The organism is Mycolicibacterium komossense, from assembly GCF_025822605.1.
GTDB classification, from domain to species: Bacteria; Actinomycetota; Actinomycetes; order Mycobacteriales; family Mycobacteriaceae; genus Mycobacterium; species Mycobacterium komossense.
The window spans coordinates 172,727-230,397 of the sequence record NZ_JACKTY010000031.1 but is presented as its reverse complement, the minus strand read 5'-3'; the positions used below and the strand labels follow the sequence as shown (position 1 = coordinate 230,397).

Here is a 57,671-nt window from a genome sequence, read left to right as displayed (position 1 = left end):
CCAGGAAGATCGGTCCGCGACGGTAGTGCTCGGCGAGGCGGATGTTTGGGCGAAAGACCGTCTGCCATGCGATGTTCCGCAGAGTAATCCGCTTGTCTCGGGTGATGGTGCGGATCTTCTCGGTGATCTCTGCAGCGGTGGTGGGGGGTTCTTCGTCGGGAGCCAGCTTGATCATCCACTGGAACAACTCCGAATGTGGCAGTGGGCAGGCTCCGGCGAAACGGCCACCGGGCCCGGGCCACACATGCCAGTACTTTCGCGAGAGACCACCGTCGACCGCCGCGTCGACAATCAGCATCCGGTCGGCCTCGTCCGTGGAGCCACCGAATTCGATCCCGGCCTGTTTGCGGACCCGGCTGCGGCCACCGTCGGCGCCTACGAGGTAGCGCGCGACGAGCTCCTCGTCTCCATCTGAGGTGGTCACCTGTGCGGTGACGCCGGTGACGTCCGTGGCGAAGTCGATCAGTTCGGTGCCGAGTTCGACCCGGCCGCCGAGAGCGGCTAGGCGATCGTGCAGAGCGCGGACAGTGCTGTTCTGCGGAATCAGCCAGGTATCGGGGAACGGAACATCGGGTCCGGGCTGACCCGTGGCCATCATGCGCCACGGAATGGTCACCGGGCCAAGGTGAATACCCATCTTCGGGTAGTGGCTGCCCTGGTTGAGGATGTCGTCGATGGCACCGAGGTCCGCGAGCACCTCCAGGGTGCGTGGCTGGACCCCTTTGGCGCGTGAGCCGTCGAAGGCGTGAGTCCCCTTGTCGATGAGACGGACGGCTACGCCGCGGCGGGTCAGGTCGATCGCCAACGCGGTGCCGCTGGGCCCGGCGCCGACGATCACGACGTCGGTGGTCGAGGATTGTGTGGTCATGGGAAACTTCACCGTTTCGTATGGAAGGCCGTGAACGCTGCGAGCTTCTCGGCAACGAAGGCGGGACGCTCGAAGGGGACCATGTGCCCGCAGTCCGGGATCACATGACACTGCTCGGGTTTCAGAAGGTCGTTGACGTGGTCCAGGCTGCTGATCGGGGTCACCTGGTCGTCGGTGCCCCACATCAGCATGGCGGGAATCGGCAGAGCGCCGGTGGCCCGGTAGAGCTCGGCACGGTCGAACAGCGGAAAGTGTTGCAAGGTATCGAAGAACGCAAACAGCGAGCCTTCGTAGTGGTAAGCGGTATCGACCATGGCAGCCAGGTCGGCGGCGCGCTTGCGGTCACGCACGTTGTGCCTCTGGTGGCGGTCGAAGATCCGCTGCCCCAGGTGTTTCGCGATCAGACCACCGGTTATGTCGTTGCCCAGCAACAACTTTTGTAGCATCGGTGGCGGGCTGAGTCCTGCGGGGCCGATCAGGGTTACGGTGGTTGGGGCGGCGGCATGGCGGCCCAGATAGGCCATCGCCACGAGTGCGCCCATCGACGCGCCGACCAGGTGCCGAGGCGTTGATTCGTCAAGGGTGTCGACGATGAGTTCCAAGAGCTGACGGGCAAGCAGTGCCTCGCCGTAGGGCCCCTCGACGCGATCGGAGTAGCCGCGCCCGTACGCACTGTAGGCCAGGGTGCGCAGTCCATGGTCGTGCAGGGCGGCGGCAGTTTCGTCCCAATAGAACAGGGGAACAGTCAGGCCCCCGGTCAGCACGACGACGTCGCCGCCCGCGGGTCCGGTCAACTCGTAGTGAGTGATGCCGTTGGAAAGTTGAATATAGCTCCCGCGCAGCGACTTACGGGCCGTAGCATCGAGTCGGCGATCTTCGCCGGCGGCGACGAAGTACTTCATCGGCCACGGCCGTTTTCGGCGAGAGACTGCAGGAAGCCGGTGATCGCGTCGGCGACCCAGGCCGGGTCTTCTTGGGGGAGTAGGTGGCCCCCGTGGGGATGAACTGTCTCGATGCTGCCGGCGATGTCTTGCGCATAATGCTGTCCGTCCATGCCGGCGCTGCGCAACACCAGAGTGGGCACCGTGATGTTGGGGATATCGACGCTGCGGTCGGGTTGATCGGTGGTGACGAAGTCAACGAACGCCGCGGGGTTGCCGGGCCGGTTCCACAACCGGTGGGCCCGATCTATCGCCGCGTCGTCGATGACGGTCGGATCTCCGACTGCTTGGCGCAGGCTGCGCTCTACAGCGCGCCGGGGCATCACCCTGCGCAGCACCTGACCGATGACCGGGTTGCGGGCCAACGCCATTCCGGCCGGCAGTGCCTTCTCGGGATAGCCGGTGGCGTTGATCAGCACCAAGGCGCTCACGTGCTGCGGCGCGTCCAGGGCGAGGTTCCAGGCGATGTTGCCGCCCAACGAGTTTCCTGCGACCGCACACTGCGGTACGTCGATGGCGTCGAGGAATCGAGCGATCGTTGTCGCGTAGGTCGACACTCGGTAGTCGCGGTCTAGGCGTGGGCCGGTGACCCCGAACCCCGGTAGATCCGGCCGGATGACGTCGAAGTTGCCCCACAGGCGTTGTGCGACGGCTTCCACTCCGTAGAGCGACGATGCGCTGCCGTGCAGCAGTAGCACCGGGGGGCCGGTCCCGCTGCGCTTGTAGTGCATCTGCGTTCCATCGACGCAGGCGAAGCGCGAATCGGGCCGAATGTCGGGATCGGATCGAGTTGCCATAATGGATACAGCGTTGCCATAATTTGTGCCTGTGTCAAGCCTCGTCATACTTGAGCTCGTGACCACGCCTTCTCGGTCGCGGGGTCGCCCGCCCGTGCCGCTTGATCGGATCATCGCCGCCGCCATCGAGATCCTCGATGGGGGTGGTGGCGATGCACTGTCCATGCGCTCCCTTGCACAGCGGCTGGACTCGGGCACCGCGACCCTGTACCGCCACTTCTCCGGCCGGGCCGACCTGATAGCGCGCGTCGTGGACGCGGTGATGGGTGAGGTGAATGTCGACACCGGCATCTTCACATCGCTGCCGTGGCAGCAGGCGTGTGAGACGTTGGCCCGCAGCATGTTCGACGTGCTATGCAGGCACCCGCACGTGGCACCGCTGATGATGGACCCCGTCCCGGTCGGGCCACACATGCTGACACTGCGTGAGAGGGCGCTCGCCGTGCTGCTGGCTGCGGGATTCCCGCCGCCGCTGGCCCTGCGGGCGTGGGCCACCGTCGCGCGCTATGTCTTGGGTATTGCCCTTCAGCTCACAGCCCCTGACGGTGGCCAACCCCAGCTCGCCGAATGGGCGGAGGTTGACCTCACCCACTTTCCCGCCACGGTCGCCGTCGCGGAGCACGTCCCGGTGTCGCTGGACAGTGAGTTCGAATTCGGCCTGGAGTTGCTCATCGGCGGACTACAGGCCCGGCTGGCCCACCACGAGGGTTGACTCCCTCTATCGTATCGGAAACACTGTATCCATTAATGGAAGTAGACGCTCGTGGGCGGCGAAGATCGGAAGTCAGCGGTTGACCACCTTGTTGCGGGGCGCGCACGTCATCACCATGGCACCGGACCGGCCCGACTCCGAAGTTCTTGACGTCCTCGTCGAGGGCGACCGGATCACCCAGATCGGGCGGCGGCTCGATCCCGCTGGCGCCGACATCGTCGACCTGGCGGGCCGCGTCGTCATCCCCGGCTTGGTCAACGCACATCTGCACACCTGGCAGACGGCGATGCGATTCGTCGGCACCGACTGGTCTCTGCCGGAGTACCTGGCCAATGCCCACGGCGCGGTCGCCCATCGCTACTCCCCGGACGACATGTACGTCGGGACGCTGGCCGGCGCCCTCAACCAGATCGACGGGGGCGTGACCACCATCGGTGACTGGTGCCACAACTGCGTCACCCCCGAGCATGCCGATGCCGGCGTCGACGCGTTGACCCGAGCCGGGGTCCGCGCGGTGTTTCTGCACGGCACGCCGCACAGCGTGCGGGAGCGTCCGCACGACACCGGCGAAGTCGACCGCCTGCTGCGCGGACCGATCGGCGCCAGCGACCTGCTGTCGATGGGGATGGCCGTGGAGGGACCGCAGCTGTCCAAACCGGAGGTGGCGATCGCCGATCTGCGCGCCGCCGCCGAGCGCGGAATCCTGGCCTCGATGCACCAAAGCGCCGGACCGCCAAACCCTGGGTGGCGGGCCGTCGGGGTGGCTGGTCTGTGGGGTCCGGGGGTCAACATCGTGCACGGCGTCGGGTTGACCGGCGCCTGGGTCCAGCGACTGGCCGATGCCGGTGTCAGTCTCACCTCGACCCCCGAGAACGAGCTAGGTCAGGGCCACTGCACGTCGCTGACCAGGCAATTGCTGCGTATCGGTACGGCCCCCTCGTTGGGTACCGACACCGAGATCGCCACGCCCGGTGAGGTTCTCGTCGCCGCCCGCATCACCCTTGCGCTGCAACGCGGCCATACGCATGACCTGAAACACCAGCGCACGGGGCTCGGGACGGAGTCGTTGGAGATCAGGGCAAAACAGGCGTTATCGTGGGTCACCATTGAAGGAGCGCGCGCACTCGGATTGGCCGACCGGATCGGTCGTATCCAGCCAGGCCTGCAGGCCGACCTTGTCGTCATCGATACCCGCCGACTGAATCTGTGGCCACTGCACGATCCCGTTGCCGCGGCATTGCACGCTCACCCCGGCAACGTCGAATCGGTCATGATCGGCGGCATCTGGCGCAAACGCGATCACCTCCTCCTCGAGACCAGCATCGATGACATCAAGGGCAGCGTCCAGCAATCGGGGGGAGCGATTCGCCAACCACGTCCGCCACCCGGGCGCGGTCGAACGCCTCCGCGGCCGGGTGGTCCGACGCGTCGTGCGCCGACGACTGCGCCAACAGGTGCGTGCGGGAGTAAGCGACCATGACTGACGGTTCAGAGGATGGGCGTGATGTGCTCTTGGATACCGAGTAGCGCCTTGCCGTAGGTCTCCATCGAAACCTGGGGCAGCATCACGGCATGGCGGGCGGCGACGTTCGAATCACGCCAGATGCGTTGCATCGCATTGACTTCGGCGAAGCTACCGGCCCCGTTGGCGTTGAGTAAGGTGTTGATGGCGTCGTTGATGCTGCGCAGCGCGATCGCGGCGTCACCACGGACGCGTGCGCGGGCCGTCACGTCGGGGAACTCGCCGGCGTCGGCGTAACGCATGACGTCCTCGGCTGCGCGGAAGGCGTGCAGGTGTGCGGTCTCTACCTTCATCGCCGCCTCAGCGACCAGCAGCTGGAACGCCACCGAGTCCCGATTCTGCTCGAAGACGGTGTAGGCCAACGACTTCGTCGCACCCTTGCGGATCACCAGGTCCAAAGCCGCGCGACCGAATCCGAGTTGAGGTCCGACGAGTACCATGACCAGCATTGGCGCCAGGGCCGACCGGTAGAGCGGCGCGTCGGGGTGGTCGCTGATGTACTGCCCGGTGACCATAGGGATCATCGAGGTGTACCGGTGCTCGGGCACGAACACGTCCTCGGTGACGATGGTGTTGCTTCCCGAGGATCGCATGCCCGTGACATACCAGGTGTCTTCGATCCGGAAGTCGGCTTTCGGGAGGTAGACCATGCCCTGGTCGATGATCTGGTCACCGTCGTCCACAAGATGAACCCCTCCAGAGGCCCACTCTGCGTGCAGGCTGGCCGAGGAGTAGGCCCAGCTACCGCTGACCTGGTAACCGCCGGGAACCTTGCGGGCCTTGCCCGTCGGCGCGATAACCCCGGCCAGGATGGTGTCGGGTCCGCCCGCCCACACTTCGTCCTGGGTCTTGACGGTGGCCAGTCCGGCGGCCCAGGAGTTGATACTGGACAGTGTGGCGACCCAGGACGGCCCGCCGTCGGCCTCGGCGATAGCGGCCGACACCTCGAGCATGGTGCGCAGGTCGGTTTCCAGTCCGCCGTAGCGGCGGGGCACGGCCAGGCGGAAGACTCCGGCTTCCTTGAGTGCAGTGATGGTTTCGTCGGAGACCCGGCGCTCGGTCTCGGAGCTGGCGGCGTTCTTCTGCAACAGGGGTGCGATGTCACGGATGCGGGCCAGGACGTCCTCGACGGTGCGGATATCGCTGCGCTCGATGGTGGTCATGACGGTTCCTTTGGGTCCGGCGGGCAGGGAAATGCGTTGCAGAGCTGCACTTCTCAGGGAGAGCGTGCTGGAGAGTGTGCTGAGGTCGACACGATGTGATTGTGCATCTCGCCGATGCCCTCGACGTGGCTGGTCAGTGTTTGTCCCGGCGTCAGCCAGCGCGGGGGGTTCATGGTGGCGCCGATGCCCGCGGGCGTGCCGGTGAAGATCACGTCACCGGGCAGCAGTGGCAGGATCGTCGAGAGGCGCGCGACGATCTGGGGTATCGAAAAGATCATGTCCTTGGTGCTGGCCTTCTGCATCTGCTCGTCGTCGAGAGTGCAGGTGATGGTGAGGTCGTCGGGGTCGGACAGTTCGTCGGGGGTGACGATCCATGGTCCGGTCGGCCCGAAGCCCGGACGGGACTTGCCCAGGTCGAATTGCTGGGGTTGTGGCCCGCGGAATTGCAGGAGTCGGTCTGAGATGTCTTGGCCGACGGTCAGTCCGGCCACGTAGTTCCAGGCATCCTCGGCGGGGACGTGTTCGGCGCGTTGACTGATCACAGCCACCAGTTCGACCTCCCAATCGGTCCAGGATCCGGGTTCGACCGCGACGTCCGACGCGGGGCCGGTCAGACAGCTGGGGAACTTGGTGAACACGACCGGCTCGTCGGGTATGTCTAGGCCAGCTTCGATGGCGTGCTCGCGGTAGTTCAGCCCCACAGCCAGTACCTGCGGTGGCCGCGGGGCGGGTGGGCCCAGGGCATTGAGGTCTACGGCAACGGTGGCCGTGAGTTCAGCGCCGGTCGCCCAGTCTCGGAATTCTCTCCAACGAGCGTAGATCGCCTGCGGATCGGCGGAAAACACTCCTTTGCTGGCAGATTCGACGTCGATACCACCGTCGGCGGTCAGAATATGCAGACGTCCGTTGAGGTTGGCGATGCGCATGAAGGAGGTCCTTGCAGTCGATGGAAGGCCAGGGGCGGTGGTGAGGGCTACGTCAGGATCAGCTCGACGACGTTGAGCTGCGGTGTGGTCTTCGCCCAGTCGCGGGTGATGAGGTGTTCCGGTGGTGTGCCCTCGGCCAGTGCCTCGTCCATCTGGTCTGGATCGAAGCTCGGCCCGATGAAGTCGAGGTTGTACTCCTGGCCCTCCATGTAGGCGGTGGCCTCCTCCGGCGTGTCGAAGTTGTCGATCTGCAGCTCGACCATGTTGCCGTCGGGATCGCGGTAATACAGGGAGGTCGTCACGCCGTGCTGCACCGGTACGCGCGGTGTGATCCCCACGTCCCTCAAGTCGCGGTACTTGCCCATCAGATCGGCCAGCGTGTCGAAGGTGTAGGCCGAGTGCGCCATTCCGACGGTGATCGGGGTCCGCTCAGTCAGGCCGGGGATCTGCAGGATGGCCAGGCGGTGATGCTCGTCGTCGAAGGTCAGAAAAGCGCTGCCCCCGTTCTCATATACGACACGTGCATCCAGGACCTGGAGATACCAGTCCTTGAGGCGGGTCAAGTCGGTTGTCTGTAGGACGACGTGAGCCAGTCTCTTGGTGGCGGCCATGACACTCCTTGTCGAGTCGCGACGCGGCACCCCCCGCGGGCCGCGTGATGTCGGTTATGCGTGACCTGGGCCACGCTATAACTTTTATTGACTTAAAGTCAATGAATATCAGTCAGAATCGCCTCGGCGGTATGAGGGGATCTGTCCGTCAGGGCGCAGTGTGTGATTCAGGATCAATGAGCGCAGATCAGATAAGGTCGGACACTCTAGGCCCAGGCGGACTGGCGGCCGCGCGATCATCCGAAAGGGCGCGATGTCGAATCGGCGAACGGGCACCACGCGTGCCGCGCAGGCGGCGCAGACGCGTCAGCGGCTCGTCGACACCGCCATTGACTTGTTCTCCGACCGCCACTACGACGACGTGGCGGTCACCGACATCGCCAAGGGCGCCGGGGTTGCCCATGGCCTGTTGTTCCACTACTTCGGCAATAAGCGGGGCATCTACCTCGCCGCGATGCGTGAAGCTGCAACGCAGATGGACGCCGCATTCGTGATCGACCCTGCGCTGGCGCCTGCCCAGCAGATGCGCCATGCCTTCGCCGCCCACTTGCAGTACTTGGCAGATCACCGCGGTTTGGCCTTGCGACGTGTACTGACCGGCAGCAGAGACGATCCTGAAGCCTGGGAGGTCTTTCAGTCGGCGCGGTCGCGCGCCCTGGACAGGGCAGCGGCCGTCCTGGGAATCGATGCGGCGAACCCGGCATGGGTGATGATGGGACGTGCTGCGGTCGCGGCGATCGACGAAGCGTCCATGTACTGGTTGAACAACCGCGAGCAGTTCGACAAGGCGACCATGGTCGAGTGCTTCGTGACCATCGTGACGTCAGCGCTCAAGGGCGCGCACGCACTCGACGCCGACCTGAACGTCGATGCCGCCATCGAGGCGTTCGACGGGGAGGACGGGGCAGGCTTTCACATATCTACGTCACGGGCAAAGGTCCGCACGGACGGCCAACCCTGACCTCCGGCGGGACTCGGCATTCCCAGCGCGGCCGCTTCGGCAAGCGCGACCCCATGAAGGTCGCTGCACTAGCCGGCAGGCGCCACATCACTGCCGGATCCCTTGATCGAGGCCTTCGCGCGCTTCTCGGCCCGTACCGGCTTCCCACCGCGGGCGAACCCATTCGCAGAGCTCGACACCGAAAGCAGGGCATCCTCACCGTTGACGAACGGGTGGAACCCGACGCCGGCGCCGCCACGGCCTTTCACCGGGATATCGGCGACTTCGGTGACCTTCCAAGCCTTTTCGGAGATTGACAGAATGGATTCACCGTTCTCGCACGTCAGCGGTAAGGCGGCAATCACAGCGTCGCCGTCGGCGGCCAGTTTGACGCCGGCCACACCGTTGCCGGCCGCGCCTTGCGGGTTCACCGCGGCGGGGTCGATGCGCAGCACCTTCCCGCGTCGGGTCACCAGCGCCAAATGGGAGCCGGGCGGGAGCACTCCTGACCGCACCAGCCCGGTGATATCCGGCGCGACCGGGATGTCGCGGATCTTGTACGGCAAACCGCCGCCGGTGGTGAACTTGACGCGTCCATCGGCCCACACCGCCCAACCCAGTCCCGAGGTGAGCAACTCACCGTGGCTGTCGGAGAACACACCGCGGTCGTCAAGTCGCCACGAGGCGTTGACTTTTCGTTCGCGGGCGCCGTCTTCGTCGGCGCTCGCCGACACGGGGGTGGCGTCGAAGTCCAGCACGGTCCGGCGGTCGAACTCGGGTCCCTTGAACAGTTTTGCAGTCTCGACCAGCTCCTTGTCGATCACCACCCGACGCGCATCGGGGTTGCTCACCAACTCGGTCAGCTCGGCGAACTCGGCGTCCAGCTTCTCCGCTTCGGCCTGCAGCTCGATCACGTCGAGTTTGGTAAGACGCCGAAGTTGCAACGCCAGAACGTAATCGGCCTGAACGGCGTCGATCGCAAACCGCTCCTGCAGCCCAGTGCGTGCCTCGTCGACGGTATCGGAGCTTCGGATGACCGCGACGGCAGCATCAATGTCGAGGTGGATCTGCATCAGACCGGACACCAGGTGACGCCGGTCGGTGACCTTGTCCAACCGGTACTCGCTGCGCCGCAGTACCACCGAATCGCGAAGGTGCAGGAACGCACCGATCAGTTCCCGCACCGACCACCAGCGTGGCACCCGATCCTCGTCGAGGGCGACGAGGCTGGCGGCAAAGGTGGACTCCAGCGGTGTCAGGGCGAGCAGCTGTTCGCGGATCTGCTCGGCACTGTGCCCGCGTTTGGCGGTGACCACGATCCGCAACCCGTTGCGCCGGTCGGTCAGATCGGACATGTCCGCCACGCCGGACATTTCGCCGGACTCGACGAGTGCTCGAATCCTCTCTTGGACGGTATTACTCGCGACACCGGGCGGTAGCTCGGTGACGATGACATTCTTGCCCTCGACAGACACTGTGCCGCGCACCGTGAACTGCCCGCGACCAGTGGTGATGTATTCCCGCAGCCCTGTCTCTCCGACCACGGTGGCTCCGCAGCCCCAGTCGGGGCCGGGAATGAGTTTGACCAACCTGTCGTCGGTCATGTTCGGGGTTTTCAACAGCGCCCGGCAGGCGGCCATGATCTCGCGTGGATTGTGTGCCGGCACCTTGGTGGCCCAGCCTTCGGCGATGCCGACGGCGCCGTTGCAGAGCAGCACCGGCCACTGGGCGGGCAGCACTGTCGGCTCAGTCCACTCGCCGTCGAAGGTCGGGACCATCGGCACGGCGTGGTCGGCGAGTTCGGCGGTCAACGCCGCACCGGGTGCCGACAACCGCATCTCGGTGTAGCGGTCGGCGGCGGGGATGTCTCCCTGAATGCGAGGGAATGCCCCTTGTCCGTCAATGACTTTCACACGCTGGAACTCGGCCGCCATCAGCGCCGCGGCCCCGTACATCGATGCCCCGCCATGCGGGTGCAAGTTGCCGGTGACGGCCGAGCAGACCTTCGAGGACTTCTGCGGCTTGTTGCCGGGTAGCAGCCTGGAGTCATACATCTGGTACAGCAGGCGGCGTTGGCCCGGCTTGAGTCCGTCGAAGGCCGACGGGATGGCGCGGTCGCTGACGCTGTAGAGCGCGAAGGTCAGCTGATAGTGGTTCCAGTAGTCATCGGCGCTCTGCTTGAGCACCAGATCCGGATTCTGCTCAGGAACGTCCAGGGTGGCGGTCACGGGTTCTCCTAGCTGAGGTCAAGAGCAAGGGTGTCGACGCGGGAGGCGACATCGGCCATCCACGTACGCCGGCCCTCTGGCGGCCCGCCGAACAGGGTGTGGTGCAGTTTCGGATCCCCGTCGTCGAGGTGCACCCGAATCACGGTGCGCCGCTGAGGATCCAGCACGGTGTTCCAGAAGTCGTCGGCATCCATCTCACCGAGACCCTTGTTCCGCTGCACTTCCACTTTGCGTTTGGAGGTGGCCTTCAACTGGGCCACGGCGGCATCGCGCTCGGACTCGTCCTGGCAGTAGATCCGCTCTTGCCCGTCTTTGACTACGAACAGCGGCGGCAACGTCACGTAGACCATCCCGGCCTTGACGAGCGGTCGGTAGAAGTCCAGGAACATCGAGATCAGGCTGGAGTTGATGTTGCCGCCGTCGGGGTCTGCGTCGGAGGCGAACAAGATCCGGTCGTAGCGACAGGATTCCGGATCGCAGTTGTCCCGGACGCCGCAGCCGAGTATCCGTTCGATCGAATCGAATTCGTCTTTGATCCGCGCCTTACTCACGGTGAATCCATAGACGTTGGGCGGCTTGCCTTTCAACGGGAAGGCCGCCTGGAACGTGGCGTCGCGCGCCGCTTTGATGGTGCCCAATGCCGAGTCGCCCTCACACAGGAACAGCTCGGCACCTGAGCCGCGCCCGGTCTCTCGGCTGGGTAGCAGCTTCGGCGGCAGCGACAGATTGGTGCCGAGGCCCTTGGCTTTCGACGCCGCCCGCGACCTGGCCTTGGCGCCCTCGGCGCTGCGCCGCGCCCTGGCCGCCTCCAGCGCCAGCTGGGTCCACCGCGTCACTGCGTCGCCGTTGCCGGGGTTGGCCGCCCAGACGGTGACGCTGCGCGCCACGTCCGGGGCCATCGCCACGTTCAGCGACCGCGAGGACACGGCGGTCTTGGCTTGGGAGTCCCATGACACGTCCGGCGCACGGGTATCGACGGCCAGCGCTGTGACTGCGGCGAAATCCTGCGGCTCCGGGCCGTCCTCGCCTTTGGCCAGGCCCAGGTCGCGGATCCGGGAAGCACGGTCGGCCAATGCTTCGGACAGCCCTTTTACCGCGGCGCTCAGATGAGATCCGCCGCCCGGGGTGCGCACCGTGTTGCAGAAGGCGGCCACCGTGGCGGGCTCCGCGGGCCCGGCCGTCAGCGACCAGCGGAACGGCGTCGGGCCGCGGCCGGTGGTGTATTCACCGCGGCCCTCCACGGCAGCCCGCAACGCCGGCGCCGGGGTGCCGGCGGCGGCGCACATGAGGTCCAGGAGCGCGTCGGTGCCCCACGGGCCGCTGAACGGCTCGATCAGCTCGGGCCGGACCTCGTCGCCGGGCCAGCCCTCGTCGACCACGAGCAGGTGCACCCCCGGCGACATCCGTGCCGCGGCATGGGCTCGCAGCAGCACCTCGTTGATGTCCACGCTGGAGTCGGGGACAACGGCCGGGTCGAACAAAATCCGTACCGTGGTGCCGTGCGCGTCGGGCTTGCGGTTGCCTGTGCCGCGCAGTTTCTGCGCGTCGGCGCGGGTGAACGGGGCGGTCGGGTCGAAGTCGTTGCCCTCGAAGACGCCGGGGTAGCCGCCGCCGAAACTCTGCAGGTAGGTCTTCCCGGCCCGACGCACCGTCACGTCGGTTCGTGCAGAGATGAACACCGCTGCGGCGGCGCCGATTCCGTTCAAACCGGCACCCGTGCTGGCAGCGTCGGCATGCGCGGAGAACTTGCCGCCGGCCCGCGCGGTGCCCAGTGTCTTGACGATGCCGTTCTTCCCGTTCACCGGGTCAGAGTCGACGGGCAAGCCGCGGCCGTCGTCAGCGACACTGACCGATCCGTCGGCATACAGGGTGATCGTCACAGTGGACCCGCCGTGGCTGGGATCGGCGACCTCTTCGATCGCGTTATCCACCAGCTCGCGCAACGCGGTGTTGAGCACGTCCAGACCAAGGTTCACCGCCGGCCGCAGACGTGTGTGCTGGACATCGTCGAGCTCGGTGATGTCGGCGGCCGTGTAGCTCACTGCTCGTCCTTTCCATCGATGCCGGGAGGTGTGCCGGAGGAATGGTAGACGGCCGGCCCGACGTCTAGCGCATCCCTGTCGGTGCGCAGCGGGTCACAAGACATCCGCCGATGGTGCCTGGCCTGCGGCGATACGGCTCGTCCGTGCTCAAGCCACCGTCACCTGCCCGCGCGACGGTGTCGACGACATAGGGGACGGGTGCAGACGACAAAGATACCGCTGCGCGGCAACGAGCTCAGTTCCTAGGACGCCACCGGGTGGCAGCCGGTTACGCGTCGTAGTCGACGGAGACGGTCGGGCTTGTCGGATGCGCCTGACACGTCAGGACATAGCCCGCATCGAGTTCGGCGGGCCCGAGCGCAAAGTTCTGATCCATCTCGACGGTGCCGGCGACCAGCTTGGCTCGGCACGTGCCGCAGGCGCCACCCATGCACGAATAGGGGGTGTCACTCCGGCTTTGCAAAGCGCCTTCCAGAATGGAGTCTCCGGGTGCCAGATCGACGGTCGCCTGCTGTCCGGACAGTGTGAAGGTAACCGTGGCAGCCTCGTAGTCGCCATTGGCTACGGCGCCGCGGGGGTAGCCGGTGAACAGCTCCAGGTGGATCCGCTCGACGGCGACACCGTGGCCGATCAGCGTGTCCCGAGCGTCGGTGCTCATACCGATCGGGCCGCACAGGAACCACTCGTCGACGGTGTCGGGCCGCAGGTCGCTGGTCAGCCACCGCTGGAGCTTGGCCCCGTCGATGCGGCCGCGAAACTCAGGAGTGTGCAGCGGCTCGTCGGTCAGCACGTGTCTGATCTCCAGCCGGTCGGAGTAACGGGATTCCAGCCGGGCGAGGTCGTGCCTGAACATCGTCGAGTCCTTGGTGCGGTTGCCGTAGATCAGGGTGAACCGGCTCGCGGTCTCCACCTCCAGCACCGTTTCCAGGATCGACAGCACCGGTGTGATACCGCTCCCGGCCGCCAGGCCCACATAGTGCCGTCGTGCCAGCGGATCCAGCGAAGTGCCGAACCGGCCGGTGGGGGTCATCAGCTCCAGCACGTCACCGGCCTGGAGTCGGTTGGCAACGAAACCCGAGAAAGCGCCCCCGGGAATGTGTTTGACCGCTATCCGCAGCTGGGCGCGGGTGGCGGGCGCACATATCGAGTAGCTGCGGCGAACTCCTACCCCACCGAGATCAGTGCGAACGGTTACGTGCTGGCCAGGTTCGAATCGGAACTCATCGCGCAGCGCTTCCGGCACCGCGAAGGTGACCAGGGTGCTGTCGTCGGTGATCGGGTCTACCGACGCCACCGGGATGCGGTGCAGTACCGCGTGCGGGGCGCTGGACCGCGGCGGCATATAGACCGGCACCACCCGCCCGAGCTTGCTGTTGAGCCGTTTCCACTCCCGGTACTCCGCTGGGTTGAGGTGCTGGCCGAAGACCGTGGTGATCGCGGCATCGCGCTCCAGGTAGGCCTCTTCGTTGCGGTGCCAGGTTTCCCGGTACCGGTAGAACGGCACCGACGGGTGCAGGTGGTGCACCAGGTGGTAGTTCTGCGCGAGCATCAGCGGGGTGTACAGCCACTCCATGCCCACGCGGGCCCGGGTCGCGCCGTAGCGATTGCTGCGCTGGGTGTCGGCCAGCCCATGATGCGGCAGCCAGTCGAACCACCACACCAGGACGATCAGCCCGATGCGCTGGGGGATCAGGAACACCACCGCCAGCGTCAAGAGATTTCCGGTGCCGATCGCGACGGTCAGCCCCACCAAGCACAGGGTCAGCAGTCCCAGCGTCTCGGCGACCTCGGGCTTCGGTCGGCTCCGCAGGTTGCGCAGGATGAACCCGCCGTACAACACCTCGGGGAAGGGCCAGCGCAGCGGCATCTGCCACCAACGGGAATGTGAGGCCCAGGCATCGGGGTCTTTCTCGTCGTCGTTGGAGTGCCGGTGGTGCTCGATATGGACGAACGCGTAGGTGGGGAAGGAGATGACCGGCACCACCAGCAGCCAGGCCATTCGACCGACCAGGCGGTTGACCCAGCGTGTGCTGCTGATGGCGTAATGGATGGCGTCGTGACTCACGGTGAACATCACGAAGGTGACCACGGCATTCACCGCGATGGTCGCCCAAGCGGGCATCCAGCCCTGGACATACCCGACCGACGACCCCAGGAATGCGGCCCACCCCACCACCAGCAGCGCCACGGTCGGGACGGCAAGCCTGGGTACCGGGGCGCCCGGGTCCGGCAACGGGCGGCGCCCGGACAATTCCGTCGCCGTGTCGTCGAGTTCTGCTGCGATGGACATGGGCTGCTCCAGGGCTGTCGGTGACGGCGGGCCGCGCTGCGAACCGTCTAGAACAACGCTAAGAACCCGTCGAACCGCAAACAACGTCCTCAGGACACCAACCAACTGATCTTCTTTGTCTCCTGAAGACAAGTAGGGTCACGGGAATGGTCCAACCTGGTGCCGGCGATTCAGTGGCTGAATCCGCAGCGGCGGTGGTGGGTCGGCTGGCCGTGAAGCTCGACGAGGTCACGGCCCAAACCCAGCGCCTCCTGCTGGATGAGGTCGCCGACCTGCAAGGCGACGCGCAGCTGGTGCAATTGATGCGGGACAACGTCGCCGCGAACATCGACACTGTGTTCTCGGCGATCCGCCACGGCATCCCGGTGGAGCACGTGGAAGCACCGACGGCCGCCCTGGAATACGCGCGGCGGCTTGCCCAGCGGGACGTGTCGGCCAATGCGCTGGTGCGCGCCTACCGGATCGGCCACCAGGAGGTGCTCAAGATCCTGCTCAAGGAGATCCGCGACTCCGAACTGGACGTGCAACGCCAGCTCGATGTCTTCGAGGAGATCCTTGCCGTGACATTCCGCTATATCGATTGGATCACCCAGCAGGTGCTCACCACTTATCAGAACGAATACGACCGCTGGCAAGAAAGTCGAAACCGTCTGCAGGCAGAGGTGATTCGGGGCATTCTGGAGGGCGACGACGACGTCGACCTCGACGCGACCTCGACGGCGGTGCGCTATCCGTTGCGGAGAACCCACCTGGCTCTGGTGCTGTGGTTCGACGAATCCGATGATCAGGACGAGCTCGGTGTCATGGAGCGGTACGTGCACGACTACGCCGCCGCAGTGGGGGCCGGTGACCGCGTGCTGTTCGTTTCGGCGGACCGCTTGACGGGGTGGGCGTGGATACCGGTGGAGTCCGAATCCATCCCGGTGCTGCCTGCTCCCGCCGGCGCGCCGCTGCACGTCGCCGCGGGCCGGCCGTTACCGGGGGTGGCGGGGTTTCGCCGTTCGCACCGACAGGCGCAGGTTGCCCGTGCGGTGTTGGCCGCGGCGGGTGCCGGCCCTGGCCGGTTGGTGAGCGCCGCCGAGTCGGGGCTGATGCTGGCCGGCTTGGCCGGCGGCAATCTGGATGAAGTGCGTATCTGGGTAGCCGAGGTCCTCGGACCGCTGGCGTCGGCCGGTGCGGCAGACGAACGGCTCCGCGAGACCCTGCGGGTGTTCCTACGCGCAGGATCGAGCTTCAAGGGCGCCGCGGGCGAGCTGCACCTGCACTTCAACTCGGTGAAGTATCGAGTGGCGCGGGCGATCGAGCGCCGCGGCCGACCGATCACCGATGACCGGCTCGACGTGGAAGTTGCTCTGTTGCTGTGTCATTGGTACGGCGCCGCGGTCCTCGCCGCCTAACCACCCTCGATCAATTCTCCAGAACATCACGCTCAGCTCGACGAGTATGGGGCTGTCGTTCCGAAGGCTGCGGTGATGAGGTCGCGCAGTGCTTGAGTGCCGCTGGCGGGATCCCAGAATCGATAGGCGGTGGTCGCTGCGGCATCCGCTGTGGCGACCATCAGGGCGGCCTGAAATTCAGTGCTTCCAGCTGCTACGGCTCGCTGGGTCGCCCACTGGATCAGGGTATGGCGAAACTGGTCGCCGTAGGTGCGGCCGCCGCCGGCCAATGTTGGGTTGCGTTGCAGCACATGGTGCTGCACGACTATTTGTTCGCTGGCCGAGTCGACCGTGGCGACGAGAATCTGTTGGAGAGATGTCCAGACCGGTTCGTGGTCGGGTCGAGTGTCGAGGAGCGATCTGTAGGCCGCGAGTTCCTCGGGATCTGCGTCGAACACCACAGCGTCTTTGGAGGCGAAGTAGTTGAAGAACGTCGCCCGTGACACGTTCGCCTCGGCAGCGATCATGTCGACGCTGACATCGGCAAAATCGTGGTCTCTCAGGAGGCGTATGGCCGCGGCGCGAATGTCGCGCCACGTCTGCAACTTCTTTCGTTCCCGCAATCCCGGCGGCGACTCCGCGGTGCCCATCGGAGATGACGAGATGAACATAGACGCAGTCTACTCTTGAACTGAGTGTGTAATTCTGATTCGGTCGCCACGGCTGACCTGGGCGGACTTCGAGGTTGCGGGGAAAGGGAGCTCAAGAGTGCAGGCACACAGGGATTCGTGGAGTCCGGCACAGCCTGAAGCGCCGGTCGTCGTGATCACAGGCGCCACAAGTGGCATCGGTGAGCTGGCCGCTATCGACCTGGCGCGGCGCGGCGCACACCTCGTGCTCACCGCCAGGAGCAGAGAGCGTGCCGAGGCGACGATGCGCCGGATCAGGCAGGTAGCACCAGAAACGGTTCTGGACGTCGTGACCGCAGACTTCGCAGATCTGGCCAGCACGCGGCGCGCGGGTGCCGAGATCAACGACCGCTTTGCCTGCGTTGATCTGCTGATCAACAACGCCGGCGTGCACACCATGAGTCAACGCACCACCGTCGACGGACTACCGGAAATGGTCGCCGTCAACTATCTTGCACCGTGGCTGCTCACCGGCACCGTTCTGCCGGCACTGCGGCGCGCCGACAGCGCCCGGGTCATCACGGTCGCCTCCGAGGCGTCGCGCCGCCACGGCACCTTGCGAATACCGGAAGATCTCACCGACACCGAGCCCTTCACGGCTCTGCAGTCGTCGCCGATCTACGGCAAGACCAAGCTGCTCGACATCATGTTCACCGTCGAACTGGCTGAACGACTCGCCAACACCGCCATTAGCGCAATGTGCCTCAATCCCGGCTACAACACCACCGGCCTGGGGCGCGAATTGCGTTTCGCGGCACCACTGGAACGCATCCTGCGCGCCCTCAACATCGGCAACCCGCATAACGGCGCCGGCCTCATCGTGCGCATCGCCACCGAAAACGGCCTGAAGTCAGGGGGCTACTACTCGGGCAAGACTGCTCACCTCGTCACGCCCGTCGCGCCGGCCAACGACCCTGCCACCCGACAACGACTGTGGCAGGCCACCGCTGAACTCCTGATCACCAAGGGGTACTCGGGCGCCTTTTAGCTGAACCATGTGATGCCCGATCTGAAGGCAGCCGCCCCACTCCGTATGACAGAGGACGGGATCATGACGTCCTACCCAGAACTCGAACCACGTGACATCGAGGCCCAGCCGGAGCTGACCAGGTTGGTCAGGTCGTCGGCCCACGCTTCATCCAGCGGGGCATCGTGGCGCACGATGATGCGGAAAATCGCGCTGCCGACCACGACTTCGGCGAGCAGGGGCAGCTCGCCTTCGTCAGCAGGCGGGTCCGTGTGCTTGTCGATTCTGGTTCGAAAGGTTGCGAGGCTTCCGGCGAATCGAGAGGTCATTCTGCTGTGCACGTCGGGATCAGCGACGGTATCGGCGATCAATGCCGGCAGGGCGATTCGGACTTCCGGACGGTCGAACATGGTCCGCGTCGCCTCCACGAGCGCTCGGATGTCCTCCTTGATGTCGCCAGAAGCACTTGGCATGGCCATCACTTCGGCTGGGAGTATCGCTTCGTGAACGAGTTGTGCTTTACCCGACCAGCGCCGATAAATGGCGGCGGTCGTGGTGCCCGCGCGAGCGGCTATCGCAGACAGCGATAGCGCGGGGTAGCCCGTCTCGAGCAGTAGATCGCGGGTGGCGCGAATGATCGCGGCGTCGATCTTGCTGTCGCGTGGTCGTCCCGCGGACGACCGGCTTGGTCCCTTGTCATCCTCGGGTCGATCTGTTCTCATAATTACAATATAGTCCGCATCGTATTGATATTGGAGAGCCGTGTGTTCCTGAGTCCGCTCGATGAGTACCCGATTCACCAGGCGCCGGTGCCCATCAGCGCCCCGGCCACCTCTGACCGTAACTTCTACGACCGTTCGTACTTCAATGTGCTTGACCGCGAAGGCCGCTTCATGGCGCTGACCGGGATCGGCTACTACCCGCGCCTGGGCGTCAAGGATGCGTATGTCGTGATCCGGCGCGGAGATGCTCAAACCGCCGTCCGTTTCAGTGACGCGATCGACGGTGATCGGCTCAGTCAGAATGTGAATGGGTACCGGTTGGACGTCGTCGAGCCTTTGCAGGAACTGCACCTCACCATCACCGAAACCGAAGGCATCTCGGCTGATCTGCGGTGGCGCGGGCTGTTCCCGGCCGCGTTGGAGCATCCGCATTCGATGCATTCCGAACGCCGAGTGACGTTGCAGGCCTGCCGTTTTGCCCAGCTTGGCAGCTGGGAGGGGTGGATCGACGTCGATGGCGACCGGCTGAACGTCACACCCGCCACCTCGGTGGGCAGCCGCGACAGGTCGTGGGGAATCCGGCCCATCGGCGAGCCGGAGCCGGCCGGTCGGCCGGACACCGCATTCGGCGGAATGTGGTGGCTGTATCTGCCCCTGGCGTTCGACGACTACCAGATTTTCCTGATCATCCAGGAGGATCCGGACGGTCATCGCAGTCTGTATGACTGCACCCGACGCTGGCGAGACGGCAGGGTCGAACAGCTCGACGGTGTGCGGGCAACGATCCACTACACGCCAGGAACCCGGATCCCCTATGGCGCACACATTGAGATGCTCACGCGGTCCGGTGCCCGACTGCAGGTTGATGTCGAGTCGAAGCTGTTCGCGCCCATCGCTTTTGGTTCCGGATACGGCGGGGACTCGTCCTGGGCGCACGGCACGTGGAAGGGCGGGCCGTCGGCTGGCCGCGTCTCCTACGACCTGACCGACCCCGACGTGATGGCGCGAGCCCCGTTCAGTTTGATCGACCATGTCGGTCGTGCCGTCTGCACCGAACCCGATGGCAGCACACAGCAGGGGGTGGGACTGTTCGAACACGCCGTCATCGGTCCGCACCACCCGTCGGGCTTCAACGACTGGACCGACGTCTCGGCAGGGGCGACGCCGTGAAGGTCATGACAGCACTGTTCAGCCCAACTGATGCGGTGGAAAGGGCGGCACTTCTGCGGGAAGCAGGAGCCGCCGGAGTATTCACCTTCGAGGGTCCGCGGGAGGTGTTCAGCCCGCTGGTATTGGCCTCGACGGTCAAGGGCTTGGACCTGATGACCAACGTGGCTATTGCCTTGCCCCGCAATCCGATACAGCTGGCACATCAGGCGAATGATCTTCAAGAGATCTCCGAGGGTCGCTTCATCCTCGGTCTCGGCACGCAGATCCGCGCGCAGATCGAGAAACGCTACGGCGCCGAATTCGATCACCCGGTGGCCCGCATCAAAGAGATGGTTGGAGCGCTGCGGGCAATCTTCGCCGCCTGGAACACCGGCGAGCGACTCGACTACCGCGGCGAGTTCTTCCGGCACACGTTGATGACCCCGACGTTCAATCCTGGGCCGAACCCGTTCGGGCCACCGCCGATCTACCTCGGAGCGCTGGGCCCGCGGATGACCCGGGCAACCGCCGAAGTGGCCGACGGACTGCTGGTGATGCCGTTCGGGTCGAAGCGATTCCTGCACGACAAGACGATGCCCGCTGTTCGCGAGGGTTTGGCGGCTGCAGGACGAGACGCCGACGAGTTGGCGGTGGTACCGGAGATCATCGTGTCGGTTGGTGAGGATCACACCTCGACGCGGATGCTCTTGGCGTTCTACGGCTCCACGCCCGCCTACCGGCCGGTGCTGGATGCTCATGGTTGGGGCGATCTGCAACCCGAACTGAACGCCATGTCCAAGCAGGGCCGCTGGCAGGAGATGGCCACGCTGATCGACGACGAGATGCTGCACACGATCGCCGCCTGTGGCACCCCGGCCGAGGTTGCCGCGCACATCCGAGACCGCGTCGACGGTGTTTCGGAACGGATCTGTCTCTATCAACCCGGGCCTATCGCCGTGCAAGCACTGGCCGAGATCATCGACGCGTTGGGCTGAGAATGCACACCACAACAATTGAGTTCGACGAGATAGTCGATGACCGACTCGGCGGAAAGGCCCTGGGGCTGGCCGAGCTGAAGCGTCTCGGGCATTCCGTCCCAACGGGTTTCGTCATCGCGCATGCCTCGCCGCTTCCTCTTCCGGAGGCGGTGGCGGACCGCTTCACCCGGATGCGGGCATCAGGTGCGTCTCCGGTAGCCGTCAGGTCCTCGGCTACGGGAGAGGACGGGGTCGAGCATTCCTTCGCCGGACAGTACGACACTGTGCTCGGCGTCGATTCGCTTGAGGGTTTTACCGCGGCAGTCCGGCAGTGCGCTGAATCCGTCGGGTCCGAACGAGCCTCCTCCTACGGCAGCCTCGACGCCGACGCCGGACCGGTCACCATGCATGTGGTTGTCCAACAGATGGTCGATGCGCGCGCGGCCGGAGTCGTCTTCACTGCAGACCCCACAACCGGCCGCCGGGATCTCATGGTCATCGATGCCATCGCCGGACTAGGTGAGGCACTCGTCGATGGCTCCGCGCTCTCCGACCATCTCGTGCTGAGCTCAGATGGCGCCCAGGCGGTACGTGAGGTCGGTGAAGTGGCCGTGCTATCCGACGAAGAAGTCGCGCAGATCCGCGCCGGCGCAGTGCGCGCCGCAAGGCACTGGGGCCGGCCAATGGATCTGGAATGGGCGATCGACAACGCCGGGCAGCTCTGGTGGCTGCAGGCCCGGCCGATCACCACGCTGCCAGGAGACCTCAATGAGATGGACACTCCGGTGGCCGGACCCACGCACGTCTACACCCGGTGCAACATCGGCGAGATGATGCCAGGGGCCTTCTGTCCACTCACTGCGTCGGTGTCGGGGCATGCGATCGACTACGCAATGCAGATGACCCAAGTGGTTGCGCGGGCGCAGGAACGCTACGCCAAGCCGTGGCTGCAAGTGGGCTACTTCTACGGGCACATGTTCTTGAACATGACGGAAGGGACGGCGCTCAGCTCGGGCATTCTCGGAAATTCGTTGGAGCAGTTCTCCACGTCGATCTGCGGCCGGGTGGTCGATGAACTTGAGGCCAAACCGCCAAAGCCGTTTATTCCCAAACTGATCAACACGGTCCGGCTCATGTCTTATTCGCTGTTCGCCGGGCCCGCGATCCGCCGCCTCGGAGATCAGATCGCCGCGTTCCCCATACCGACCAGTCGTGACGCCAAACGGGTTCTGAAACAGTTGGATTCAGGCGTCGACCTGTACTGCCACGTCACACTTGTCCACGTCCGATCCTCGTCACGAGCGGCGGTGGGCGCGAATGTGCTCGAAAGCTATCTGGTGCGCAGCGCCGTCAAGAGTGGCCGCGATGCGAACGAGGGGCAAGCCGAAGCGGCCCGGCTCATGGCGGGTGCTGCCGACGTCGAGAGCGCCATGATGGTCGATGAATTGCATGCGGTGGTGCGTGAGGTCGCCGCCGACGACACCGCCGCCGAGCGGTTCCTCGCCGCGACACCGGCGGATGCGCTGACCCGCCTGCGCACCGCGGACAGCCCTGGAGCTGCGGCGTTGCGGCAGTTCCTGATTCGACATGGCCACCGCGGGTACCGCGAACTGTGCATGCGGGATCCCGCGTGGGCCGAGGACGCCGAGGGGCTCGGTTCGATGATGCAGGTCATGGTGCAGTCGGTCCGTGACTCCCCGCGGGCGGTTCCACCGCGCGACGTTGTCGATGCACCCCGTCCGCGGACGGTCCGACTGCTGGCACGCCTGGCCCAGGGTGGAGCCCGCGGACGGGAGGAGACTAAGTCGAAGATGGCGCTGATGGCACACCGGCTCAAGCTCGGATACCGCCATCTGGGTGAGGTGTTGGCCGAGTCCGGTCGCCTTCCGGACGCTGATCTGGTGTTCTTCTTCGACCGCACCGAATTGGCCACAGTGGTGGGCGGCGCGGACATCACGGACCTTGTGCAGCATGCGCGCCAGCGCCGCGATGCGCTGCCGTTCCAGCAGGCGCTGGAGTTCGAGGACGTCTCAGTCGGCCGGCCCGAACCCGTCCTCGCTCGGCCGCAGGCCGCCACCGGAGACCAGATCGTGGGGCGGCCGGCAAGCCGGGGGACAGCGGAGGGCATTGTGCGCGTGGCGAAGTCGATCCAGGATGCGCGTGACGTGCGGCGCGGGGAGATCCTCGTCGCGCCCGTTACCGATGTGGGCTGGACTCCGTACTTCACCGTGATCGCCGCGCTGGTCACCGACATCGGAAGTTCGGTATCCCACGGCGCGGTCGTGGCGCGGGAGTACGGGCTGCCCTGTGTCGTGAACACACTGGTGGCCACCCAGGTGCTCAAGACCGGCGATCGCGTCAGGGTGGATGGCGACCGGGGGCTGATCACTCGACTCGCATCCAGCTGAGCCGTCATCGCGCGGTGGACTTACCGCAGCGGTGATTTTTAGTGTCGTCAAGGTCGGTGTCGATCTTGATAATGAAGAACCGTGGCTGGCAGCGACGAAGAAGGTTACGGAAGCAACCCGAAGGTCTTACACCGCTTGGGAATTCGCGCGTGACCTGGGTGAGTGCGTCCCTCGGTTTCGCCGACGGCGACTACGACGACGGAGTGGCGTTGTGGCGTGAGCTGACCGGATACCCGTTGTCGCAGGGCATCGGCTTCCTGAAGGCGCAGCGGCTGGCCGCTGGTCCAAGTGGGGTGCAGCTGGACGTCCATGTCCCGGATGTCGCGGCCGCCATCACACAGGTGCTGGTGTCGGGTGCCACCATCGACGACGGCGCCGACCCGGTCGTGGGCCGATCGCCTGGCGGCCTGTCGTTTCGGCTCGTCGGTGATTGCGCCCCGATCTCATCCGTGCCGAGTCAATGGCCCGGCGGGCACACCAGCCTCGTCGACCAGGTCTCGATCGACATCCCGCAGGAGCATTGGGAGACCGAGTCAGAGTTTTGGAGCTCCCTGACCAGCTGGGAGACGCAGACAATTCCCGGATTGTCCGAGTACGCCTTCCTGATCCGTCCCTCCGGCGCCCCATTGCGGATCATCTTGCAGCGACTCGGCGAGGCCACCGGCACGGTGCGCGCTCACCTCGACTGGGCTGTCTCTGATCGCCCCGCTGAGACCGAGCGCCACGTCGCCGCCGGGGCCAAGGTCGTTCAGACGAACCCGATCTGGACCGTACTGGACGGGGTCGTCACCTACTGCGTCACCGACCGTAATCCGGCAACGGGACTGCACTACGAGAAGTGAGCGCGTTCTCTGTTGTCATCTGCGGTCAGCGGTGCTCGGTGAGGTAAGGCCGGTTGAGCTGTTCAGCCGGCCTTACCCCATCCCGCTAGACCGCCAGTTGCGCTGAGGTCAGCGGGATCGGTGAGTAGTTCCAGGTTGCCGTCCCACCGTCGGCTGGGGTGTACGAGAAGTAGATCGGGCCCTGCAGGAAGGGCGCGATACCGGTGTTGGCGCCCAGGTTCGCGTCGATGACTATCGGGACATTGCCGGCGTCGTAATCCGCCTGAGTCACCTGTGTGGTGAATAACAGCGTGCCACCGGCGGTATAGAACGAAATGACCGTTCCCACCGGCAGATAGTCATTCACAGCCAAATTGGACAGGTTCGACGGCAGGTTGGCTAGTGGAACGCCGCCGCCGTTGCCTCCGCTGTCGATCGTCGCGTCGTTTTCCAACACCTGGATTGGCGTCTGCTCACCGTTGTAGCTGACCTGGACGGCGAGCGTCGTGTACCACCAGGCGGGAACCGAGGTGACCGGAGTTCCCGTGTTGGGCCCGAATGTCAGCTGGCTCCCACCTGCGTTGAACAACAGCCCTTGACCGAGAACACCGGGCAGCGCTTTGACGGGGCTGGAGATGCCGCCCTGGGCGGTAAACGCGCCGACACCCATGGTCGGGTTGATCGCGGCCGCGTACTTAGCCTCAGACCACTCGGATTGTGGTACGTCGTGCCAAGTTTGGCCGTTGTCGGTCGATTCCGATACGCGGTCGATGACACCGATGTTGGTGGGGGCGGTGATGATTCCATTGCCGAAATCAACCGGAGTGTTGTAGACGGTGTAGTAGAACCGGCCCCAGTCGCCGTATTCGATCAACCCCGTCTCACCGGTGGGTTGCCCGATATTGGCAGCATTGACCTGCGTGATGGGGATGACGAAACCGTATGAACCGGTGTCGACTTCGACCTGAACGACGGGTCCACCGCCAACCGAAACACCGACGGTCGTGTAGTTGACGGAGGGCGAGTAGGTCAGCGTGATCGTGGGCGGCCCGCCTGCCGAGCCAGTGGCACCTCGCCAACCCACCAAGCCGCCATATCCGCCGGCACCGCCGGTGCCGAGGACTCCGCCGGCCCCTCCTGAGCCGCCCGCGCCGAGCCACATTCCACCGGTTCCGCCCACGCCGCCCTGGGCGAGTTCACCTCCGACACCGCCGGCCCCACCGAATCCGAACAGTCGAGCGTTGCCGCCGGTTCCGCCGATCGCGAGCGGGCCGCCGGCACCGCCGGTGCCGCCGTTGCCGAACAGCCATCCGCCGGTTCCGCCGGTTCCGCCGGCGCTGCCCCATCCGCCCACACCGCCAGTCCCGCCGAAGCCGAGCAACACTGCGTTGCCGCCGGTCCCACCGATGCCCTGCGTGCCGCCGGCACCGCCGGTGCCGCCGTTGCCGAACAGCCATCCGCCGGTTCCACCGGCGCCGCCGGCTGCGCCCGCTCCGCCCACGCCGCCGGTGCCGCCGAAGCCGAATAGCCCGGCGTCGCCGCCAGCACCGCCGACCACTCCGGCGGCGGTGCTGGTCCCGCCGGTCCCTCCGTTACCGAACAGCCACCCTCCGGCGCCACCGGCAGTACCAACGCCTTGCGCGTTGGTGATCCCGTTTGTGCCGTTGCCGAGCAACGGGCGCCCGGTCAGCGTCAAAGAAGGTTCGTTGAGCGCGCCGAGCAGCGCCTCGACCGCAATCTGGGCTTGCAGCTGGATCTGCTGAACCCCGGCCTCAAGGTCGGTGAGGACGGTCGGTGTGGTGGCTGCCGGGGTGGAGCTCTGGGTGCCGGTGGTCGTTGGCGTGGCCGCGGCTGTTACCTGCTTGCTGCGGGCGCCGGAAGTAGCCCTGGTCGAGCTGGTGGTGCCGGCTGTTGTGCCGGCGACGTGAGTGCTGACGCCGGTATCGGCGAGGGTGACGTTGTCCGCGCTCGTGCTGGCGTGGCTAGCGGTGCCGATGCTCGAGTCGAGGCTGCGATGTTTGGCAGCTTTACCCGATGACGTGCCGGGGTGGCCGGCCGACGATCGGCCCGAATCGGCGCTCGCACCACTGGCAGACGAACCGCCGGTGTCGGCGTGGGCGGTCCCAGCCCCGCCGGCCAGAGCCGCTCCGACTCCGAGCGTGATCGCGCACGCGCCGAGCCATAGGTACGGTTGCACGCGCTGCAGATCCAGCTCGTTCTTCGGGTGTCCTAACGCGCACATCTTCGTTGATTGCCTATCGGCCGCCACTCGTCCCCGTCTTCCGTGTTCGGTGCCCCGCCAGTCCGTTTGCTGCGGCGGCTAGCGGAGACTTTAAGGTTCTCCACAGAAAAATTGACGTAACTGCCGATTTTTCGGAAATGTTCACCGTCCGGCTTGTTAGGTGAACCGTCTGATGTAGCCCCTGGACGAGCAGGACGGTGCTGACGATAGGAGAACCGTGAGTGCTGTTCGTGCTCTGCAGGTATCTGCGTGGGACGCCGAGCGTCGCCAGGACCTCGGTGGCCTGCTGGACCACGACCGCGCGGTACTACGAAGAGGCCCCGGTGCCGGCTTGAGGACGAATGTCACGGAATACGTTGGGGGCCAGTCATAGTGGACTGGAATCCCTGATTGCCGATGGGGAGGGGCTACCTCACGATCCTGTCCGCTCGGTGGCCGACGTGTGCCTTCGTTGAACAACGCTCCCATCACCGCGATGTTGACGGCCAAGCATGTCGCCGAGCGGTCATGCCCGATGCCCGATGCCATGACGGGACGGAACGATGTTGGTGCTCAAGATATTCGGGAGAGCCCCAGCGGTGAAGTCGCGGTGGTATGCGGTCAAGGACCCACCAGGACAACAGCGGGCGCAGGCCCACGTTGTCATCAACTGTGGCATGACGATGGATACTCGATCTCGGCACCAACCGTGAGACGTAACAGGAGATAGTCATGCACACCGCCCTCCAACTGCGCGCCAGAGACTTCGCAGCGGAGGTCGACGGTGAACCCGCCGATTTGACGTCGGTGTTTCCGGACTGGCAGCACTACGACAGGTTCGGCATCGTCGTGCATGAGCCGTACGGTGCGATCGGGGCCAGCTATCTGATCCAGGCTGCCATCGTGGCGTTCTATGACGCGCGGCCGCAGCGCCGGGCCGGCCGCGGACCGGGTATCGCCGAGCCCAATGATCTGGCGATCTATCCCGAGATCTACGTGTTCCATGTCGGCGGCCGCCACGGTGACTTCAGCCTTTTCGACTTCTGGCCGGCGCGCAAGGAGGTCTTTGTCGACGCTGACCCCCGGGTGGTGCTCGACGCGATCAACGACCGTGCGATCACTCGACTCGCGGTCCCGGACGGGCCGGCGATAGCGGTTGAGCACGAGTACAAGGAGCCCGCTGCAGCACGCGATCGGATCCAGAGTGCGTTCGCCTACTCGGCGACGGGTCAGGTCGAGCAGCCCAGCATTGCGATCTCCGGGGTCCGTCCTGCGGCCGAGACCAACCCCCGCGACGCGCTCGACCCGGAGAGGCTGCGCGCGACGGTCTCAGCCCCCGATTTCGACCGCGAAGGCTCTACGGATCCTGTTCTCCTGCAACGTGAGTGGGCTCATCGTGTGATGCAGCGCGCCGGTGAAGCGGAGCACGGCCTCGAGCTGGCCCGGTCGCGTCGGGCCGCGCTCAAGCAGGGACGCGTGATACGCGAGACGTACCGACGAATCAGCGTCGACGACGCTCTGCACCGTTTGGTGCCCGATGTTTAGCGCGCGCTCCATTCGGACGTACGCTCGCGCGTCGCCTCGGCCAGCGCCTTGAGGGTGGTCTCCGCATCGAAGTCCTTGCCGTATACCGGCGTACCGGGCTGCTGACGCCAGGATTCGGAAATCGGACCAGCATCGACAGGCTCGAACCCGAGCTGATCGACAATTTCGTGGATCAATACCCGGCCGGGTCCGTTCTCGCCGGCAATCGGGAGAGCGATGCGTCCCGGAGTACCGCTGGGCGTCCCGCTTTCGAGTAGATGCTTCCACCATATTCCGTTGAACACCTTGTACACCGGTGCGCCGATCTGCTCTGCGACCCACTCGCTCTCAAGCTGACCGTCCTCGATCGCTGCGATCTCCCCGTCGCGCTGCTGCGGGTAGTAGTTGTTGGTCTCGATGACCGGGGCACCCGGCTTACGCGCGGCGACGATCCCCTCGACAAGGTCGGGAACATTCTTCTGCGGAATGCTCACGATGACGAGGTCGGCATCGGTTGCAGCGTCCTTGGCCCACACAGCCGTCGCACCGGTTTCGTTCGCGAGGTCGCTGAGCGTCTGAGGAGAACGCGAGTTGGAAAAGGTGACGTCGTGTCGGAGTGCGCGGAATCGGCGCACCAATGTGCCACCGATTTGACCCGCCCCGATGATGCCAATTCTCATGAATCGCCCTCCGTTCGGTGTCCTTCACCGTCGCCGGCTCAACGTCGCGTCCGAGGCTCCTATTCCACTCTGATCCCGCGATGCCGACCGGGCTTCTGTGGCGTCAAAACGTCGAGTCGCGAAAGAGGTTGCCATTGAAGCGGATTTGCCTGCGGACACCGGTGACGCGTTACGGTCGAAGTCATGGATGTACGCACTATGGCTTTCGAATGGACCGACACCAACCGGCATTGGCTCATCGAAGTTCCGGTGCGGGTGGTTATTTACGTTGTCGTCGCCTTGATCCTGCGCTGCATCCTGCACCGGATGATCGATCGGGCCAGCGGACAGCGGGGTAAGGGCGATGACCAGGTAAAGAGCAAGCCCACGCTGATGCGCCAGCTGCGCGGGCGCATACCGAGTGCCATCGATCAGAAGACGGCCGAACGCCGGCTGCAGCGCGCGCAGACCATCGGCTCGGTCCTGAAGTCCACGGTGTCGATCGTGCTGCTGGTCTGGCTGGCCCTGGCAGTGCTCAACGTCCTCGGAGTGAACATCGCGCCGTTCATCGCATCCGCAGGCGTGATCGGCCTGGCGATCGGATTCGGCGCGCAGAATCTGGTGCGCGATTTCGTCTCGGGTGTCTTCATGCTGCTGGAGGACCAATACGGGGTGGGTGACACCATCGACCTCGGGGAGGCGACGGGCGAGGTGCAAAGTGTCGGCCTGCGCATCACGACGCTCCGGGATATCGACGGCACGCTCTGGTACGTCCGTAACGGTGAGATCGCCCGGGTGGGGAACATGAGCCAGGGCTACGCCGTGGCACGTATCGAGGTGCCTGTCGGATTGACCGCCGATGTCGAACGGGCGGAGCAGGTCGCGATCGATGCCGCCGAGGCTGCGCTCGAGGATGATCCGGCGCTGGCGGAGAAGGTCCTCGGTGAGCCCAAGATGCTCGGCGTGCAGGAGTGGTCGCCGGATCTGGTCAAGCTACGGATGACCATCAAGACGCGGCCGAACGCACAGTGGGCTGTGCAGCGCCGGCTTCGGCGCGAAATTCACCGTGCCTACGACGCGCACGACATCGACCTGCCGTATCCGCGCGGGCGCGTCCAGGTCGTCGCTGGGGATCAGTGACTGCAGAGGCCGCTTCGGGTCTCTTCCTCGATCAGCTGTCGCACCGGCTGTCCGAGGTGTTTGGCGAAGGTGTCGGTCGGCGCCATGTTCCACTGACCGTCCTGATAGGCCATCACCCGGTAGCCGGTGGTGTGCGGACCGGCAATCGCGACGGTGGCTCGGTCATCGGCCAGCGCCGTTCCGGTGACCACCAGCTTCGGGCCGATGCTCTTGCAGGTGCGGTAGTACGTGACGAAGTCCTCTTTGGTCATCGCCTCGCGGACGTCCTTCGTCATGTGTTCCCACACAAAGCCGAAGTCGCCGGCGCTGTAGCGATCGATGTCGGCTTGTGCCGCCGCAGTGGCCGACTCCAGCGTCACGGGCACATCCCCCGTACCGTTGAGTGAGCTGTGGACGCCTGCGAGAGAAACGGGATCGGCGGTAGCCTCGCCCGCGATCAGGGTGTCCCGCCCGCAGGCGGACACTCCCAGGACCGCCAGACCGACGATAAGCGCGCCAGAGCTCTTTCTCGCACGTACGAGAATCGGAGGCAAGGGCACACCGGCTGCTTTCGGTTTCGTTGAGGCCTTGAGGCATTGAGTGGCTTTTGGTTGAGTGGCTATTGTCTGCACACTGCGCGCCGTTTGTCTTGTTTTCTCCGTCCTGGATGGTGCCGAGAGTGAGCCCGGCCGAGGTGTTGCCCGGAGTCGGCGGCCGGTCACCCCGCAGTCGTACCGGCATCATCGATATCGTGCACGTGGACATCGATGTCGGTGCGGGTGAGTGGGCGCACGGGGCCCAGAACATCGGCCAGGGTGTTGAGCACGATGGCTGCGAGTTCATCACCGACGGCTTGAAGATCGTCGCCGTAGACCCCGACGATGTCGATATAAGCACCCGTGCAGGTGTGATCGTCCAGATACAGATCGATGGTGGTGGGTTCGGCTCCGTGCACGCCGGCCAGCGCGCGCCGGAGGGTACTTCGTACGACGTGGTCGCTGATCCGAAGGGTGTCGGTCTTTCTTTCGGTTTCGACTGCAGCCGTAGGGTATTCAGCGTCAATCGGCCAGGATCGGCGAGTGGTTGCCCGAATTCTGGAGATGATCGAGTCGCTGATGTCTATCCAACTCGCGTCCATCGGCTGGTCTTTGAGGCTCCGGGCAGCGCGGGCCAGCACCGGGTCGGAGTCATCGGCTCTCATCGCCATGCCGCCATCCTTTCGCTCAGGGTTGCTCTGGCCCGCACCAAGTGCCCACGCACAGCACTGGGGGTGATCAACAGGATGCGCCCAATTTCGGTGTGCGTCATCCCGTCCACTTCGCGTAGTAACCACGCAGCACGCTGACGGTAAGGCAGTTCTGCCATGGCCGCGTTCAGCTCTGCCAGGAAATCGGTGTTGCTGATCCGGACCTCGGGATCGTCGGTGACCGGAGCGGGGGTGGTGTCAAGAATCCAGTCCTGGGTGGGGGTGACACTGCGGCGCCGCCGATGGTCGACGACCTTATGGGAGACCAGGGTGAACAGCCAGGTGCGCAGTGACGAGTCGCCCCGGAAGGTGTCCAAACCTTTCCACGCGGCGACGAAGGCATCCTGGGTCACCTCCTCGGCGGCCCCGTTGTCGGAGAGCATGTTGCGGGCGTAGCGCAACATCTCCGGCCCGTATCGCAGCACGATTGCCTCGAAGGCATCTCGCTCGCCCACTGCCGCGGCGTTGATGAGCTCGCGGTCGGAGGCGGCGATGAATTCGGCGCCGAAGCTTGCGCTCTCGTAGCTGGCGGATGCTTCGTCGTGGCCGTCCAGCTTCACCTGGGATTCGGCCGATCATGTGGAATTGTCTTATGCGTCAATAGCTTCCGAGGCGGCGGTGCTGGCCCGTCCTCCGCTGGCGGCGGCTTCGTCCTCACATTCTCATCTTCGCCACCGGTGGCGGGTCGGATGGGTCCGGTGTCGCCTAGCTCACAGCGCAGAGGGGTGCTCGTTTCGCGTTGAGCTTCGACTAATGAAGCGAAAGTACCGAGCAGCATGAACAGAAAGGACTCGATCATGACCACCCCCCAGACCGCTCCGCAGCCGACGACCAGCAGGGACAGCGGCGGAAAGCAGTTGGCCACCCGCAACACCGACCTCGTCGGTTCTGACGGACGCACCACGATCGCCGATGCCGTGGTTTCCAAGATTGCCGGTATCGCCACTCGTGAGGTCCAGGGCGTCCATGACGTCGGCGGTAGCGCGAGCCGTGCCATCGGTGCGTTGCGTGAACGCATCCCCGGCGGCACTGTCAATCAGGCTCAGGGTGTGTCGGTCGAGGTAGGAGAGCGCCAAGCCGCCGTCGACATCGATCTGGTCGCCGACTACGGCGTATCCATCGCTGACCTCGCGGCTGGGGTGCGTCGCAATGTCATCACCGCGGTCGAGCGGATGACCGGCCTGGAAGTCACCGAGGTCAACATCACCGTCCACGACGTGTACCTCGCCGACGACGAGGACGAGGTCGCCACCAGCACCGCACGGGTGCAGTGACCGACTCCGAGCAGGTCGGGACCAGGCCGGACCTCGCTGACACCGTCGCTGCGGCGGTCTCCGCCGTGGACGGGGTGGCCGAGTTGCATGGCGGCATGTTCGGTGAGGCGGCGACCTACCTGCCGGGGCGCCGCGTCCCCGGCATCCGATTCGGCGACCGCGGCACCGAGATCCACGTCAGCCTGCTGTTCGGCTACCCACTGCGGCCCACTGCGGAGGCGGTGCGCGACGCGGTTGCGCCGCTGGTTGCCGGGCCGGTGCACGTCACCGTCGAGGACGTCGTGCGCCGCCGCTGACTCAGATCTTTTGCCCAAACACATCGCAACGTTTCACGGACACGGAGACCCATCATGACCAGTTCCACCCTCGGCCTGCTGGCCGGGCTGCTGATCGCCATCGCCACTGCTGCGGGCGGCTTCACCGGCTTCCTGCTGGCGGTCGTTCTGGGGCTGCTCGGATGGGCGGCCGGCGCCTATCGGGACGGCGAGCTCGACTTCACCAATATCAGCCTCGGACGTCGACGTGAGTGATCTGGTCGAGGTCCTGCCGCCCCCGGAGCAGCGCGGTCGACTCGACATCCGCGACGGGGCAGTCGAGACCATTGCCCGCGCCGCCGCGGCGACGGTATCCGATCGACATCAGGCGACCGGACTGAGCCGCATCACCTCCAGCGATCTGCCGCGGGCTCGCGTGGAGGTCGATGCCGGACAAGTCGTCGTGACGTTGACGGTCGCCGCGCAGTGGCCGACTCCGGTCGCCGCGCTGGCCAGATCGGTCCGGGACGTGGTGACGCAGCAGATACGCGATGACACCGGGTTGACGGTGACTCGCGTCGACGTCGAGGTGCACTGCATCCCGCTCGATGATCCAACAGCCCACAGGAGAGTCCGATGAGCACGCCTGTCATCACGCCCGCGGCCAGAGCCGCGGCCAAACCCCCGCTCGCCGCGCCGGCGGCGACCGGCGTCGCGGTGGTGCTGGCGCTGGCATTGATCGCACTGGGGATAGTCGCCGCCCGCGACGCACTGATCGCGATCGGCGCCATCTCGGGATCAGCCTGGATCGCCGCTGCGTTGAATTTTCTCCACGGGCTGACGGCCCAAACCTGGATGCTGCCTGCCGGTTTGGCCACGGCGGTACTCGGGATCTCGGTGGTGTTCGTTGCCGTCAAACCCCGGCGCCGCACCCATCTGGCACTTCGGGTCCCTGCCACCTGGATCCGGCGGCGCGACATCGTCCAACTGGCTCGCAGCGCCGCTCGGGCCATCACCGGCGTCTCCACTGTCACCGCTGCGGGATCGGCGCGCACCATCACCCTCGCTGTCACCCCGCTGGCCGGGTACGACACCACCGCGTTGAAAGACACCGTCCGGACCGCCGTCGACGATGCGCTGACCGAACTGGCCCGGCCGCCACGCGTGCGGGTCCGCGTCAAGGAACAGGGACCGTCATGAGGCGCGGCATCGTGATCGTCGATCGTCTGGGCTGCGCTGTCGTCGGCAGCGCTCTCATCGCGCTCGGCGTCGCCGCGGCTGCCTGGGAGCGCGGCGACCTGCCTGTCCCGCGCGGTGGCGCACTGAGGATCCCATGGTCGGCGGCCGCCGCGGCGTCGCCATGGTGGCCCCTTGCTCTCGGCGCCGCGGCGATTGCCCTGATCCTGGTCGGGTTGCGCTGGTTGTACAGTCACCGACCCGGCCAGACGCTGGGCAGTATGTCGTTGCCCGGATCGGGTGCGACCGGTCAGCTGAGCGTCGATGTGAACACCGTTGCCGCCGCGGCAGCAGCGGAACTCGGAAGTCACCCGCTGATCGCTGCGGCCACGGGCACGTCGTTGATCGATCGCGGTCAACGGATCGTCGAACTCGAGCTGAAGATCGAGCCCGGCGCCGGCAGCCTGTCCGCTGCCGCCACGGGGGTGAAGGCCGTACAGCGGGACCTGGCCCAAGCGCTCGACGGCGTCGCTTTCACCAACCGCGTCCTGTTGCGCACGGCACGGGTCCCGAAGGGGACATCCAGGGTGAATTGACACCCTCCGCGAACGGTGCCGCTGGCATCCGCGCCAGCGCACGTATTCCTCTGATACACAGCGGAATACAACTCATCAGAAAGGTAGAACCATGGGAATTGTCGATAAGGCCAAGAACGCCGCAGAAGACGCGATCGGCAAGGCGAAAGAGGTGGTCGGTGAGGCCACCGGTAATGACGATTTGAAGGCCGAAGGCAAAAAGGACCAAGGTATCTCGGGCATCAAGAAGGTGGGCGAGAACATCAAGGACACCTTCAAGTAGCCGACAACCAAGTAGCCGACAACGTAAACAGCCGACAACGCCGGGCGGGTCGATCGATCGACCCGCCCGGCGTTGTGTGGAGGGACAGCCGGATCGGACCGGGCGGGGCGTCGTAGCGCTTCCCTGACGAGGACGTCAGAAATCGGTAATCAGTTCGGTGGTGCTCCCGCGCCACGGGTGTGATTCGCTGAAAATGTCCTTCGCCGGGGCCCCGATGTTCCGACGGCTGAACATACGTGAGGTGACGAGTGGCTCCGGCCGCTCGTCTTCGCACCCGAGGTCCGTGGCGATCGATTCTTGGGTAGTCGTCGTCGACAAGACTCGAGGGAAAGGTGACGCGTGGACGAGCGAGTGCAGCTGTCGCAGTTGAGTCGGGAGGCGCGAGAGGTTCTCGCGCAACGGATCAGATCACGTCTTTCGAACGCCGATGAGTCAGTGGCCGATCATGACGTCAGCATCGTGGGAGGAGGAGTCGCGGCCCTGACACTGGCACTGGAGATTCGGCGCGAGCGTCCGACCACGCGCATCCTGGTGATCGAGTCCCGCGCCCACCCGGTGCCGGAGATCACCCACACGGTCGGCGAATCGACGGTCGAGGTATCGGCGCACTACCTACGCGATCGCCTTGGCCTTGGCGATCACCTCAGCACCTCTCACATCCGCAAGATGGGCTTGCGAATGTTCTTCTCCCACGACCAGAACACCGATATCGCGCAACGGATGGAGCTGGGAAGCTCCTCGTTCGTCCCGCAGGTGACCTACCAAATCGACCGCGGCCGGTTGGAGAACGAACTCCACCGGCGCTGCGTGGCCGAGGGGGTGGACATCGCCCTCGGCCGAGTGCGGTCAGTGGAATTCGGCGCCGAGAACCGTCCGCACACGATCGCCTTTCAGCACGGCGACGTGGTCACACAGACCACGGCACGGTGGGTGGTCGACGCGTCGGGGCGTAACCGTGTCTTGCCTCGGCAGTTGGAACTGAGACAGGCCAACGAGCACCACTGCAACGCGGCCTGGTTTCGTATCGCGACGGAGATCGACGTCGGTCGATGGAGCGACGATCCAGACTGGCAGGGTCGCCTCACCGAGGGCGACCGGGCAATGTCGACCAATCACCTGATGGGCGAAGGGTATTGGGTCTGGCTCATCAGACTCGCCTCCGGAGCCACCAGCGTGGGTATCGTCGCCGACCCGGCGTTCCACAGTTTCGACGACTTCAACACGCTCACCAAGGCCAGAGCGTGGCTGCGCGAACACGAGCCCCAGTGCGCCGCGGTGCTGGCCGAGGACGCCGACTTGATCAGGGACTTCCGGGTCATGAAGAAGTACAGCCATGGTGCGACAAAGGTTTTCGACGGCCGCGACCGCTGGTGCCTGACGGGCGACGCCGGGGTATTCCTGGATCCGCTGTATTCGTCGGGGCTGGATCTGGTGGCGATCGGCAACGGTCTGATCACCGATATGATCGTCCGCGAACTGGGCGGTGAGGACATCGTCGGGCGAGCCCAGATCAGTGATTCGCTCTTCCGGTCCCTCACGGAGATGTGGCTGGCCATCTATCAGGATCAGTACACACTGATGGGCACGCCGACCGTGATGTCGGCGAAGATCATCTGGGATGTCGCGTTCTATTGGGGCTTCGTCGGTTTGCTCTATATGAACGGCCGGTTCGTGAGCGTCGCCGACGACCCAAGCATCGTTCCGCATCTCGACGGGCTCATCGCACTGAGCAATCGTGTTCAACGATTCTTCCGGGAGTGGGCCGCAGTGGAAAGCGGTACCTCCACAGTCCCATTCGTGGATTTGTACGCGCCGCTGAACTTCATGGTGGCGTTGCACACCGCGATGATGGGCACCAGCCCGAACTTCGTCGAACAGTTCGATGTGAACTCACTGCTGCTCCGTCAACTCGCAGGGCAGCTGATCGAAACCGTTCTTGCGGACAAATCGGCGATGTTCGGCGACGACGATGCGATGAGGCAGGTACAGGCGTGGCAACGGGATTCGCTTCTGCATGAGCTGCGATCGACCTACCGCCGGGAACAGGCGAGCAATCCGGTCAGCAGTGCCTGGATCGTCGCCACCTCACTGGTGCTGCAGTCGAGTTGACTGTGTTCAGTGAACGCGGCGCTCATGAGCCGTTGGCGATCGTCGGAATCGGGTGCCGTCTTCCTGGCGGTGCCGACTCCGCAGCGGGTCTGTGGAACCTGCTGTGCAGCGAGACGGACGCCACTTCCATCGTCCCCGCGACCCGGTGGAACGCTGCGCGATATCACGATCCGAATCCGGCCAAGGTCGGCAAGATCGTCACCCGTCGCGGTGGATTCCTGCGCGAAATAGACCAATTCGACCCTCAGTTCTTCGGTATGTCACCACGCGAGGCGCACTCGCTCGACCCGCAGCAGCGACTCCTTCTGCACGCCACGTGGGAGGCGTTGGAAGACAGCGGAATACCTGCCGATGACCTGGCCGGTGCCGACGTCGGTGTGTTCATCGGCGGGTTCACTCTCGACTATCAGTTGCTGCAGAATCTCGGTCGCACCAGTCGCTACCGCTTCAAGTCCCATTCCGCCACCGGGATGATGATGACGATGCTGGCCAACCGGATCTCGCACGCCTTCGACTTCCGCGGACCCAGCATGACGGTCGACACGGCGTGTTCCGGCTCGCTTGTCGCGGTACATCTTGCAGCACAAAGTATTTGGAACGGCGAGTGTGATCTGGCATTGGCCGGCGGGGTGAACATCATGATCGGCCCCAACACCGCAATCGCGGAGTCGAAAAGCGGATTCCTCAGCCCGGAAGGTCGGTCGAAGGCATTCGATGACTCCGCGGACGGTTATGCGCGCGGAGAAGGCGGTGCGATCGTCGTCATCAAACCGCTTCAGCAGGCGCTCGACGACGGCGACGACATCTACGCGCAGATCCTCGGCACCGCGGTATCGCAGGACGGCCACACCGACGGCATCACAGTGCCGCGCGAGGAAGCGCAGGAGGCTGCCATCAGGGCTGCCTTGCGGCGAGCCGGTGTCGACGCGAACGAAGTCGGATATGTGGAAGCGCACGGAACGGGAACGCCCGTTGGCGATCCCATCGAGATGCGGGCGCTCGCCAGCGCCCTGACGTTGGACCGATCTGCGGCGAACCCGCTTGTGATCGGGTCGATCAAGACCAATATCGGCCACCTTGAAGCCGGCGCCGGCGTGGCCGGACTGATCAAAGCGGCGTTGGTGGCCAAGCACGGGTACATCCCGGCGAACCTGCATCTTCGGACCCCAACCCGACACGTGTCACTGGCCGACCTCAAGCTCGATGTGCCGGGAACAGGGCGGCCATTTCCGGACTATCCGCGGCGCGTCGTCGGGGTGAACTCGTTCGGATTCGGCGGTACCAACGCCCATGCGGTGCTCGCGGCGCCGCCCGCCCCGACTTCTGTACCGGCGGCGGAGCATGCCTCGCGGCTGCTGCCGACCGTCCTGCCGATCTCGGCCCGCAGCGAGGAAGCATTGCTCGCGACGGCCGGTCGGCTGGCCGAGCATCTGGCCCGTCATCCTGATATCACGCTGTCGGATCTGGGCTACACGCTCGGTCGGCGGCGTTCTCATCTGAACTATCGGCACGCCGTGATCGCCGACAGCATCGGCAGTGCGCGAGAACAACTTCAGGCGCTCGCCGATGGCGGGCAGATCTCCACCGGGCGGACGGATTCCACGGCGCCGAAGCTGGTATTCGTCTGCACCGGGATGGGTCCACAGTGGTGGAGGATGTGTCGGGGGCTCCTCGACGTCTTCCCGGCTTTCACGGCCAGCATTCTGCGCACCGATCGGGAGCTGTCCCGGCACGCGGGATGGTCTCTCATCGAGGAGCTTCGACGTGACGAGACCGATTCGCGCATGGCCGACACCGAGATCGCGCAGCCGGCCAATTTCGCCATCCAGATTGCACTGGCCGAACAGCTGGCCGCGTTCGGGATAAGTCCGGATGCGGTAATCGGCCACAGCGCAGGAGAAGTGGCCGCTCATCATCTGGCCGGTCTGCTGACCTTCGAACAGGCAGTCGAGGTCATCTATCACCGAAGCCGACTCCAGCAGCGCACCACTGGGCAGGGCCGGATGCTCGCCGTCGGCCTTGACTCGGAGACCTTGATGCGAACGCTCGAGGGGTCCGCGCACGACGAGCTCGGTCGGCGGATATCGGTCGCGGCGATCAACAGTCCCTCAGCGGTCACCCTCGCCGGCGACGGCGACGTCCTCGACGATGTGGCCAGGCAGTTGGACGAGGCCGGGATCTTCAACCGGCACCTTTCCGTGAAGGTGCCCTATCACACCCATTACATGGATGCGGTGAAGGACGACCTCCTCAGCGCTTTCGACGGTCTGTCGTCGAAAGCGGCTACGTTGCCACTGTATTCGACGGTGACCGGCGAGCAGCTCGAGCGCTACCACGCCGGCGCCGCCTACTGGTGGCAGAACACGCGTGCGACCGTGCTCTTCGAACCGGCGATCCGCCGAATGCTGGAAGACGGCTACATCCACTTCGTCGAGCTGGGTCCCCATCCTGTGCTGGCTCCATCGATCATTGAAACTGCAGGGCAACAGCGGGTTTCGGTGCTGGCGACGCAGCGCCGAAGTCATGATGATGCTCGCGAGCTGCTCAGCTGCGTTGGTGCACTACATGGCATCGGCTGTCAGGTTGCGTGGAATGCCGTGAACCCCGATGACGGTGGTCGACTCACCAAGCTGCCTTCCTATCCGTGGCAGACGAAACGTTTCTGGAATGAGACCGACGAGGCGTCAGAAGCACTGTTCTACCGACCGGTCCATCCCCTTCTGGGCCAATCGGTGGCGGCCTTACACCCCACCTGGGAAGCCGAACTGAGCATCGTCTTCAACCAATTTCTCGCCGATCACCGAGTACAGGGAAGCGTCGTAGTACCCGGGGCGGTATACATCGAAATGGCGCTGGCGGCAGCCAACGCCATTTACGGGTCAAACCTTGCGGTGGACAACCTTGTGCTGCACCGCGCCGTGATTCTCGACGACACCTGCGACCCGATCCTGCGGACCACGCTCAACCAGGACGACGGCACACTGGAGTTCGCGGCGTTCACCGTCACAGCCGATGGGGATTCCCGATGGACGATCACCGCGACAGCCGAGCTCAACGTCCTCCCGACCGCACCGCACCCGCACTATCCCTCGGATACCGCCGAGCCGGTCACCTCGATCAGCGGCGAGGATTTCTACATCCGGACCAATTCCATCGGGTTCGACTACGGCGACGCATTTCGGTCCGTTCGCAGCGTGACGGCGGGGGAGAACTGGGCTGTCGCCGAGATCACCGCTCCACCGGTGATTGTCGGCGGCCTCGGTGATTTCCGGTTCCATCCGGCGCTCATCGACGGCGCCTTTCAAACCCTTTTCGGCGCCCCGTTTCTCGGGCAGGAAGAGAGCGAGGACCCGTTCCTGCCGACCCGGATACGGCACTGTGCGGTCTACGGCGCGCCCGAAGAGCACATGAGGGTTCATGTTCGTGTCCTGTCCGCGACTCGCGAAGAGGTCGAGTGCGATATCACCATCACCGATCTGGCAGGCAAGGCGCTCGCCGTTGTCGACGGCTTCTCCGTTCAGTCACTGAGCGCTTCGTCGCGCCTGTCGCCCGAACGTATCGACAAGGGACTGCTGAATATTCAGTGGACAACCGCTGAAAGCGAGACGCGTGACGGCCATGAGAGCATGGCCGCCGGTTCGTCCTGGCTCATTCTCGCGGACCGCTCCGGCGTCGGCGCAGCCCTCGCCGCGGAACTCGGTCGTCGCGGTCATCACGTCCGCACGGTCGAGCATCGCGCCGGGCACCCTGAGCAAGTGAGCGAGCTGTTCGCGAGCCTGGGCGATGACGCTGACCTCGACCGCGTCGTCAACTGCTGGCCACTCGATATCGGCAGCGGCCTCTCCGTCGACGAGTGCCATCAGCTGGGCACGTTCTCCACACTGCGTCTGGTCAAAGCCCTCGCCGAGCGAGGCGGCGCCAAGGTCCGGCTGCATCTGATCACCGCCAACGCGCAACCGGCACCCGGTGCCCCGGTGCGTGCTGTCGACCAGGCTGCGCTCTGGGGTCTGGGACGGGTCATCGGTCACCAGGAGTTCTCCGAGAACTGGGGTGGCCTGATCGACATCGACGCCGACACCGCCCTTGACCATGCCGAGACCGCCAGCCGCATCTGCGAGCACCTTCTCGGTGATCTGTCCGAAGATCAGGTCGCGATCCGCGGCCAAACCACCTACGTCCCGCGGCTACGCCCATGCGACGGCCTGACGAAACCCTTTCCCACCAAGCTGAGCCCCGATGCGACCTACGTCGTCACCGGCGGAGCAGGAGCGCTCGGCCGCGTGGTGGCCACCTATCTTGCGGAACGGGGAGCGCGCCACATCACGCTGATGAACCGAAGCGCCACCCCGTCGAGACGTCACTGGCCGGAGCTGACCGGCGACGATCCCCACTTCGCCACTGTCGCCGCGATCCGTGCGATCGAACGACTCGGTGTCCAGATCGCGACCGTCAGTATCGATGTCGCCGACAGCGAGCAGGTGTCCGGCTGGCTGCGCAACCACATGGAGGAGGGCGGCAGGCCGGTCCGCGGAATCATCCACGCTGCAGGATCGGTCAATGACCAACTTCTCGTCAACATGAGTGAAGACGACTTCGCCAAGGTGATGGCGCCCAAGGTGATGGGCACCCAGGTGTTGCACGACACCTTCAAAGATCACGACCTCGAGTTCTTTGTCATGTTCGGATCAGCGGGGTCCACCATCGCGTCGCCGGGCCAGGGTAGCTATGCCGCTGCGAACGCCTTCCTCGATGCCTTCGCGCACTACCGCGTGGCGCAGGGCCTCCCGGCGCTCACCATCGGGTGGGGACCGTGGTCGGTGGGGATGGTCGAAGAGCTCAAGTTGGAGAATATCTACGCCCAGCGGGGCATCGAGTTGATCACGCCCGCGGTGGGCGCGCGTATCCTCGACCGACTCATCAACCAGAAGACGCCCAGCGTTGTCGCCATCAGCGCCGACTGGAGCCGAGCGCGCCAGGCAGGATTCGGCGGACGGCTACCGTCGATGTTCTCGGATCTCGACAGATCCGAAACAACCTCTGCACAGGCCGATTCCGATGGCTCGATACTCTCCGTCTTGGCGCAGACCCCGGAAGGCGACCGGCCCGCCGTCATCGCGGATCACGTAAAGCGCATCGTTGCCGCTGTCTTCGACTGTGCTGTCGATGATTTCGAGCCGGATGACATCTTGGAGGACATCGGCCTGGATTCCATGATAGCAATGGATTTCCGGGTCAGGATCAACATGGTGTTCTCGATCGACCTCCCAGTCCTGGAGATCCTCAGAGGCGTCAGCGTGAACTCGGTGGCCGACCGCGTGCTCGCCGAGCTCCACGTGATCCACGGTGCCGTGCCTGCGGCGGCCGACGAATCCTCGCCACAGCCGCCGGCTGTCGAGGACGGAGGCGTGGACCGGCTGATGGACGAGCTCTCCGATGACGACCTGCGAGCGTTGCTGGCGGAGCTGGAGGCGGAGGCCGAACCGCAAGCGGGAGAGGCACAGTCGTGACGCCTGCCATCAGCGTCCGTGGATTGTCGAAGTCCTATGGCCACCTACACGCGGTCCGGGACCTGGATCTCGATGTCGGCTACGGGGAGATCTTCGCGATCCTCGGTCCGAATGGGGCGGGCAAGTCGACGACCATCGAAATTCTGGAAGGTCACCGGCGGCGCGATGCCGGGCAGGTGCGCGTCCTGGGCGAGGACCCCGGGACTGCAGGGCGCAGCTGGCGCGCCAAGATCGGCATCGTGCTGCAGGAGACGAGTGACTTCGGGATGCTCACGGTGCTGGAAACCGCTCGCATGTTCGCCAAGTGCTACGGCCAGGCCCGCGGCCCCGAGGAGCTTCTGGAACTCGTCGGACTCGCCACGAGTTCTGGTTCGAGGGTAAGGACGCTCTCCGGGGGACAGCGCCGCCGGCTCGACGTCGCCCTGGGCATCATCGCAAGACCCGAACTGCTGTTCCTGGACGAACCCACAACGGGTTTCGATCCTGAAGCGAGAAGACAGTTCTGGGACCTCATCAGGGTGCTGGCAGACGACGGGACCACCATCCTGCTCACCACTCACTACCTGGAGGAGGCCGCCGCGCTGGCCGACCGCGTCGCGGTGATCGCCGCGGGACGGCTTGCCGCAGTGGACTCGCCGGCGCGATTGACCGCATACGTGAACACGGCCGCGACGGTGCGCTGGATGGAGGGAGACCAGCTCCATGTGGAGCAGACCGACCGTCCCACCGAGCTGATCCGGCAGCGGTCGGCGAATGGTGCGGAACTGGCTGCGCTCACCGTCACGCGCCCCACACTGGAAGATGCCTATCTGCGCCTGGTCGGGCTGGCGTGATGGCGATTGAGTCTGCGGAGAACACCCTCAACCCTCGACACCGCATGGACGAATCGTGGGCGGCTCTGCCGTCCCCGCTGCGTATCGGGTTGTCCCGCGTCGTGCCCGAGTTGAAGATGTTCTACCGACGTCCCGAACAGCTGGCCCTGACCTTCTCGATGCCTGCCGTGATCTGCCTTCTGTTGGGCTCGATCTTCACGGCGAAACTGCCCGGCACGAATACCAGTACCGGCGCTGTGATCGCAGCGAGCATGCTCGCCTACGGAATCCTCTCGACCTCGTTCGTCAACCTCGGCATCGGGATTGCCGCCGACCGCGAAACGGGCGCCCTGAGGCGATTGCGCGGGACGCCGACGACGGCGTCGTCGTACTTCGTCGGCAAGATCATGCTGGTTGCCATCGCGAGTTTCGCCGAGGCCGTCATCCTCCTGTTGGTAGGCGTGCTGGTCTTCCGGCTTCAACTCCCTGCCAACGCATTCGGCTGGTTCACATTGGCGTGGGTCTTCATCCTGGGCATCGTCAGCTGTTCACTGCTGGGCATCTTCGTCAGCAACCTGGTCAGCAACGCCCTGTCGGCGGCCGTCATCACCAACGGACCCGCAGTCGGCCTGCAGTTCCTCTCGGGTACCTACGTGCCACTGATGGTGCTGCCGACGTGGATGTTGATCGTCGGATCGATCTTTCCCGTCAAGTGGATGGCTCAGGGATTTCGATCGGTGCTGCTGCCGCAGCAGATGGTCGTATTCGAACCCGCGGGCAGCTGGGAGCACGGGCGCATCTTCCTGGTCTTGACTGCGTGGAGCATCGTCGGTCTGCTGGCCTGTCTCTCTGTATTTCGTTGGTCGGACAAACGCTGATGCCCCCACTTCTGTCGATCGCCTCGCACTTCTTCCTCCAGGTCGCCGTCATACTCCTGACCTATCGCCTGTTGTGGCCGGTGTTCCGCCGACTGGCTCAAGTGCAAGTGGTCGCCATCATGGTGGCTGGGTTTCTGCTCGGCCCTTCGGTATTGGGCTGGATCTGGCCTGCTGCGCAGCACTGGCTGTTCCCCGCGAAGCTGACCATCGGGGCCGAGACGTTCATGCATCCGAACCTCACGGTCATCTACGTGGTGGGCCAACTCGGACTCGTGCTCTACATGTTTCTGGTGGGAGCGTCGTTCAAGCTGGACATCCTCGGCGCGCACGTCAGGCAAGCCGGTGTCACCTCAGCGGCCGGTATCGGTGTGCCGTTGATCCTCGGTGGGCTCGTCGGATGGTGGATGGTCAGCCTCGGCGGGTACTTCACGGACAAGGTCATGCATTGGCAGGGCGGCTTTTTCGTTGCAGCGGCCGTGGCGATCACGGCGTTCCCGATGTTGGCGTGGATCGTCTGTGACTCCGGACTGCTCGATACCCGGCTGGGGACGATGGCGTTGTCCTGCGCCGCCATCGACGACGCATGCTCCTGGGTGCTCCTGGCGACAGTCGTGGCGACCGCCAAGGGAAGTTCATTCGGCGCGCTGCTGGCCATCGGAGGCGGGCTGGGCTACCTGCTGTTCATGATCTACGTCGGCCGTCCGCTGCTCGGAAGACTGGAGACGTGGAACCCGCCCCGTGCCGATGTCGAACGCACCGGCGGATTACCGATCGCGCACACCAGCGTCATTCTTCTGGTGGTGTTGACCGCGAGCTGGTTCACCGATGTCGTCGGAATCTATTCGGTCTTCGGTGCTTTCGTGGCCGGTGCTGTCATGCCACGCGGAGCGCTGCTCGACGCGGTCCGCGAGCGGTTCGAACCGCTGGTCACCTACTTGCTGCTGCCCGCGTTCTTCATCTATTCGGGGCTGAACACTCAGCTCAGCCTGATACTGGACCCGGGCACTCTCCTGATGGCCGGCATCGTGCTCGTCGTCTCCTTCGCCGCAAAGTTCGGTGCGATCGGGCTGGCCGCGCGTTGGCAGGGCATGAGTTGGTACGAGGCCGGTTCGATGGGAGCGCTCGCCAACGCCCGTGGCCTGATGGAACTCATCCTGCTCAACATCGGATTCGAGGCCGGGCTGATCTCGGGCAAGCTCTACACGATCCTGGCGCTGATGACGATCATCACCACCTTTGTCGCCACCCCGTTGCAGCGACTGTTCGAGCGCCGCCTCAAGCGGTCGGGCTCGAAGTTCGGCCCTGCCGGGGAGGAGCCTGACGACGCAGTGTCACCGGCCGGTCAACAGGCCCCTGTCGAGGAACACGATCACCTCTGAGACCGCCCCAGCGGAGATCGCTCAGATTTCGCCGTGCTTGATGTGCGGAATCGGTGTCCCCTCCTCGGCGAGTGTCTCCTCCTCGATGCGCATCGTCAGCGGCTTACGCAACCCACGGGTGACGTAGATCAGCAGCGTGAGGCCGATGACGAACCAGATCGCACCGTAGGCAAGGGCATCGAAGTGCAGGTTGAGCCACAGCACCGCCGTCAGGCACATGCCGATGATCGGTAGCACGATGTTGGTGAAGATCTCCGCGGGCGTCCGGCGCTTCTTCAGGCGCACGGCGAAATACAGCAGCACGGTCAGGTTGACGACGGTGAAGGCGATGAGCGCGCCGAAGTTGATCATCGACGAGACGAACTCGAGCGTGAACCGGAACGCCAGCAGCGACACCGCACCGACGATCAGCACGGCGTGCAGCGGCGTCAGGAATCTCGGATGGATGTAGGACAGGAACTTCGGGATCCGGCCCGTGCCATTGCGAGCCATCACGTAGATCATCCGGGAGACGCTGGCATGGGAGGACAGGCTCGAGGCGAACATGGCGGCCAGCGCAGCCGAGACGAACAGGATCTTGAAGAACGCGCCGCCGACCTTCAGCGCGAGTTCGGGAAGCGTGTCGTCGGTGACCTCGAAGCCGTCGAGCGTGGGAAAGGCGGACTGCGCGAACCAGGCGCCGATCAGGAAGATCGCGCCGCCGATCAGCAGGGCCAGGACGATCGCCTTGGGAACGGTGTTGGGCGACTTCGCTTCCTCGCTGTACATCGTGATCGCGTCGAACCCGATGAACGAGAAGCACACCACGGTGGCCCCGGCGATGACCGCCTGCATGTCCACGCCTGCGTGATACAGCGGCTGCAGCGTGAAGGCGGTGCCCTGGCCCACGCCCTTGGTCAGCTCGATGTAGGCCAGGACGACGAACACACCGATCAGGACGATCTGGAAGATGACGAGAATTCCGTTGATGCTCGACGTTCCCTTGATGCTCCAGGCGTTGAGCAAGGTGACGATCGCGACGTAGACGATGACGAATATCCACGACGGGGTGTCGGGGAAGAACGACTCGAAGTAGATCCGGCCGATCACCGCGTTGACCATCGGCAGCAGCAGATAGTCGAGCAGTGATGACCATCCCACGAGGAAGCCGATGTTGGGGTGGATGACCTCGGAGGCGTACGTGAAAGCAGAACCCGCCGAGGGGAACACCCGCGTCATCCGGCCGTAGCTGATCGCGGTGAACACCATGGCGACCAGCGCGACGATGTACGCGAGCGGAACGACCCCGTCGGTCTCGCCCGACACGATTCCGAACGTGTCGAACACCGTCATGGGCGTCATGTAGCCCAGGCCGAGGCCGACGATCGCCCACAGTCCGAGCGACCGTGACAGTTGAGGTGACGATGATGGGCCGATCTGTTGCACGACGATGCCTTTCGGACGGTCGCTCTCGAGAGCCGGGTGGCGCGACGGATGTCTACGATTCCACCCCTGCGGGGTTGCCGCTCGCAGCACGATACGCGCGGCGGCCCAGGAATCGGGCACGGTTGGACGATGTGGTGTCTGGTAGCCGACGTCGCCCCCGCCGGGACACCGGCGCAGCCGGCGAATGGCACCCCGTCGGGGAGCGCCCGCGCGGCCGATTGGCCTGGTGGGTTACGCGCGCAGCGCCCCGCGGGCATGCGACCAGAACGGCAGCCCGGCGGCAACGGTCGCCCCGACGGCGGTGAGGATGATGGCGGCATCGACACTGGTGCGGCCCTGGCGCGCCCAGTAGACATCTTTGAGATCGATGAGCAGGGCCAGCTCGTCGACGATCAGGGCTATCGCCGTTCCGTAGGCCGCCGCCGTCACCGGATGCCGCAGATGCCGTTCGTGACCTCGCAATGCAACTGCACCGATGGCCGCCAAGCCGGCGATCCCGATGTTGTAGTGGTGGAAGTGGTGCCCGCCGAGCGACATTCCGCCACTGGAGGGACCGTGGCCGTCGTGGATCCAATGAGTCAGCGCGCGCACGCCGGCGAAGGTGGCGGTGAAAGAGGACCAGGCGATCACCACCGACTGCTCCCCGGGCTGCAGGCGCCGACCCCATTCGTTTTTCAGGCGTTGCCAGCGGTCGGCGGTCACCGGGTCGGTCGGCTCGGCGGTGGATGCGGCTCCCGGCCGCTCGCCGATGCCATTCGACTGGATGCTCGAGTGCGTCACCGTGGGGATCCCTTCGCCCGGCGAGCCGCATTGCCCGCCCCGTTGGACCCTAGAACTGAACTGTGCCACCTGGCGGCGTGTCCGCCTGCGGGTTTGCTGTCAACGGCGGCGCCTCAGGTCTGATTTTGGAGCGTGCGGATGGCCAGCCACGCCGCAGTGCGGTCGTCAGGATTCGTCATCGACAATCCGGTGAGCTCTTCGATGCGCCGGATGCGGGTGGTGAGCGTCTGGCGGTGCACGCGGAGCTTGGAAGCCGTGGCACCCCAGGCGCCATGTTCGGCGAGATAGACCTGCAGGGTCTCGAACAGCGTGCCGTGTGCGCCGTCGTGCTCGCGCAGGGGGTCGAGCACGGCGGCGATACGCGTCGTGGCGCTGTCGTCGAGGTGTTCGAGGACGTAGGACACCGTGGCCAGCGATTGGTACCAGACGACGGGTTGGGCGTCGACGAGTGCGATTTCGAGCGACTGCTTGGCCTCGGCGGCCGAGCGCGCCAGCGACTGCGGCTCGCTCGGCGATCCCAGGCCCAGCCGCAGTGGCATCCGACCCGCGCCGGCAAGCCCCTCGACGATAGTGGCCAACTCGGGGGCACCGTCGTCGGCGATGAATCCGAGCACCCGCCCCTGGGATGCCGAAAGCACATGGGCGGCGCCGAGTTCGTCGAGCCAGCGGATGGCCAGGCGCTCGGCGTCGATCGTGCGGGAGCGCGAGGCGACAGCGAACGCGGTCAACGAATCGGCGTGAACTCCCCAGCGCCGCAACAGTTCCGCCGCTTCGGGGCCGCCACGCAACAATGTCGACAGCATCACCTCGCGTCCCAGTCGCTCGGTCGCCGGGTGGTCGGGGGTACGCAGCAGCAGATCCAGCAGCGCGGCGGCCTGTGATCCGAGATCACGGCTGCGACTTGTCGAACCGCGCGCGCTGATCACCAGGTGGGCGCTGATGTCCTCGCCTTGTCCGACCGCATGCACCTGCAGACCGCGATGCCGCACCCGCACCGGGCGATTGAACGCCACCGCCACGGCGTCGCGCACATGCAGACCACCAGAGCCCGCGGTCGTGATCATCTGGCCGTGCGCATCGAGCAGCACCACCCAGCCGTCGATCCGGTGCGCCAGTTCGGCCACCACGGCGACCACCCCGCCCCGGCGCGCCACCTGCGTCAGCACTTTCGTGCCGGTGGTGACGCGGCGATCCTCGGCTGACTGATCCGTGGCGATCAGCGCGACCAGGCGCGGGTGCACCACCTCGGCATCCACTCCCGGGACGAACAACGCGGTGATCGCGGCCTCGTCCAGGGCTGTGAGCAGGTCGTGGTCGGCCTCCTCACCCGCGACCACCAGCACGCAGGCAGCTAGCGACCGGCGTCGCACGGTGTCCGCCAATGCCTCGAGGAGCTCTGCCGGGGTCCCCACGACCAGGGTGGCGTGCAGGGCGGAAACAGCCATCACAAACTCGCTCAGCCGTATTGCGCCTTCGACGGGCGCGGTGGCCTCGACGGTGCCCGGCAACAGCTCGGCTGACAGATAGTCCCCGATCGACCGCACGGAGTAGCCCATCCCGAGATTGTACGAAATGTCGAAATCTGTGGGCCTGGTCCCACTTTTTTGCAATGACGTGACGGCATGCGGCTTCGTAGCATTCGACGGAATCGCCCCCCGACCCAAGGAACCGTGTGAAAGCCGTCGTCTTCCGAGACTCCTCTACGCCCATCGAATTCACCGACGTCGATCTGGCGGGCCCGAAGCGCGGCGAGGTCCGCGTCAAGATCGCCGCCGCCGGCGTGTGCCACTCGGACCTGCACGTCAAGCGCGGAGACTGGGACGCACCCGCACCCCTGGTGATGGGGCACGAAGGGTCCGGTGTGGTGATCGAACTCGGCGAAGGCGTGACCTCGCTGGCGGTCGGGGACCACGTGGTGCTGTCCTGGGTGCCGCCGTGCGGTGAGTGCCGGTACTGCCGCTCCGGTCACGAGGCGCGCTGCCAGAAGGTCGCCACCGAGGTCGGACCCAAGGGCGTCCTCTTCGACGGCACGTCGCGGTTGTCCAAGGACGGCGAGACGCTGCATCACTACCTGGGGGTGTCGTCGTTCGCCGAAGAGGTCGTGGTGCCGGCCTCCGGCGCGGTGAAGGTGCGCGACGACGCCCCACTGGACGCGATCGCGGTCGTCGGCTGCGCGGTGGCCACCGGTGTCGGCGCCGTGGTCAACACCGCCGCCGTCGAACCGGGTGCCACGGTCGCGGTCATCGGCTGCGGCGGCGTCGGCCTCAACGTCGTACAGGGCGCCAAGCTGGCCGGTGCGGAACGGATCATCGCGATCGACGTACTCGCCGACAAGACCGCGCTCGCGGTGCAATTCGGTGCAACCGACCGCATCAACGCCACCCGCGACGACGCCGTCGAACTGCTCTTCGATCTCCTGCCCGACGGCGTGGACTACGCGTTCGACGCGATCGGGCACACCAGCACCACCGAACAGGCGATCCGCATGCTGGGCCTCGGGGGCGCCGCCGTCGTGGTGGGCCTGCCCAAGACCGGCGCGCGGGCATCCTTCGAACCCCTGGTGCTGGCCGAAGCCGACCAGCGCATCCTGGGCTCCAATTACGGATCGGTGCGGCCCTCGATCGACATCCCCGCGCTGGTCGACCGCTACATGGACGGCCAGCTCAAACTCGACCCGCTGATCTGGGCACGCCGCCCGCTCGCCGAGGCCGCCGCGGCGTTCGAGAACCTCGAATCCGGCGCCGCCCTGCGCACCCTGCTCATCCCCTGATCCCCCTGTAAATCCGTAGGAGCACACTGCATGTCCACCACAGCCCGCGATGCGGGACCCACCGATGCGGGATTGCGCCACGGCGTGATGTCCGGGCCTGAACTCGCTGCCCAGGCGATCGCCAATATCGCCCCCAGCGCTGTGATCGCCTTCACCGCTGCGGCCATCTATCTCAGCGCCGGCAAGGCGACCATCCTGTCGTTCGCTCTGGCCACTGTCGCGATCCTGGCGGTCGGCTACTGCGTTGTGGTGTTCGCCCGCCGCAACGCGTCGGCCGGTTCGCTCTACACCTACGTCTCCAAGGGCCTTGGCCCGTTCGGTGCGTACCTCGCCGGCGTGGCGCTGCTGATCGGCTGTTGGGGCATCGCCGCCGGATCGCTGGGCGGCGCGGTGTCCTATATGAACGACTTCCTCAATCTCATCGGCATCCCGATCGAGGGCCGTGGCTGGCAGATCGCCTTGGCTATCGTTCTCGGCGGGCTGGCGACGCTGTTCACCATCCGCGGGATCCGGCTCTCGGCGCGGGTGTCGCTGGTGTTGGAGCTGATCTCGGTCACCATCATCACGGTCCTGCTGATTCTCGCACTGGTGTGGGCCGGCGACGCGGCATGGGATCCGTCGCAGTTCTCGCTGACCGACGTCCCGGCGCAGGGGGTCGCGACCGGCATGGTGCTCGGCATCCTCGGGTTCGTCGGCTTCTCCTCGGCCGACGCGCTCGGCCGTGAGGCCCGCAACCCGTACACCGCCATCCCGCGAGCCATCATGTGGAGCGCCGTCGTCGTCGGTGTGCTCTATGTTTTCGCCGCTTACACCCAGATCGCGTTGCTGAAGGAAGGCCTGGCCGACAGCGCAAGTCCCTTGCAGGACATCGCAGTTCTGATCGGCATGCCGTCGTGGTTCACGCCTATCCTGACCTTCGGCGTCGGCGCATCCTTCTTCGCTGTCGTGGTCGCACCGCTCAACGTCGTCGGCCGCATCGTCTACGTGATGGGCAAGGAGGGTGTGGTCGCCCAAAAATTCGGCCGCACCCACGAAGGACACCTCACCCCGCACCGCGTGCTGCTGGTCGCCGGTCCTTCGGTGATCGCCTGTGACGTGATCATGTTGGCTTTCGGGGTGCACCCGATGGACATCGTGGTGTGGGTGGACACCTACGGAACCTACGGCTACATGGTGGCTTACGCGTTGGTCGCGATCGCCTGCGTCGTCTACACCAAGCGCGAGAGCATGCCCAACACTCTGGTGTGGGTGGCCGCCGTGATCGCGGTCGGCACCATGGCCTACACCTTCTTCGCCAACGTCTATCCCGTTCCGGCGTTCCCGCTCAACGTGATTCCGTATGTGTTCCTCGCGACGGTCATCATCGCACTGGTCTGGTACTTCGTACTCGCTCAGCGCCGACCCGAGGTGATCGCCCGGATCGGCAAGACCGAGACCGATCTGATGGAAGGCGTCGGGTAGGCCGAGGTCTGGTCGAGCGGCGACTGGGATGGCACGTGTGTCGCGCCGAGTGTGGCGCGACACCGCCAGCCCTTCTTAGATTTAGCTTAATATTGTCTTATTTTTCTTACTATCGGTGTACCGTCGCCGCTCATGGGTTCAGGCAGCGAAGGTAACGGCCATCAGATGCGGCCCGGCCAGCCGCCTCGACTGTCGCCGATCTCTGACGTGGCCGCGGGCTATCGTCTCGTCTTCGATCGTGTCGACGCGCTCGTCCGCGGCCGTGCCGACCTCGCCGCACTGCCGGTCCCGGCCTGCCCCGCATGGACGATCCGTCACACCGTCGCCCATCTCGCCGGCGTCGCCCAGGACATCGTTTCGCTCAACCTGGAGGACAAGGCCGCGGACTCCTGGACCCAAGCGCAGCTCGATCGCCTCGGCGGGCACAGCATCGACGAACTACTCGACCGGTGGGGTCAGATGATCGACTCGGTGACATCGACCCTTGCTTTGGCTCCACAAGCATCCGCCTGCCAACTCGTGTTCGACACTCTCACCCATGAGCATGATCTTCGCGGCGCTTTGAGTGAACCGGGCTCCCGCGCAGGCGATCTCGCGTTCGAGGTCGCTCTTGGTTTTGTGACAACGATGGGTGATCGGTTCATCCGGCATGGGGGGCTCCCGGCGCTACGATTGATCACGCCCACGATCGGAGCCGCCCAGCTCGGTGAACCGCCCACCGTCCAAGGTCAACTCACCCTCGAGATCTCCGATTTCGAGGCACTGCGAGCGTTCGGCGGACGACGCAGCATCGGCCAACTATCGGCGCTGCCCTGGTGTGGCGACCCGACGGATTTGTTACCCGCCTTCACGCACCTGCTACCTGCCTTCACCAATGACGGTGTGCGACCGCCAATCGACGACCTCGTCGAATGATCCGAGCCGGTGATCTGCCGGGGATTGAGATGCCCGCGCCCAGCGAATCATGCTCGACGGGAGCGGTATTCGCATCCACGGAGGACATGCTGCGGATCGTCGATATCGCGCTCGGCGCCATGGCTGCGGAGGTGCTGTCGATGACGCGATTGCGCGCAACGATTGGATGTGCGGCGAGGTCCATCCTGACCCGGAGCACTCTCCTTTAACACGATGCCTGACTGCCCACAGGTTAATTCCGATAGTTTCGCGTGTGTCCTTCGTCACAAAAGGTGGTCACCGGAGGCCTGCTATAAATTTATTTGCGAATAGGATGTTGCTTCTCCCCTCTGAGATAAGGGTTCGGTTCATGCACCTCACACCGCGCGAGCTTGACAAGCCATTCTGACCCTGGCGGATATCGCCCTGCGAAGAAAGAACAAGGGGCTCAAGCTGAACCACCCGGAGTCGGTTGCGGTTATAACCGCGGCGGCATTGGAGGGCGCTCGCGAGGGAAAGACTGTTGAGCAGGTGATGGCCGATGCGTCGAATGTTCTCACCGTCGATGACGTGATGGAAGGCGTGGCTGACATGATCACGCGTGTACAGGTCGAGGCGGTGTTCCTAGATGGGAGCCGGCTGGTCACCGTGCACGCACCCATCCGTTGACATTCGGGCACGTCCGGAAGGTAAGGCTATGAGCGACAACGATTTACAATCACAAACTCACGATGTGGATCCAGCACTGTCTGGCTCCAAGGTCCCCGTGGGTGGATATGTTCTGAGGCCCGAAAAGATTGAGATCAATAGCGGCCGCGAGCGTCGGACGATAACGGTGCGGAATACCGGCGATAGGCCGATTCAAGTGGGCTCGCATTTCCATTTCATGGAAGTCAATCGTGCTCTTTCTTTTGATCGCGGTGCAACTTTTGGATGGCGTTTAGACATTATCGCAGGTACTGCAGTCCGGTTCGAGCCTGGCGATGAACGGGAAGTCACTTTGGTTCCGTTCGGGGGGAAGAACCGCGTTCACGGGTTCAACGACCTGGTCAACGGGTGGGCGCCCCCGTCGTCGACGTATAGCCCCCGTCTTCAGCAGGCTATTGATTTAGCGGTCGAACGCGGCTTCGCGAGCAGCGATTCGCCGAAGTAATCTATCGCCACTCAGAAATTTGAGGACACAATATGACGAGTATTTCGCGTAAAGAATACGCTGGGCTTTTTGGTGCAACAACCGGTGACAAGATCCGACTGGGCAATACGGATCTATTCATTGAAATCGAGGACGACCTTCGCGTTATCGGTGACGAGGCGATCTATGGTGGCGGCAAGACCCTCCGCGACGGAATGGGCCAGGACCCCGCCGCATTAAGCGACACCGGCGCTCTGGACATCGTCATCACGAACGTGGTGATCGTGGATCCACTGCTAGGTGTGATCAAGGCCGACGTCGGTATCAAAGACGGAAAGATCGCCGGTATCGGCAAGGCCGGCAATTCATCGACGATGGACGGGGTTACTCCCGGGCTCACGACAGGTCCGGCCACCGATGCCATCTCGGGTGAGCAGCTTATTCTCACTGCCGCAGGACTCGATGCCCACGTTCACCTGATCTCGCCCCAACAAGCGTACGCAGCCCTGAGCGGCGGGATCACTACGCTCATCGGCGGCGGTATCGGCCCCACCGACGGAACCAACGGCACGACCATCACCTCAGGTGTGTGGAACACCGAGATGATGTTGCTGGCCAACGAGGGCCTACCTGTCAATGTGCTCATGTTGGGTAAGGGTAATTCGTCAGGCCGCGCATCAATGGTCGAACAGATCCGCGCCGGGGTTGCGGGACTGAAGATCCACGAAGACTGGGGCTCGACGCCCTCGGCGATCCGGGCGGCGCTGGCGGTGGCCGACGAATACGACGTACAGGTGGCCATTCACACCGACACGCTCAACGAGGCGGGCTACGTCGAAGACACGATCGCAGCCTTCGAGGGTCGGACGATCCACACCTATCACAGCGAGGGAGCTGGGGGCGGCCACGCCCCGGACATCCTTCGTGTCACGGGTGAGCAGAACGTGTTGCCCGGGTCGACAAACCCGACGTTGCCTTACGGGATCAACACCCAGGCAGAACTTTTCGACATGATCATGGTTTGTCACAACCTGAACCCGCTTGTGCCGTCCGATGTCTCCTTCGCCGAAAGTCGAGTACGCGCTGAGACCATTGGCGCGGAGAACGTCCTGCACGACATGGGTGTCATCTCGGTAATCTCCAGTGATTCCCAAGCGATGGGACGCATCGGCGAGAACTGGCTGCGCGCTATCCAGACAGCGGATTGCATGAAGCGAGCCAGGGGAAAACTCCCCCAGGATGCTCCTGGCAATGACAACTTCCGTGTCCTACGGTTCGTCGCCAAGGTGACGATCAACCCGGCGATCACCTTCGGGATTTCGAATGTCGTGGGTTCGATCGCTCCTGGAAAGATGGCAGACCTCGTGCTTTGGGAACCCGCGTTCTTCGGCGCGAAGCCCAAGACGATCATCAAAGGTGGTGCCATCAACTGGGCTGCCATGGGTGATCCGAACGCGTCGCTGCCGACCCCTCAGCCGGTCATACATCGGCCGATGTTCGGCGCGTTCGGAAAGGCGCTGCCAAAGACTTCCGTTTCTTTCGTGTCCAAGGCGGCCGCCGAATCGGGTATCGCAGAGCGTCTTGGTCTTGAGCGGCAGGTCATTGGTGTCGAGAACACTCGATCGATTTCTAAGCACCACATGGTCCGCAATTCGGAAACCCCGAACATCGTTGTCGATCCCGAGACGTTCGCCGTGACGGTTGACGGCGAACACGCCTACGTCGAACCCGCCGAGTCGATCAGCCTCAACCAACTCTACTTTTTCAGCTAAGGGGGCCGGAATGACCAGCACCACAACAGAATCTGGCATCGGCAAACCCATTTTGGTCGAGAGGATCTTGGGTAATCAATCCGATGCGCAGTGGGTTGACCGGCTCGCTGTCTGTGCAGTCGAGGAAGTTCTCCTAGACCAGTGGGAGGCCCAAAAGAGCCGAATTCGCCGGCCCACCACGGGAAACCGAGAAGTGGCGATCTCGCTCGAACGTGGAGTGCAGCTCCGAGACGGAGACGTGCTCTGGTGGGACGCACAGACGTCGAAGGCGATCGTGGCCCGTATCGATCTCAGTGAGGTTTTGGAGGTCGATCTGAGTGCCTTGGTGGGGCGCAGTCCCGAGGCCGTGATTCAAACGTGTGTAGAGCTGGGGCATGCGCTGGGCAATCAGCATTGGCCAGCGGTCATCAAGGGGACCAAGGTTTATGTACCGCTGACGGTTGCGCAGCCGGTGATGAATTCCGTGATGCGTACCCACGCACTGGAAGGCGTGCGCCATCGTTTCATCCCGGGCGCCGAGGTCATCCCCTATATCGCCCCGCACGAGGCCCGCAGGTTGTTCGGAGGGGCTGCCCGCGATAGCGAGGGCCACACCCATGACCCGAAAGAATAGCGCCACGCCACTCAACACAGCGGTGCAACAGATGCGGGCTATGCAGTTCGCGGACAGTATGTTGCCGGTTGGAGCGTTCTCCTTCTCTAATGGGTTGGAAACCGCGGTCGCCGAGGGCTTCATCACCGATGCTCGCAGCCTAGGGGAGTTCGTGGAGGTCTCGGTACGGCAAGCGGCGCGATGCGATGGCATCGCGCTCTTGCATGCCCACCGCGGCGCCCGCGCCGGTGATCTCGACCGAGTGGTGGCTGCCGACCACGCCGTATGGGAACGAAAAATCAACGAGGAAGCCCGCACGATGACCTCGCGTATGGGCCGCAAACTCGCCGAACTCACCACACGCGTTGTGCCTGATTCCACGCTCATCCAATGCTGGCTGGAAAGACTGACATCGGGGCAGACTCCAGGAACGTTTCCGGTGGGGCTGGCGGTGGTGTTCGCCGAACTGGGCTCACCCGAGACCGACGCATTCGGGGTGCACCAATATGGTGTGGCCTCAACACTTCTGGGGGCAGCGCTGCGGATCGCGCGGGTAGACCACGTTCAAACCCAGGAGATCCTCTTCGCGGTCAATGGCACTGCCGAGAAAGACTATGACGCCATCTGCGGCCTTGGTATCGACGATATGACGTCGTTCGTCCCCATGATGGATATTTTTGCCTCAATCCATGTCCGGTCACACATCCGCATGTTCATGAACTAAGGAGTCGAATGAAGAAAACGACGAGAATCGGGATCGGCGGTCCGGTGGGATCGGGCAAGACTGCACTGATCGAGGCGATCACACCGCATTTCATCGACCGTAACACCAGCGTTCTCATCATCACCAACGATGTGGTGACCACTGAGGATGCCAAGCATGTCCAGAAGGCGCTCAAGGGAATCCTCCTTGAGGAACGGATCGTGGGGGTGGAGACCGGAGCCTGCCCACACACGGCGGTCCGCGAGGATCCGTCGATGAATCTGGCGGCGGTCGAGGAGATGGAACGCACGTTCCCTGACGCTGACATTGTGTTCATCGAAAGCGGTGGTGACAACCTGACATTGACGTTCAGCCCCGCTCTCGTGGACTACTTCATCTATGTCATCGACGTCGCTGCGGGCGATAAGATCCCGAGAAAGAACGGACCGGGCATCGCTCAGTCGGACATCTTGGTTATCAACAAGACAGATCTGGCTCCCTATGTGGACGCGGATCTGTCTGTGATGGAACGTGATTCGGCGGCACAACGGAGTGGGAAACCGTTCGTGTTCACCAATTGCAGGACGGGGCAGGGGATTAGCGAGGTCGTCGACCTCATCTCGCATGGCGTGCTCTTCGACACCGCCGACGATAAGCAAGGTTCAGGTATCGGGGTGTCGTGACCGCTATATCCCTGCCAGAACTCACGCCGTATCAGGACCAGCCGCGGCAAGCTCCGGCTGGGCGAGTCGCCAAGACTGGTGTCGCTCGTTTGCGGTTCGCGCAACGGGGCTCCAAAACCATCCTTGCCGATATGTACCGCAAGACGCCACTGCTGGTGCAACAGGCGCTGTACTGGGACGAGGCGCTGCCGGACATGGCATGTGTCTATTTGATCTCCACCTCGGGGTGTGTGCTGCAAGGCGACCGGCTCCACCTGTCGGTGAACATGGCTGCAGACACCCAGGCGCATCTGA

At 64.7% G+C, this 57,671-nt stretch carries 52 protein-coding genes (2 of these 52 running past the window's edge); 33 read left to right on the top strand and 19 right to left on the bottom strand.

The features are described from left to right. The 3 genes in view from H7J73_RS18925 to H7J73_RS18915 are tightly spaced (at most 8 nt apart) and all read right to left on the bottom strand, a layout consistent with a single transcriptional unit that may run on beyond the window. Positions 1-868: the 5' portion of an FAD-dependent monooxygenase gene (locus tag H7J73_RS18925; RefSeq protein WP_264069102.1), read on the bottom strand. It extends 689 nt beyond the left edge of the window; 868 of the gene's 1,557 nt are visible here — the first part of the coding sequence; the start codon lies at positions 866-868; the stop codon falls past the left edge of the window. An 8-nt stretch (positions 869-876) separates the two neighbouring features. Further along, complete coding sequence (locus H7J73_RS18920; RefSeq protein WP_264069101.1) at positions 877-1,770, bottom strand: alpha/beta fold hydrolase; 894 nt, start codon at positions 1,768-1,770, stop codon at positions 877-879. Further along, positions 1,767-2,606, bottom strand: a complete 840-nt coding sequence (locus H7J73_RS18915; protein WP_264069100.1) for an alpha/beta hydrolase — start codon at positions 2,604-2,606, stop codon at positions 1,767-1,769. Before H7J73_RS18915 ends, H7J73_RS18920 begins: the two co-directional genes overlap by 4 nt. 58 nt (positions 2,607-2,664) lie before the next feature. On the opposite strand from H7J73_RS18915, the gene H7J73_RS18910 reads away from it, so the two are divergent. Both H7J73_RS18910 and H7J73_RS18905 read left to right on the top strand, forming a co-directional pair. Further along, complete coding sequence (locus H7J73_RS18910; RefSeq protein WP_264069099.1) at positions 2,665-3,318, top strand: TetR/AcrR family transcriptional regulator; 654 nt, start codon at positions 2,665-2,667, stop codon at positions 3,316-3,318. 79 nt (positions 3,319-3,397) lie between these two features. Continuing rightward, complete coding sequence (locus H7J73_RS18905) at positions 3,398-4,798, top strand: amidohydrolase family protein (RefSeq protein WP_264069098.1); 1,401 nt, start codon at positions 3,398-3,400, stop codon at positions 4,796-4,798. Between the two features lie 8 nt (positions 4,799-4,806). Here H7J73_RS18905 and H7J73_RS18900 read toward each other — a convergent pair whose 3' ends face one another. Genes H7J73_RS18900 through H7J73_RS18890 form a run of 3 tightly spaced genes read right to left on the bottom strand, consistent with a single transcriptional unit; the run spans position 4,807 to position 7,540 of the window. Beyond that, complete coding sequence (locus H7J73_RS18900; protein ID WP_264069097.1) at positions 4,807-6,003, bottom strand: acyl-CoA dehydrogenase family protein; 1,197 nt, start codon at positions 6,001-6,003, stop codon at positions 4,807-4,809. A gap of 53 nt (positions 6,004-6,056) precedes the next feature. Beyond that, positions 6,057-6,929: a fumarylacetoacetate hydrolase family protein gene (locus tag H7J73_RS18895; protein ID WP_264069096.1), complete on the bottom strand. Its 873-nt coding sequence runs from the start codon at positions 6,927-6,929 to the stop codon at positions 6,057-6,059. Between the two features lie 47 nt (positions 6,930-6,976). Further along, entirely contained in the window at positions 6,977-7,540 is a 564-nt protein-coding gene (locus H7J73_RS18890; RefSeq protein WP_264069095.1) for a VOC family protein, read from the bottom strand. Between the two features lie 253 nt (positions 7,541-7,793). Between H7J73_RS18890 and H7J73_RS18885 the strand changes: the two genes are divergently transcribed. Next, a complete protein-coding gene (locus H7J73_RS18885; RefSeq protein ID WP_264069094.1) occupies positions 7,794-8,501 on the top strand; it encodes a TetR/AcrR family transcriptional regulator in 708 nt (235 codons plus the stop codon). A gap of 68 nt (positions 8,502-8,569) precedes the next feature. Here the strand turns inward: H7J73_RS18885 and H7J73_RS18880 are convergent, their stop codons facing one another. The 3 genes from H7J73_RS18880 to H7J73_RS18870 all read right to left on the bottom strand — a co-directional run bounded on the left by H7J73_RS18880 (position 8,570) and on the right by H7J73_RS18870 (position 15,040). Beyond that, on the bottom strand, positions 8,570-10,708 hold the full coding sequence (locus H7J73_RS18880) for a DNA gyrase subunit A (RefSeq protein ID WP_264069093.1): 2,139 nt from the start codon (positions 10,706-10,708) through the stop codon (positions 8,570-8,572). 8 nt (positions 10,709-10,716) lie between these two features. Beyond that, on the bottom strand, positions 10,717-12,750 hold the full coding sequence (locus H7J73_RS18875; RefSeq protein ID WP_264069092.1) for a toprim domain-containing protein: 2,034 nt from the start codon (positions 12,748-12,750) through the stop codon (positions 10,717-10,719). A 268-nt stretch (positions 12,751-13,018) separates the two neighbouring features. Beyond that, a complete protein-coding gene (locus H7J73_RS18870; protein WP_264069091.1) occupies positions 13,019-15,040 on the bottom strand; it encodes a fatty acid desaturase in 2,022 nt (673 codons plus the stop codon). A gap of 146 nt (positions 15,041-15,186) precedes the next feature. Here H7J73_RS18870 and H7J73_RS18865 point away from each other — a divergent pair, with 146 nt between their 5' ends. Then, a complete protein-coding gene (locus H7J73_RS18865; RefSeq protein ID WP_264069090.1) occupies positions 15,187-16,437 on the top strand; it encodes a PucR family transcriptional regulator in 1,251 nt (416 codons plus the stop codon). A gap of 32 nt (positions 16,438-16,469) precedes the next feature. Here the strand turns inward: H7J73_RS18865 and H7J73_RS18860 are convergent, their stop codons facing one another. Further along, positions 16,470-17,087 carry a TetR/AcrR family transcriptional regulator gene (locus H7J73_RS18860; RefSeq protein ID WP_264069089.1) on the bottom strand — a complete coding sequence of 206 codons (618 nt, stop codon included), beginning with the start codon at positions 17,085-17,087 and terminating at the stop codon, positions 16,470-16,472. 97 nt (positions 17,088-17,184) lie between these two features. Here H7J73_RS18860 and H7J73_RS18855 point away from each other — a divergent pair, with 97 nt between their 5' ends. Then, positions 17,185-18,093 (top strand): SDR family NAD(P)-dependent oxidoreductase, encoded by a 909-nt coding sequence (locus H7J73_RS18855; protein ID WP_264069088.1) that lies wholly within the window; start codon positions 17,185-17,187, stop codon positions 18,091-18,093. A 71-nt stretch (positions 18,094-18,164) separates the two neighbouring features. Here the strand turns inward: H7J73_RS18855 and H7J73_RS18850 are convergent, their stop codons facing one another. After that, positions 18,165-18,794, bottom strand: coding sequence for a TetR-like C-terminal domain-containing protein (locus tag H7J73_RS18850; RefSeq protein WP_264069292.1), 630 nt, complete (start codon positions 18,792-18,794; stop codon positions 18,165-18,167). A gap of 42 nt (positions 18,795-18,836) precedes the next feature. Here H7J73_RS18850 and H7J73_RS18845 point away from each other — a divergent pair, with 42 nt between their 5' ends. From H7J73_RS18845 to H7J73_RS18830, 4 genes are all read left to right on the top strand, one after another. Then, entirely contained in the window at positions 18,837-19,964 is a 1,128-nt protein-coding gene (locus tag H7J73_RS18845) for an Rv3169 family protein (RefSeq protein WP_264069087.1), read from the top strand. Beyond that, the gene (locus tag H7J73_RS18840) at positions 19,961-20,938 is read left to right on the top strand and encodes a TIGR03617 family F420-dependent LLM class oxidoreductase (RefSeq protein WP_264069086.1); all 978 of its coding nucleotides are present in this window, start codon (positions 19,961-19,963) and stop codon (positions 20,936-20,938) included. Before H7J73_RS18845 ends, H7J73_RS18840 begins: the two co-directional genes overlap by 4 nt. A gap of 2 nt (positions 20,939-20,940) precedes the next feature. Further along, on the top strand, positions 20,941-23,328 hold the full coding sequence (locus H7J73_RS18835) for a PEP/pyruvate-binding domain-containing protein (RefSeq protein WP_264069085.1): 2,388 nt from the start codon (positions 20,941-20,943) through the stop codon (positions 23,326-23,328). A 149-nt stretch (positions 23,329-23,477) separates the two neighbouring features. Beyond that, positions 23,478-24,170: a VOC family protein gene (locus H7J73_RS18830; RefSeq protein WP_264069084.1), complete on the top strand. Its 693-nt coding sequence runs from the start codon at positions 23,478-23,480 to the stop codon at positions 24,168-24,170. 85 nt (positions 24,171-24,255) lie between these two features. Here the strand turns inward: H7J73_RS18830 and H7J73_RS18825 are convergent, their stop codons facing one another. Next, on the bottom strand, positions 24,256-26,391 hold the full coding sequence (locus H7J73_RS18825) for a PecA family PE domain-processing aspartic protease (protein ID WP_264069083.1): 2,136 nt from the start codon (positions 26,389-26,391) through the stop codon (positions 24,256-24,258). 711 nt (positions 26,392-27,102) lie between these two features. On the opposite strand from H7J73_RS18825, the gene H7J73_RS18820 reads away from it, so the two are divergent. Next, positions 27,103-27,915 (top strand): hypothetical protein, encoded by an 813-nt coding sequence (locus H7J73_RS18820; protein ID WP_264069082.1) that lies wholly within the window; start codon positions 27,103-27,105, stop codon positions 27,913-27,915. Here the strand turns inward: H7J73_RS18820 and H7J73_RS18815 are convergent. After that, complete coding sequence (locus H7J73_RS18815) at positions 27,912-28,574, bottom strand: NADPH-dependent F420 reductase (protein WP_264069081.1); 663 nt, start codon at positions 28,572-28,574, stop codon at positions 27,912-27,914. The genes H7J73_RS18820 and H7J73_RS18815 overlap by 4 nt on opposite strands. A gap of 183 nt (positions 28,575-28,757) precedes the next feature. Between H7J73_RS18815 and H7J73_RS18810 the strand changes: the two genes are divergently transcribed. After that, on the top strand, positions 28,758-29,693 hold the full coding sequence (locus H7J73_RS18810) for a mechanosensitive ion channel family protein (protein WP_264069080.1): 936 nt from the start codon (positions 28,758-28,760) through the stop codon (positions 29,691-29,693). On the opposite strand, the gene H7J73_RS18805 is transcribed toward H7J73_RS18810, so the two are convergent. The 3 genes from H7J73_RS18805 to H7J73_RS18795 form a co-directional block, all read right to left on the bottom strand. Next, positions 29,687-30,052: a hypothetical protein gene (locus tag H7J73_RS18805; protein WP_264069079.1), complete on the bottom strand. Its 366-nt coding sequence runs from the start codon at positions 30,050-30,052 to the stop codon at positions 29,687-29,689. The two genes, H7J73_RS18810 and H7J73_RS18805, sit on opposite strands and share 7 nt — an antisense overlap. 338 nt (positions 30,053-30,390) lie before the next feature. Next, positions 30,391-30,879 (bottom strand): hypothetical protein, encoded by a 489-nt coding sequence (locus H7J73_RS18800; RefSeq protein WP_264069078.1) that lies wholly within the window; start codon positions 30,877-30,879, stop codon positions 30,391-30,393. Next, positions 30,870-31,478 carry an RNA polymerase sigma factor gene (locus H7J73_RS18795; RefSeq protein ID WP_264069077.1) on the bottom strand — a complete coding sequence of 203 codons (609 nt, stop codon included), beginning with the start codon at positions 31,476-31,478 and terminating at the stop codon, positions 30,870-30,872. Before H7J73_RS18795 ends, H7J73_RS18800 begins: the two co-directional genes overlap by 10 nt. Before the next feature lie 237 nt (positions 31,479-31,715). On the opposite strand from H7J73_RS18795, the gene H7J73_RS18790 reads away from it, so the two are divergent. The 12 genes from H7J73_RS18790 (at position 31,716) to H7J73_RS18735 (ending at position 45,165) form a co-directional block, all read left to right on the top strand. After that, positions 31,716-32,192: an Asp23/Gls24 family envelope stress response protein gene (locus tag H7J73_RS18790; RefSeq protein ID WP_264069076.1), complete on the top strand. Its 477-nt coding sequence runs from the start codon at positions 31,716-31,718 to the stop codon at positions 32,190-32,192. After that, positions 32,189-32,488, top strand: coding sequence for an Asp23/Gls24 family envelope stress response protein (locus tag H7J73_RS18785; protein ID WP_264069075.1), 300 nt, complete (start codon positions 32,189-32,191; stop codon positions 32,486-32,488). The genes H7J73_RS18790 and H7J73_RS18785 overlap by 4 nt, the downstream gene beginning before the upstream one ends. Before the next feature lie 54 nt (positions 32,489-32,542). Further along, positions 32,543-32,722, top strand: a complete 180-nt coding sequence (locus tag H7J73_RS18780; protein ID WP_264069074.1) for a hypothetical protein — start codon at positions 32,543-32,545, stop codon at positions 32,720-32,722. Continuing rightward, on the top strand, positions 32,715-33,086 hold the full coding sequence (locus tag H7J73_RS18775) for an Asp23/Gls24 family envelope stress response protein (RefSeq protein ID WP_264069073.1): 372 nt from the start codon (positions 32,715-32,717) through the stop codon (positions 33,084-33,086). The genes H7J73_RS18780 and H7J73_RS18775 overlap by 8 nt, the downstream gene beginning before the upstream one ends. Further along, on the top strand, positions 33,083-33,646 hold the full coding sequence (locus H7J73_RS18770; protein ID WP_264069072.1) for a DUF6286 domain-containing protein: 564 nt from the start codon (positions 33,083-33,085) through the stop codon (positions 33,644-33,646). The genes H7J73_RS18775 and H7J73_RS18770 overlap by 4 nt, the downstream gene beginning before the upstream one ends. Then, positions 33,643-34,218 (top strand): hypothetical protein, encoded by a 576-nt coding sequence (locus tag H7J73_RS18765; protein ID WP_264069071.1) that lies wholly within the window; start codon positions 33,643-33,645, stop codon positions 34,216-34,218. Before H7J73_RS18770 ends, H7J73_RS18765 begins: the two co-directional genes overlap by 4 nt. A 91-nt stretch (positions 34,219-34,309) precedes the next feature. Further along, positions 34,310-34,480 carry a CsbD family protein gene (locus H7J73_RS18760; RefSeq protein WP_264069070.1) on the top strand — a complete coding sequence of 57 codons (171 nt, stop codon included), beginning with the start codon at positions 34,310-34,312 and terminating at the stop codon, positions 34,478-34,480. Between the two features lie 339 nt (positions 34,481-34,819). Beyond that, positions 34,820-36,589 (top strand): NAD(P)/FAD-dependent oxidoreductase, encoded by a 1,770-nt coding sequence (locus H7J73_RS18755; protein WP_264069068.1) that lies wholly within the window; start codon positions 34,820-34,822, stop codon positions 36,587-36,589. Between the two features lie 2 nt (positions 36,590-36,591). Continuing rightward, complete coding sequence (locus H7J73_RS18750; RefSeq protein WP_264069291.1) at positions 36,592-42,096, top strand: type I polyketide synthase; 5,505 nt, start codon at positions 36,592-36,594, stop codon at positions 42,094-42,096. Continuing rightward, the gene (locus H7J73_RS18745; protein ID WP_264069067.1) at positions 42,093-42,929 is read left to right on the top strand and encodes an ABC transporter ATP-binding protein; all 837 of its coding nucleotides are present in this window, start codon (positions 42,093-42,095) and stop codon (positions 42,927-42,929) included. The genes H7J73_RS18750 and H7J73_RS18745 overlap by 4 nt, the downstream gene beginning before the upstream one ends. Continuing rightward, positions 42,929-43,786, top strand: coding sequence for an ABC transporter permease (locus tag H7J73_RS18740; protein ID WP_264069066.1), 858 nt, complete (start codon positions 42,929-42,931; stop codon positions 43,784-43,786). Before H7J73_RS18745 ends, H7J73_RS18740 begins: the two co-directional genes overlap by 1 nt. Then, a complete protein-coding gene (locus tag H7J73_RS18735) occupies positions 43,786-45,165 on the top strand; it encodes a cation:proton antiporter (RefSeq protein WP_264069065.1) in 1,380 nt (459 codons plus the stop codon). The genes H7J73_RS18740 and H7J73_RS18735 overlap by 1 nt, the downstream gene beginning before the upstream one ends. 21 nt (positions 45,166-45,186) lie before the next feature. Here H7J73_RS18735 and H7J73_RS18730 read toward each other — a convergent pair whose 3' ends face one another. From H7J73_RS18730 to H7J73_RS18720, 3 genes are all read right to left on the bottom strand, one after another. After that, entirely contained in the window at positions 45,187-46,710 is a 1,524-nt protein-coding gene (locus tag H7J73_RS18730; protein WP_264069063.1) for an APC family permease, read from the bottom strand. Positions 46,711-46,821: 111 nt separating this feature from the next. Continuing rightward, on the bottom strand, positions 46,822-47,370 hold the full coding sequence (locus tag H7J73_RS18725; protein ID WP_435405528.1) for a hypothetical protein: 549 nt from the start codon (positions 47,368-47,370) through the stop codon (positions 46,822-46,824). 113 nt (positions 47,371-47,483) lie between these two features. After that, entirely contained in the window at positions 47,484-48,926 is a 1,443-nt protein-coding gene (locus tag H7J73_RS18720) for a PucR family transcriptional regulator (protein ID WP_264069062.1), read from the bottom strand. 116 nt (positions 48,927-49,042) lie between these two features. Here H7J73_RS18720 and H7J73_RS18715 point away from each other — a divergent pair, with 116 nt between their 5' ends. The 10 genes from H7J73_RS18715 to H7J73_RS18670 form a co-directional block, all read left to right on the top strand. Continuing rightward, the gene (locus H7J73_RS18715) at positions 49,043-50,140 is read left to right on the top strand and encodes an alcohol dehydrogenase catalytic domain-containing protein (protein WP_264069060.1); all 1,098 of its coding nucleotides are present in this window, start codon (positions 49,043-49,045) and stop codon (positions 50,138-50,140) included. Positions 50,141-50,170: 30 nt separating this feature from the next. After that, positions 50,171-51,601, top strand: coding sequence for an APC family permease (locus tag H7J73_RS18710; protein WP_264069059.1), 1,431 nt, complete (start codon positions 50,171-50,173; stop codon positions 51,599-51,601). Positions 51,602-51,733: 132 nt separating this feature from the next. After that, complete coding sequence (locus tag H7J73_RS18705) at positions 51,734-52,516, top strand: maleylpyruvate isomerase N-terminal domain-containing protein (RefSeq protein ID WP_264069058.1); 783 nt, start codon at positions 51,734-51,736, stop codon at positions 52,514-52,516. A 381-nt stretch (positions 52,517-52,897) separates the two neighbouring features. After that, positions 52,898-53,164, top strand: a complete 267-nt coding sequence (locus H7J73_RS18700) for an urease subunit gamma (RefSeq protein WP_435405536.1) — start codon at positions 52,898-52,900, stop codon at positions 53,162-53,164. A gap of 28 nt (positions 53,165-53,192) precedes the next feature. After that, on the top strand, positions 53,193-53,648 hold the full coding sequence (locus tag H7J73_RS18695) for an urease subunit beta (RefSeq protein WP_264069057.1): 456 nt from the start codon (positions 53,193-53,195) through the stop codon (positions 53,646-53,648). Between the two features lie 32 nt (positions 53,649-53,680). Then, positions 53,681-55,399, top strand: a complete 1,719-nt coding sequence (locus H7J73_RS18690) for an urease subunit alpha (RefSeq protein WP_264069056.1) — start codon at positions 53,681-53,683, stop codon at positions 55,397-55,399. Positions 55,400-55,409: 10 nt separating this feature from the next. After that, entirely contained in the window at positions 55,410-56,012 is a 603-nt protein-coding gene (locus H7J73_RS18685) for an urease accessory protein UreE (RefSeq protein ID WP_264069055.1), read from the top strand. A 40-nt stretch (positions 56,013-56,052) separates the two neighbouring features. Further along, positions 56,053-56,715, top strand: coding sequence for an urease accessory protein UreF (locus tag H7J73_RS18680; protein ID WP_264069053.1), 663 nt, complete (start codon positions 56,053-56,055; stop codon positions 56,713-56,715). An 8-nt stretch (positions 56,716-56,723) separates the two neighbouring features. Continuing rightward, complete coding sequence (ureG, locus tag H7J73_RS18675) at positions 56,724-57,377, top strand: urease accessory protein UreG (RefSeq protein ID WP_264069052.1); 654 nt, start codon at positions 56,724-56,726, stop codon at positions 57,375-57,377. Beyond that, on the top strand, positions 57,374-57,671 hold the start of the coding sequence (locus H7J73_RS18670) for an urease accessory protein UreD (protein WP_264069051.1). The gene runs 608 nt beyond the window's last position; the window shows 298 of its 906 coding nt (coding positions 1-298); it begins with the start codon at positions 57,374-57,376; the stop codon falls past the right edge of the window. The genes ureG and H7J73_RS18670 overlap by 4 nt, the downstream gene beginning before the upstream one ends.

Excerpts from the sequence above, each read along its gene's own strand:
- H7J73_RS18760 (WP_264069070.1), top strand. The coding sequence starts at position 34,310 with ATGGGAATTGTCGATAAGGCCAAGAACGCCGCAGAAGACGCGATCGGC.
- H7J73_RS18770 (WP_264069072.1), top strand. The coding sequence starts at position 33,083 with ATGAGCACGCCTGTCATCACGCCCGCGGCCAGAGCCGCGGCCAAACCC.
- H7J73_RS18765 (WP_264069071.1), top strand. The coding sequence starts at position 33,643 with ATGAGGCGCGGCATCGTGATCGTCGATCGTCTGGGCTGCGCTGTCGTC.
- H7J73_RS18885 (WP_264069094.1), top strand. The coding sequence starts at position 7,794 with ATGTCGAATCGGCGAACGGGCACCACGCGTGCCGCGCAGGCGGCGCAG.
- H7J73_RS18850 (WP_264069292.1), bottom strand. The coding sequence starts at position 18,794 with ATGAGAACAGATCGACCCGAGGATGACAAGGGACCAAGCCGGTCGTCC.
- H7J73_RS18870 (WP_264069091.1), bottom strand. The coding sequence starts at position 15,040 with ATGTCCATCGCAGCAGAACTCGACGACACGGCGACGGAATTGTCCGGG.
- ureG (WP_264069052.1), top strand. The coding sequence starts at position 56,724 with ATGAAGAAAACGACGAGAATCGGGATCGGCGGTCCGGTGGGATCGGGC.
- H7J73_RS18720 (WP_264069062.1), bottom strand. The coding sequence starts at position 48,926 with ATGGGCTACTCCGTGCGGTCGATCGGGGACTATCTGTCAGCCGAGCTG.
- H7J73_RS18685 (WP_264069055.1), top strand. The coding sequence starts at position 55,410 with ATGACCAGCACCACAACAGAATCTGGCATCGGCAAACCCATTTTGGTC.
- H7J73_RS18890 (WP_264069095.1), bottom strand. The coding sequence starts at position 7,540 with ATGGCCGCCACCAAGAGACTGGCTCACGTCGTCCTACAGACAACCGAC.
- H7J73_RS18815 (WP_264069081.1), bottom strand. The coding sequence starts at position 28,574 with ATGAGAATTGGCATCATCGGGGCGGGTCAAATCGGTGGCACATTGGTG.
- H7J73_RS18900 (WP_264069097.1), bottom strand. The coding sequence starts at position 6,003 with ATGACCACCATCGAGCGCAGCGATATCCGCACCGTCGAGGACGTCCTG.
- H7J73_RS18740 (WP_264069066.1), top strand. The coding sequence starts at position 42,929 with ATGGCGATTGAGTCTGCGGAGAACACCCTCAACCCTCGACACCGCATG.
- H7J73_RS18915 (WP_264069100.1), bottom strand. The coding sequence starts at position 2,606 with ATGGCAACTCGATCCGATCCCGACATTCGGCCCGATTCGCGCTTCGCC.
- H7J73_RS18780 (WP_264069074.1), top strand. The coding sequence starts at position 32,543 with ATGACCAGTTCCACCCTCGGCCTGCTGGCCGGGCTGCTGATCGCCATC.
- H7J73_RS18695 (WP_264069057.1), top strand. The coding sequence starts at position 53,193 with ATGAGCGACAACGATTTACAATCACAAACTCACGATGTGGATCCAGCA.
- H7J73_RS18825 (WP_264069083.1), bottom strand. The coding sequence starts at position 26,391 with ATGTGCGCGTTAGGACACCCGAAGAACGAGCTGGATCTGCAGCGCGTG.
- H7J73_RS18820 (WP_264069082.1), top strand. The coding sequence starts at position 27,103 with ATGCACACCGCCCTCCAACTGCGCGCCAGAGACTTCGCAGCGGAGGTC.
- H7J73_RS18735 (WP_264069065.1), top strand. The coding sequence starts at position 43,786 with ATGCCCCCACTTCTGTCGATCGCCTCGCACTTCTTCCTCCAGGTCGCC.
- H7J73_RS18800 (WP_264069078.1), bottom strand. The coding sequence starts at position 30,879 with ATGGCGATGAGAGCCGATGACTCCGACCCGGTGCTGGCCCGCGCTGCC.
- H7J73_RS18920 (WP_264069101.1), bottom strand. The coding sequence starts at position 1,770 with ATGAAGTACTTCGTCGCCGCCGGCGAAGATCGCCGACTCGATGCTACG.
- H7J73_RS18790 (WP_264069076.1), top strand. The coding sequence starts at position 31,716 with ATGACCACCCCCCAGACCGCTCCGCAGCCGACGACCAGCAGGGACAGC.
- H7J73_RS18690 (WP_264069056.1), top strand. The coding sequence starts at position 53,681 with ATGACGAGTATTTCGCGTAAAGAATACGCTGGGCTTTTTGGTGCAACA.
- H7J73_RS18680 (WP_264069053.1), top strand. The coding sequence starts at position 56,053 with ATGCAGTTCGCGGACAGTATGTTGCCGGTTGGAGCGTTCTCCTTCTCT.
- H7J73_RS18895 (WP_264069096.1), bottom strand. The coding sequence starts at position 6,929 with ATGCGCATCGCCAACCTCAACGGACGTCTGCATATTCTGACCGCCGAC.
- H7J73_RS18860 (WP_264069089.1), bottom strand. The coding sequence starts at position 17,087 with ATGTTCATCTCGTCATCTCCGATGGGCACCGCGGAGTCGCCGCCGGGA.
- H7J73_RS18710 (WP_264069059.1), top strand. The coding sequence starts at position 50,171 with ATGTCCACCACAGCCCGCGATGCGGGACCCACCGATGCGGGATTGCGC.
- H7J73_RS18835 (WP_264069085.1), top strand. The coding sequence starts at position 20,941 with ATGCACACCACAACAATTGAGTTCGACGAGATAGTCGATGACCGACTC.
- H7J73_RS18810 (WP_264069080.1), top strand. The coding sequence starts at position 28,758 with ATGGATGTACGCACTATGGCTTTCGAATGGACCGACACCAACCGGCAT.
- H7J73_RS18705 (WP_264069058.1), top strand. The coding sequence starts at position 51,734 with ATGGGTTCAGGCAGCGAAGGTAACGGCCATCAGATGCGGCCCGGCCAG.
- H7J73_RS18865 (WP_264069090.1), top strand. The coding sequence starts at position 15,187 with ATGGTCCAACCTGGTGCCGGCGATTCAGTGGCTGAATCCGCAGCGGCG.